The 57,671-nt window shown below is 63.5% G+C and carries 47 protein-coding genes; 26 read left to right on the forward strand and 21 right to left on the reverse strand.

Annotation, left to right across the window (positions count from 1 at the left end; genetic code table 11):
- Positions 1–227 precede the first annotated feature (227 nt).
- From DMX12_RS21140 to arcD (DMX12_RS21160), 5 genes are all read right to left on the reverse strand, one after another.
- Positions 228–596: a DUF5064 family protein gene (locus DMX12_RS21140; RefSeq protein WP_110679379.1), complete on the reverse strand. Its 369-nt coding sequence runs from the start codon at positions 594–596 to the stop codon at positions 228–230.
- A gap of 56 nt (positions 597–652) precedes the next feature.
- Positions 653–1,582: a carbamate kinase gene (arcC, locus tag DMX12_RS21145; RefSeq protein WP_009683385.1), complete on the reverse strand. Its 930-nt coding sequence runs from the start codon at positions 1,580–1,582 to the stop codon at positions 653–655.
- 233 nt (positions 1,583–1,815) lie between these two features.
- Positions 1,816–2,826: an ornithine carbamoyltransferase gene (locus DMX12_RS21150; RefSeq protein WP_009683386.1), complete on the reverse strand. Its 1,011-nt coding sequence runs from the start codon at positions 2,824–2,826 to the stop codon at positions 1,816–1,818.
- Positions 2,827–2,894: 68 nt separating this feature from the next.
- On the reverse strand, positions 2,895–4,148 hold the full coding sequence (gene arcA / locus DMX12_RS21155) for an arginine deiminase (RefSeq protein ID WP_009683387.1): 1,254 nt from the start codon (positions 4,146–4,148) through the stop codon (positions 2,895–2,897).
- Between the two features lie 32 nt (positions 4,149–4,180).
- Positions 4,181–5,608, reverse strand: a complete 1,428-nt coding sequence (gene arcD / locus DMX12_RS21160) for an arginine-ornithine antiporter (RefSeq protein ID WP_110679380.1) — start codon at positions 5,606–5,608, stop codon at positions 4,181–4,183.
- 434 nt (positions 5,609–6,042) lie between these two features.
- On the opposite strand from arcD (DMX12_RS21160), the gene arcD (DMX12_RS21165) reads away from it, so the two are divergent.
- Positions 6,043–7,470 (forward strand): arginine-ornithine antiporter, encoded by a 1,428-nt coding sequence (arcD, locus tag DMX12_RS21165; RefSeq protein WP_110679381.1) that lies wholly within the window; start codon positions 6,043–6,045, stop codon positions 7,468–7,470.
- On the opposite strand, the gene DMX12_RS21170 is transcribed toward arcD (DMX12_RS21165), so the two are convergent.
- The 6 genes from DMX12_RS21170 to gap all read right to left on the reverse strand — a co-directional run bounded on the left by DMX12_RS21170 (position 7,450) and on the right by gap (position 14,199).
- The gene (locus DMX12_RS21170; protein WP_054890324.1) at positions 7,450–7,863 is read right to left on the reverse strand and encodes a YbaN family protein; all 414 of its coding nucleotides are present in this window, start codon (positions 7,861–7,863) and stop codon (positions 7,450–7,452) included. The genes arcD (DMX12_RS21165) and DMX12_RS21170 overlap by 21 nt on opposite strands.
- A gap of 54 nt (positions 7,864–7,917) precedes the next feature.
- Positions 7,918–8,511 (reverse strand): biliverdin-producing heme oxygenase, encoded by a 594-nt coding sequence (locus DMX12_RS21175; protein ID WP_110679382.1) that lies wholly within the window; start codon positions 8,509–8,511, stop codon positions 7,918–7,920.
- Positions 8,512–8,671: 160 nt separating this feature from the next.
- On the reverse strand, positions 8,672–11,260 hold the full coding sequence (locus DMX12_RS21180) for a TonB-dependent receptor (protein WP_110679383.1): 2,589 nt from the start codon (positions 11,258–11,260) through the stop codon (positions 8,672–8,674).
- A gap of 180 nt (positions 11,261–11,440) precedes the next feature.
- Positions 11,441–12,403 (reverse strand): FecR domain-containing protein, encoded by a 963-nt coding sequence (locus DMX12_RS21185; RefSeq protein ID WP_110679384.1) that lies wholly within the window; start codon positions 12,401–12,403, stop codon positions 11,441–11,443.
- Between the two features lie 90 nt (positions 12,404–12,493).
- Positions 12,494–13,006, reverse strand: coding sequence for an RNA polymerase sigma factor (locus DMX12_RS21190; RefSeq protein ID WP_110679385.1), 513 nt, complete (start codon positions 13,004–13,006; stop codon positions 12,494–12,496).
- A 191-nt stretch (positions 13,007–13,197) separates the two neighbouring features.
- Complete coding sequence (gene gap / locus DMX12_RS21195; protein ID WP_110679386.1) at positions 13,198–14,199, reverse strand: type I glyceraldehyde-3-phosphate dehydrogenase; 1,002 nt, start codon at positions 14,197–14,199, stop codon at positions 13,198–13,200.
- Between the two features lie 264 nt (positions 14,200–14,463).
- Here gap and edd point away from each other — a divergent pair, with 264 nt between their 5' ends.
- The 11 genes from edd to DMX12_RS21250 all read left to right on the forward strand — a co-directional run bounded on the left by edd (position 14,464) and on the right by DMX12_RS21250 (position 27,763).
- A complete protein-coding gene (edd, locus tag DMX12_RS21200; RefSeq protein WP_110679387.1) occupies positions 14,464–16,290 on the forward strand; it encodes a phosphogluconate dehydratase in 1,827 nt (608 codons plus the stop codon).
- Entirely contained in the window at positions 16,287–17,246 is a 960-nt protein-coding gene (locus tag DMX12_RS21205; RefSeq protein WP_029885497.1) for a glucokinase, read from the forward strand. The genes edd and DMX12_RS21205 overlap by 4 nt, the downstream gene beginning before the upstream one ends.
- A 107-nt stretch (positions 17,247–17,353) precedes the next feature.
- Positions 17,354–18,079 carry a two-component system response regulator GltR gene (gltR, locus tag DMX12_RS21210; protein ID WP_110679388.1) on the forward strand — a complete coding sequence of 242 codons (726 nt, stop codon included), beginning with the start codon at positions 17,354–17,356 and terminating at the stop codon, positions 18,077–18,079.
- Entirely contained in the window at positions 18,060–19,514 is a 1,455-nt protein-coding gene (locus DMX12_RS21215) for an ATP-binding protein (protein WP_054881599.1), read from the forward strand. Before gltR ends, DMX12_RS21215 begins: the two co-directional genes overlap by 20 nt.
- A gap of 157 nt (positions 19,515–19,671) precedes the next feature.
- Positions 19,672–20,919: an AGE family epimerase/isomerase gene (locus tag DMX12_RS21220; protein ID WP_029885494.1), complete on the forward strand. Its 1,248-nt coding sequence runs from the start codon at positions 19,672–19,674 to the stop codon at positions 20,917–20,919.
- 106 nt (positions 20,920–21,025) lie between these two features.
- On the forward strand, positions 21,026–22,312 hold the full coding sequence (locus DMX12_RS21225; RefSeq protein WP_110679389.1) for an ABC transporter substrate-binding protein: 1,287 nt from the start codon (positions 21,026–21,028) through the stop codon (positions 22,310–22,312).
- Between the two features lie 178 nt (positions 22,313–22,490).
- Positions 22,491–23,399 carry a carbohydrate ABC transporter permease gene (locus DMX12_RS21230; RefSeq protein WP_009683405.1) on the forward strand — a complete coding sequence of 303 codons (909 nt, stop codon included), beginning with the start codon at positions 22,491–22,493 and terminating at the stop codon, positions 23,397–23,399.
- Positions 23,392–24,249 (forward strand): carbohydrate ABC transporter permease, encoded by an 858-nt coding sequence (locus DMX12_RS21235; RefSeq protein WP_009683406.1) that lies wholly within the window; start codon positions 23,392–23,394, stop codon positions 24,247–24,249. Before DMX12_RS21230 ends, DMX12_RS21235 begins: the two co-directional genes overlap by 8 nt.
- A 3-nt stretch (positions 24,250–24,252) precedes the next feature.
- Positions 24,253–25,407, forward strand: coding sequence for an ABC transporter ATP-binding protein (locus DMX12_RS21240; protein WP_110679390.1), 1,155 nt, complete (start codon positions 24,253–24,255; stop codon positions 25,405–25,407).
- Between the two features lie 40 nt (positions 25,408–25,447).
- Positions 25,448–26,791, forward strand: a complete 1,344-nt coding sequence (locus DMX12_RS21245; protein ID WP_054890317.1) for a carbohydrate porin — start codon at positions 25,448–25,450, stop codon at positions 26,789–26,791.
- A 117-nt stretch (positions 26,792–26,908) separates the two neighbouring features.
- Positions 26,909–27,763 (forward strand): D-hexose-6-phosphate mutarotase, encoded by an 855-nt coding sequence (locus DMX12_RS21250; protein WP_110679391.1) that lies wholly within the window; start codon positions 26,909–26,911, stop codon positions 27,761–27,763.
- Here DMX12_RS21250 and hexR read toward each other — a convergent pair.
- Entirely contained in the window at positions 27,756–28,619 is an 864-nt protein-coding gene (gene hexR, locus DMX12_RS21255; protein ID WP_172828429.1) for a DNA-binding transcriptional regulator HexR, read from the reverse strand. The genes DMX12_RS21250 and hexR overlap by 8 nt on opposite strands.
- A gap of 211 nt (positions 28,620–28,830) precedes the next feature.
- Between hexR and zwf the strand changes: the two genes are divergently transcribed.
- From zwf to DMX12_RS21270, 3 genes are read left to right on the forward strand one after another with little or no spacing between them, the layout of a single operon-like run.
- Positions 28,831–30,300 carry a glucose-6-phosphate dehydrogenase gene (zwf, locus tag DMX12_RS21260; protein ID WP_110679392.1) on the forward strand — a complete coding sequence of 490 codons (1,470 nt, stop codon included), beginning with the start codon at positions 28,831–28,833 and terminating at the stop codon, positions 30,298–30,300.
- Positions 30,287–31,000, forward strand: coding sequence for a 6-phosphogluconolactonase (pgl, locus tag DMX12_RS21265; protein ID WP_110679393.1), 714 nt, complete (start codon positions 30,287–30,289; stop codon positions 30,998–31,000). The genes zwf and pgl overlap by 14 nt, the downstream gene beginning before the upstream one ends.
- A 17-nt stretch (positions 31,001–31,017) precedes the next feature.
- Positions 31,018–31,698 (forward strand): bifunctional 4-hydroxy-2-oxoglutarate aldolase/2-dehydro-3-deoxy-phosphogluconate aldolase, encoded by a 681-nt coding sequence (locus tag DMX12_RS21270; RefSeq protein WP_009683413.1) that lies wholly within the window; start codon positions 31,018–31,020, stop codon positions 31,696–31,698.
- 710 nt (positions 31,699–32,408) lie between these two features.
- Here the strand turns inward: DMX12_RS21270 and leuA are convergent.
- The 4 genes from leuA to DMX12_RS21295 form a co-directional block, all read right to left on the reverse strand.
- The gene (gene leuA / locus DMX12_RS21280; protein WP_009683414.1) at positions 32,409–34,082 is read right to left on the reverse strand and encodes a 2-isopropylmalate synthase; all 1,674 of its coding nucleotides are present in this window, start codon (positions 34,080–34,082) and stop codon (positions 32,409–32,411) included.
- 422 nt (positions 34,083–34,504) lie between these two features.
- A complete protein-coding gene (locus DMX12_RS21285) occupies positions 34,505–35,332 on the reverse strand; it encodes a M23 family metallopeptidase (protein ID WP_110679394.1) in 828 nt (275 codons plus the stop codon).
- A gap of 3 nt (positions 35,333–35,335) precedes the next feature.
- Positions 35,336–36,715, reverse strand: a complete 1,380-nt coding sequence (xseA, locus tag DMX12_RS21290) for an exodeoxyribonuclease VII large subunit (protein WP_110679402.1) — start codon at positions 36,713–36,715, stop codon at positions 35,336–35,338.
- Positions 36,716–36,747: 32 nt separating this feature from the next.
- Positions 36,748–37,632: a LysR family transcriptional regulator gene (locus DMX12_RS21295; RefSeq protein ID WP_110679395.1), complete on the reverse strand. Its 885-nt coding sequence runs from the start codon at positions 37,630–37,632 to the stop codon at positions 36,748–36,750.
- A 97-nt stretch (positions 37,633–37,729) separates the two neighbouring features.
- Here DMX12_RS21295 and DMX12_RS21300 point away from each other — a divergent pair, with 97 nt between their 5' ends.
- The 4 genes from DMX12_RS21300 to guaA all read left to right on the forward strand — a co-directional run bounded on the left by DMX12_RS21300 (position 37,730) and on the right by guaA (position 42,408).
- Entirely contained in the window at positions 37,730–38,485 is a 756-nt protein-coding gene (locus DMX12_RS21300; RefSeq protein WP_110679396.1) for a sulfite exporter TauE/SafE family protein, read from the forward strand.
- Between the two features lie 47 nt (positions 38,486–38,532).
- Positions 38,533–39,087: a hypothetical protein gene (locus DMX12_RS21305; protein ID WP_054912857.1), complete on the forward strand. Its 555-nt coding sequence runs from the start codon at positions 38,533–38,535 to the stop codon at positions 39,085–39,087.
- A gap of 147 nt (positions 39,088–39,234) precedes the next feature.
- Complete coding sequence (guaB, locus tag DMX12_RS21310) at positions 39,235–40,704, forward strand: IMP dehydrogenase (RefSeq protein WP_003255025.1); 1,470 nt, start codon at positions 39,235–39,237, stop codon at positions 40,702–40,704.
- Positions 40,705–40,830: 126 nt separating this feature from the next.
- The gene (guaA, locus tag DMX12_RS21315; RefSeq protein WP_009683420.1) at positions 40,831–42,408 is read left to right on the forward strand and encodes a glutamine-hydrolyzing GMP synthase; all 1,578 of its coding nucleotides are present in this window, start codon (positions 40,831–40,833) and stop codon (positions 42,406–42,408) included.
- 66 nt (positions 42,409–42,474) lie between these two features.
- Here guaA and DMX12_RS21320 read toward each other — a convergent pair whose 3' ends face one another.
- Positions 42,475–43,419: an AraC family transcriptional regulator gene (locus DMX12_RS21320; protein WP_110679397.1), complete on the reverse strand. Its 945-nt coding sequence runs from the start codon at positions 43,417–43,419 to the stop codon at positions 42,475–42,477.
- 173 nt (positions 43,420–43,592) lie between these two features.
- Here DMX12_RS21320 and DMX12_RS21325 point away from each other — a divergent pair, with 173 nt between their 5' ends.
- From DMX12_RS21325 to tadA, 5 genes are all read left to right on the forward strand, one after another.
- Positions 43,593–44,027 (forward strand): hypothetical protein, encoded by a 435-nt coding sequence (locus tag DMX12_RS21325; protein WP_110679403.1) that lies wholly within the window; start codon positions 43,593–43,595, stop codon positions 44,025–44,027.
- A gap of 19 nt (positions 44,028–44,046) precedes the next feature.
- Positions 44,047–44,706, forward strand: coding sequence for a hypothetical protein (locus DMX12_RS21330; RefSeq protein ID WP_110679398.1), 660 nt, complete (start codon positions 44,047–44,049; stop codon positions 44,704–44,706).
- Positions 44,707–44,718: 12 nt separating this feature from the next.
- Complete coding sequence (locus DMX12_RS21335; protein ID WP_110679399.1) at positions 44,719–46,164, forward strand: M48 family metallopeptidase; 1,446 nt, start codon at positions 44,719–44,721, stop codon at positions 46,162–46,164.
- Between the two features lie 103 nt (positions 46,165–46,267).
- On the forward strand, positions 46,268–47,650 hold the full coding sequence (locus DMX12_RS21340) for a multicopper oxidase family protein (protein ID WP_054890219.1): 1,383 nt from the start codon (positions 46,268–46,270) through the stop codon (positions 47,648–47,650).
- Positions 47,650–48,129: a tRNA adenosine(34) deaminase TadA gene (gene tadA, locus DMX12_RS21345; protein ID WP_029885514.1), complete on the forward strand. Its 480-nt coding sequence runs from the start codon at positions 47,650–47,652 to the stop codon at positions 48,127–48,129. The genes DMX12_RS21340 and tadA overlap by 1 nt, the downstream gene beginning before the upstream one ends.
- Positions 48,130–48,238: 109 nt before the next feature.
- On the opposite strand, the gene mltF is transcribed toward tadA, so the two are convergent.
- Positions 48,239–49,696: a membrane-bound lytic murein transglycosylase MltF gene (gene mltF, locus DMX12_RS21350; protein ID WP_029885513.1), complete on the reverse strand. Its 1,458-nt coding sequence runs from the start codon at positions 49,694–49,696 to the stop codon at positions 48,239–48,241.
- A gap of 289 nt (positions 49,697–49,985) precedes the next feature.
- Here mltF and purL point away from each other — a divergent pair, with 289 nt between their 5' ends.
- Positions 49,986–53,885, forward strand: coding sequence for a phosphoribosylformylglycinamidine synthase (gene purL, locus DMX12_RS21355; RefSeq protein ID WP_110679400.1), 3,900 nt, complete (start codon positions 49,986–49,988; stop codon positions 53,883–53,885).
- Between the two features lie 3 nt (positions 53,886–53,888).
- On the forward strand, positions 53,889–54,200 hold the full coding sequence (locus DMX12_RS21360) for an NIF3 1 (protein WP_009683429.1): 312 nt from the start codon (positions 53,889–53,891) through the stop codon (positions 54,198–54,200).
- Between the two features lie 120 nt (positions 54,201–54,320).
- Here the strand turns inward: DMX12_RS21360 and DMX12_RS21365 are convergent, their stop codons facing one another.
- The 3 genes from DMX12_RS21365 to DMX12_RS21375 all read right to left on the reverse strand — a co-directional run bounded on the left by DMX12_RS21365 (position 54,321) and on the right by DMX12_RS21375 (position 57,653).
- Positions 54,321–56,381: a PhoX family phosphatase gene (locus tag DMX12_RS21365; protein WP_110679401.1), complete on the reverse strand. Its 2,061-nt coding sequence runs from the start codon at positions 56,379–56,381 to the stop codon at positions 54,321–54,323.
- A 143-nt stretch (positions 56,382–56,524) separates the two neighbouring features.
- On the reverse strand, positions 56,525–57,079 hold the full coding sequence (locus DMX12_RS21370; protein WP_009683431.1) for a murein L,D-transpeptidase family protein: 555 nt from the start codon (positions 57,077–57,079) through the stop codon (positions 56,525–56,527).
- 22 nt (positions 57,080–57,101) lie between these two features.
- Positions 57,102–57,653, reverse strand: a complete 552-nt coding sequence (locus tag DMX12_RS21375) for an NUDIX hydrolase (protein WP_029885510.1) — start codon at positions 57,651–57,653, stop codon at positions 57,102–57,104.
- Between the last annotated feature and the right edge of the window lie 18 nt (positions 57,654–57,671).

The raw sequence follows: 57,671 nt of genomic DNA on the forward strand, positions 1-57,671 counted from the left end.
CCTGTCACAGGCGTTACTGGCCCGAAACAAACGTAGGAGCGAGCGCAGCTCGCGATTGCGCCGCGCGGGCGGCGCTCGATCTCACAGGCGCTGAAGATGCTCCGGCTACCCTTGCCAGGAACCATAGTATCTCCCACAGGTACTGCACAGGCCTTGAGGCCGATGCGATCGAAGTGGGCGCTGGCTTGCCTGCGATGGGCTGCAAGGCAGCCCCAAACTTGTGAAAATCACTCCAGGTGTTCAGGCTTGATCGGGTCGCCCGACTTCACCGCCAGTTTTTCGCGAATGTCCGCGAACATATGGTCATAGAGCTTGTGCGGTGAACTCAGGTTTTCGAATTTCTTCGGCGACGGCAGGTACGCTTGCGCCCTGCGCGTCAGCAGCATGAGAAAGCTGGGCAGGGCCTGGTCCTTGGGCAGGAAGAACGCTTCATCGACTGCCTTGCCTTCAATGCTGCCATGCATGCGGAACTGAATGCCTCTACCTTCCTTGGGGTCCGACACTGCCTCGTATTCGATGTTCAGGTCATAGCTGTGGTCATCTTTGTTCAGCGCAATGCGCTCGATGTGTACATGACCGGGGTGGTACTGGGCCATGGAAAGCTCCTTGGGAAGGTCGAAAATGACGGGCCGCGCAGGCCCGCCCACTGCATTCAACGGTAGCTGATCCCCGGCTTCGCGGTCGAAACACGGGTGCCGGCTGTGCCTTTGACGATTTCCTCGATGTTTTCCAGCGAACTGATCACTGCCACCTTGCCGGTATGGCGGGCAAAATCACAGGCGGCCTGCACTTTCGGCCCCATGGACCCCGCGGCAAAACCCAGCCGCTGCAGTTCGTCGGGGTGCGCTTGGGCGATGGCTTTCTGCGTAGGTTTACCCCAGTCAATGTACGCCGCATCCACGTCGGTGGCGATGATCAGAAGGTCGGCTTCCAGTTGCTCTGCCAGCAGTGCCGAGCACAGGTCTTTGTCGATGACCGCCTCCACCCCTTTGAGCTTGTGGTTTTCATCGTACAGGGTGGGGATGCCGCCGCCGCCCGCGCAAATCACGATGCTGCTCTTTTCCAGCAGCCACTTGATCGGGCGGATTTCAAAGATGCGCTTGGGTTTCGGGCTGGCCACCACGCGTCGGTACTTGTCGCCGTCAGGCTTGACCACCCAGCCCTTCTCGTTGGCCAGGCGCTCGGCCTCGTCCTTGCTGTAGACCGGTCCGATGAACTTGGTCGGGTCCTTGAAGGCCGGATCGTTGGCGTCGACTTCAACCTGGGTCAGCAAGGTCGCGAACGGCACTTCGAAGGCCAGCAGGTTGCCCAGCTCCTGCTCGATCATATAGCCGATCATGCCCTCGGTCTCGGCGCCCAGCACGTCCAGCGGGTAAGCCTCGTCCGGTTTGTAGGAAAGGCCCTGCAACGACAGCAGGCCGACCTGCGGGCCGTTACCGTGGGCAATGACCAGCTCGTTGCCGGGGTGGATCTTGGCGATCTGTTCGGCGGCGGTGCGGATATTGGCACGCTGGTTGTCAGCGGTCATGGGTTCGCCGCGGCGCAGCAGGGCGTTGCCGCCCAATGCAACAACGATACGCATGGGGAATGTCCTTTTGAGGTGGCTTGGGGCTTGGGGCTTGGGGCTGCAAGCTGCAAGCGGCAAGTTGCAAGTGGCAAGCAGAGGCCGGCCGGTGTAATCAGCAGCTTTCAGCTTTCAGCTTTCAGCTTGCAGCTTTCAGCTTGCAGCTTTCAGCTTGCAGCTTTCAGCTTTCAGCTTTCAGCTTTCAGCTTTCAGCTTTCAGCTTTCAGCTTTCAGCTTGCCGCTTGCCGCTTTCAGAGGTCAGCCAGGGTCGAAACCAGGATCGCCTTGATCGTATGCATGCGGTTTTCCGCCTGCTCGAAGGCAATGCAAGCGGGCGACTCGAATACGTCGTCGGTCACTTCGATGCCGTTGGCCAAGTCCGGGTACTGTTCGGCAATCTGCTTGCCCACCTTGGTTTCGGAGTTGTGGAACGCCGGCAGGCAATGCATGAACTTGGTGCGGGGGTTGCCAGTGGCCTTCATCAGTTGCGCATTCACCTGGTAAGGCTTGAGCAGCTTGATACGCTCGCCCCAGGCCTCGATCGGTTCTCCCATCGATACCCACACGTCGGTGTGCACGAAGTCCACGCCCTTGACCGCGGCCAGCGGGTCTTCGGTCAGGGTGATACGCGCGCCACTTTCTTCTGCGTACTGCTTGCAGCGCTCAACCAGGTCCTCATGTGGCCACAGCGCCTTGGGCGCGGCGATGCGCACGTCCATGCCGAGTTTGGCGCCGATCAGCAGCAGCGAGTTGCCCATGTTGTTGCGCGCATCGCCCAGGTAGGCGTAGCTGATGTCGTGCAACGGCTTGTCGCTGTGCTCGCGCATGGTCAGCACGTCGGCGATCATCTGGGTAGGGTGATATTCGTCGGTCAGGCCGTTGAACACCGGCACCCCGGCGAACTTGGCCAGCTCTTCGACGATTTCCTGCTTGAAGCCACGGTATTCGATGGCGTCGTACATGCGCCCGAGTACCCGGGCGGTGTCCTTCATGCTTTCCTTGTGGCCGATCTGCGATGAGTTGGGGTCGATATAGGTGACATTGGCACCCTGGTCGTAGGCCGCCACTTCGAAGGCGCAGCGGGTGCGGGTGGAGGTTTTTTCAAAGATCAGGGCAATGTTGTTGCCCTTCAGGTGTTGCTGTTCGGTGCCGGTGTACTTGGCGCGCTTGAGGTCGCGGGACAGGTCCAGCAGGTAGCGCAACTCGCGCGTGGTGTGGTGTTCCAGGCTCAGCAGGTTGCGGTTGTGAATGTTGAACGCCATGACTTTTCTCCTTGGGTAGGGTGAACGCACCGGCCGCCGCTGGGTAAGCGCGGCCGGGGTAATGGGCGTTAGTAATCGATGGGGTCACGGATGATCGGGCAGGTCATGCAATGGCCGCCGCCCCGGCCCCGGCCCAGTTCGCCGGCGCTGATGGTGATGACCTCGATGCCAGCCTTGCGCAGCAGGGTGTTGGTGTAGGTATTACGGTCGTAGCCGATGACCACGCCTGGTTCGAGGGCCACCACGTTGTTGCCGTCATCCCACTGTTCGCGTTCGGCGGCGAAGCTGTTGCCGCCGGTTTCGACTACCCGCAGCTTGACCCCGAGCTGTTCGCCGACCACGTCGATGAACGACTTGTTCACGCGGCGCACGTCCATGCCGTACGGCTTGCTTTCGTCCGGGCGAATGATGAACGGCACGATTTCCTTGACCACTTCCGGGAAGACCGTGACCAGGTCGCGGTCGCAGAAGCTGAACACGGTGTCCAGGTGCATGGCGGCGCGCGACTTCGGCAGGCCGGCGACCACCACTTCCCTGACCGCACCGTGGGCGAAAAGGCTCTGGGCCAGCTGACCGATGGCCTGGCGCGAGGTGCGCTCGCCCATGCCGATCAGCACCACGCCATTACCGATCGGCATCACGTCGCCACCCTCGAGCGTGGCGTTGCCGTGGTCCTTGTCCGGGTCGCCATACCACACCTGGAAGTCGGCGCTGGTGAACGCCGGGTGGAATTTGTAGATGGCGGTGGTGAGTAGCGTTTCCTGGCGCCGTGCTGGCCAGTACATCGGGTTCAACGTGACGCCGCCGTAGATCCAGCAGGTGGTATCACGGGTGAACTGGGTGTTGGGCAGCGGTGGCAGGATGAAGCTGGAGTGCCCCAGGTAGTCGTTGTACATCTTGACCACTTCGGCGCCTTCGCTCTGCGGCAGGTCCTGGCCGGCCACGCCGCCGATCAGGAATTCGGCCAAGTGGCGCGGTTCGAGACCTTCCAGCCAGCTGCGCACTTCATTGGTCAGACCCACGCCGACGGTATCGGCGGTGATCTTGCGGTCCAGAATCCACTTCAGCGCTTCAGGTTGCTGCACGATGTCGGTCAGCAGGTTGTGCATTTCCAGCACATCCACGCCACGCTCACGCATCTTGGTGACAAAGTCGAAGTGGTCACGCTTGGCCTGGTCGACCCAGATCACATCGTCGAACAGCAGTTCGTCACAGTTGCTCGGCGTCAGGCGCTTGTGCGCCAGGCCCGGTGCGCACACCATGACTTTGCGCAGCTTGCCGGCCTCGGAGTGCACACCGTACTTCTGTTTTTCAGCGGACATGGTTTCATTCCTCCAATGGGACGAAAGCGTGGTCAAAGGGTCAGGAAGCCGTCGTACAGGCCATAGGCTGCCACCAGGGCGCCGAGCACCACGGCGGCGAAGATCAGTTTTTCCACGTTGGTGAAGATGGGTTGGCCCACTTCACGCTTGGCCTTGGCGAACAGGATCGCGCCAGGGGCGTACAGCAATGCCGACAGCAGCAGGTATTTCACACCGCCGGCGTACAGCAGCCAGATGGCGTACAGCAGGGCGATAGCGCCGATGATCAAGTCTTTCTTGCGTTCGGCCAGGGCCTGCTCATGGGTTTCGCTGCGCAGCGCCAGCAGGAAGGCGTAGGCCGCCGACCACAGGTAGGGCACCAGAATCATCGAGGTGGCGAGGTAGATCAGCGACAGGTAGGTGCTGCTGGAAAACAGCGTGATCACCAGGAAGACCTGCACCATGGCGTTGGTCAGCCACAGCGCATTGGCAGGTACCTGGTTGGCGTTCTCGCGGCGCAGGAATGCCGGCATGGTGTGGTCCTTGGCGGCGGCGAACATGATTTCGGCGCACAGCAGCACCCACGACAGCAAGGCCCCCAGCAACGAGATGATCAGGCCGACACTGATCAGTACCGCCCCCCAGTGGCCGACCACATGCTCCAGCACGGCTGCCATCGACGGGTTCTGCAGCTTGGCCAGTTCCGGTTGGGTCATGATGCCCAGCGACAGCACATTGACCAGTACCAGGAACAACAGCACGGTCACGAAGCCGATGACCGTGGCCTTGCCCACGTCGGCGCGCTTTTCGGCGCGTGACGAGAAGATGCTCGCACCCTCGATACCGATGAACACCCATACGGTGACCAGCATCATGTTGCGAACTTGGTTCATCACACTGCCCAGTTCGGGCGTGCCCCGGCCCCAGATGTCTGCTGTGAAGATGTCCAGCTTGAAGGCGAACAGGCAGATAAGGGCGAACAGCACCAGCGGCACCACCTTGGCCACGGTGGTCACCAGGTTGATGAACGCCGCTTCCTTGATGCCGCGCAAGACCAGGAAATGCACGGCCCATAGCAGTAGCGAGGCACCGATGATGGCGGCTGGCGTGTTGCCCTCGCCAAAGACCGGGAAGAAGTAGCCCAGGGTGCTGAACAGCAGCACGAAGTAGCCGACGTTGCCCAGCCAGGCACTGATCCAGTAGCCCCAGGCCGAAGAAAAGCCCATGTAGTCGCCAAAGCCGGCCTTGGCGTAGGCATACACCCCGCCATCGAGGTCTGGTTTGCGGTTGGCCAGGGTCTGGAACACGAAGGCCAGGGTCAGCATGCCCACGGCAGTGATGGCCCAGCCGATCAGTACCGCGCCAACCCCTGCGCTGGCCGCCATGTTCTGCGGCAGGGAGAATATGCCGCCGCCAATCATCGAGCCGACCACGAGTGCGACTAATGCACCGAGTTTCAATTTTCCGGATGAATCAGACATTTAACAACTCCTGCCAGGAGAAAGTTGACGACAGCATAAATCCGCCGTCTCAGCCATTCGCTGACGTGGGTCAGGTCATGGTGCCGTGAAGTAGGAAAAAACCTTCACGGTGCTCCTGGAGTGTGCCGACATCTCAAGCTGCAGGCCTTGCGCACTGGCACCTCCATGTCATTCTAGAGCAAACGCTCTGTTCAGCCTGCGATGCTTGACGCTAGTCGCTTTCGCGGCTTTCGCCACTTTTTTACGCATATTTCGAGTTTTATCGATTTCTTTTCCAGTGACTATCTAGCTGCTAGTTTTTACAGGATCTATTTATAGATAAAACTGTTATTACCGCACGTCTTTTTGTGAATGGGTTCACTATAAGCAAGCGTTTCTATATGGCCGCGAACGCTGTTGCATTCGTATGACATTGGCGAAAAAACGGGGGATACATGAGCGAACCGGGTCAGAAGCTACGCTTGGGCGCGCTGATCGCGTTGGTGGTCGGCTCGATGATTGGCGGCGGGATATTCTCGTTGCCGCAGAACATGGCGGCGCGTGCCGATGTAGGGGCGGTGCTGATCGGCTGGGCCATCACTGCGGTGGGCATGCTGGCCTTGGCCTTCGTGTTCCAGACCCTGGCCAACCGCAAGCCGGAACTGGACTCGGGGGTGTACGCCTACGCCAAGGCCGGTTTTGGCGACTACATGGGCTTTTCATCGGCATGGGGCTACTGGATCAGTGCCTGGCTGGGCAACGTCGGCTACTTCGTGCTGCTGTTCAGCACCTTGGGCTTCTACTTCCCGGTGTTTGGCGAGGGCAATACGCCCATTGCCATCGGCTGTGCGTCATTGCTGCTGTGGGCGGTGCACTTTCTGGTCTTGCGCGGCATCAAGGAGGCGGCGTTCATCAACCAGGTGACCACCGTGGCCAAAGTGGTGCCCATCCTGATTTTCGTGGTGATTGCCGCATTCGCCTTCCGCGCCGATATTTTCACCCGTGATATCTGGGGGTTGAGCAACCCTCAGTTCGGGGGTGTGCTGGAGCAGGTGCGCAACATGATGCTGGTGACCGTATTCGTGTTCATCGGCATCGAGGGCGCCAGCGTCTACTCCGGGCGGGCCCAGCGCCGCTCCGATGTGGGCAAGGCCACGGTCATAGGCTTTCTCAGTGTGCTGGCGCTACTGGTGCTGGTCAACGTGCTGTCCCTCGGGGTGATGACCCAGCCGGAGCTTGCCGGGTTGCAGAACCCTTCGCTGGCGTCGGTGCTGGAGCATATCGTCGGCCCTTGGGGCGCATTGCTGATCAGTATCGGCCTGGCGGTTTCGCTGCTGGGGGCGTTGCTTTCCTGGGCATTGTTGTGTGCCGAGATTCTTTACGCCACCGCTCGTGACAAGACCATGCCGCGCTTCCTGGCCAAGGAAAACGCCAACCATGTACCGGCCAATGCCCTGTGGCTCACCAACTGCATGATCCAGGGTTTCCTGCTGATCACGTTGTTCTCGGCCGGCACTTACACCAGCCTGATCTACCTGGCGTCGTCGATGATCCTGGTGCCTTACCTGTGGTCGGCGGCCTATGCGCTGCTGCTGGCGGTGCGTGGCGAGAGCTACGCCGCGCAGCCACGGTTGCGGCGCAAAGACGTGCTGGTGGCGCTGGTTGCCTTGCTCTACGCCATCTGGCTGCTATATGCCGGCGGGCTCAAGTACCTGCTGTTGTCGGCGTTGCTGTATGCCCCGGGCGTGATCCTGTTCGCCAGGGCCAAGCATGAGCAGCGGCAAACCCTGTTCACCACGTGGGAAAAGCTGATTTTCGCGACCGTGCTGGCAGGCGCGGCGCTGGCCGCCTACGCCCTGTACTCAGGGTTGCTGAGCTTGTGACGGGGCTGTGCAGGCGTGCTCCGGGCGTGACCAGATCCACAGGTTGCCCAGGGTCATGCCGGCGATGGCGAGGAATACCGGCCAGTGGTGTTCAAGAAAGGTCAGCATCAGGCCTGCACAGAGCAGCATGCTGAGGGTAGCGCTGACCTTGGCGCGGCGCTGGATCACCTTGCCGTTGCGCCAGTTGTACAGAATCGGCCCGAACAGGCGGTGGTTTTCCAGCCAGGCCGACAAACGTGGCGAACTGCGCGTTGCAGCCCACGCTGCCAGCAGGATGAATTCGGTGGTTGGCAGGCCGGGAATGACGATCGCGACCAGACCCACCCCCAGGCTCACGTAAGCCAGTATTCCATACAGCAGGCGGGCGAGTTTCGAGCGGGCGGGTCGGGTCATGGTCTCACTGCAAAAAACGGTGCGGCCACCGGAAGGGTGGCCGGCTAAGGCGTATCAAACCAGCGCAGCATCTGCAGCATAGGCATGCTTGAGCAGCTCGGTGAAGCGCTCGAATGCCGCTACTGCGCCGCGCTCGGCAGCCGCGTCTTCTTCGGCCGACAGGTCCAGGGCATCCAGGATGCGGGTGAACTGCTTCCAGCCTTCAGCACGGCCACCGGCCGGCTCGCCCAGGTGCCGGGCGCCGAAGCTGTCGGACAGGCCCAGCGCTGCGGCCCGTTTGATCAGAAACGCAGCGCCCAGTTTGGAGCCTTCGGAGACGAAGATCCAGCCCATTGCCTCGCCCACGCTCGGATTGGCCAAGGCACCCGGCACCGCGGCCGGCACCTGGGTGTCGAGGTCGGCGAGGTCGAGGCGGGCTTGGTCGGCCCGGCAGCGCGCGGCCAGGTCGGGGACGATGGCGATCAGTTGCGGGTCGTTGTACAGGGCCTGCAGCTCGGATTGGAACAGGTACTGGGCAACCACGAAGCGGGCGAAACTTTCGCGGCTGTCGAATGGGGCGTGGGATTTGACCAGGGCATCCAGCTCGGCGTGCGGGGCGTGGGTGATCTGGTTCAGGCGCTGGGAGCGCAAGGCTGGGCGGTCGGTCATGGGGCAGTCCTTGGAAAGAGGGCGTCTAGAGACAAGACGAAGCAGCGGGGGCGGAACAGTAAAAAAACCGGGTATGTACAGACGGGTCATTGCGTTGCCTGTGGGATCGGGCGCCGCGCGGGCGGCGCCTGATCCCACAGGCGCTGCAAACCTGAAACCTTCAGATATCCCACACCACATTGATGCCGAAGTTGCGCCCCGGCATGCTCAAACGGTCGATGTTGGCCGGCTGGGTCACAGCCGCTTCACCCTGGCCGTCATAGCTGCGTACCGAGTCCCACTGCCAGTATTTCTTGTCGGTCAGGTTGTACAGCCCGGCGTTGATGGTGACGTCGTCGGTCACCTTGTAGAAACCGGTCAGGTCCAGCACGCCATAGCCTGGCGTGCGGAACTTCGTGCTCGAACCGTCTGGCGAGTAGAAGGTGCTGTCGTCGACCCGGGTCTTGCGCTTGACCAGCGTCCAGCTCAGCAAGCCACCATAGTTGTGTTGCTCGTAACCCAGGCCGAACACGCCTTTGAGCGGGTTGACCGTGTTCAGCGGTTCGCCGGTGTCATCGTTACGGCCATAGGTATAGGCAATCGAGCCCTGGGTATACAGGCCTTGTGGCGCTCCGAAGTGGTCAAGGTTGAGGCGGCCCTTGACCTCGGCGCCCTTGATGGTGGCGTGCTTGATGTTGTTGGCCTGGAAGGTCTGTTCCAGGTTGGCGCTCTGCACGGCGTCTTCGTCGATGAAGTCGCGGTACTTGTTGTAGAACACCGCCACGTCGAAGTTACCGGCGTCGAAGTTGCCGCGCAGGCCGGTTTCGTAGCCCTTGCTCTTTTCAGGTTCCAGCCCTGGGTTGCCTTCTACCCGGTAGCCTTGGTCTAGGTTGACGAATTTCCCGTACATGGACTTGGCGGTCGGCGTGCGGAAGCCCTCAGCGTACTGGCCGTACCAGGTGTAGTGGTCATCGAAGGCGTAGGTCAGGCCGAACTTGGGCGAGACGCGGTGCCACGTCTTGTCCGAGTCGTCCTGGGAGGTGGGCGCGGTGGCGGTGGACTCCAGGCCACGCAGGAACGCCTCGGTGAACTTGGGCTGCATGCGCGTGTAGTCGTAACGGGCGCCTGGCAGGAAGGTCCAGCGGTTCCAGCGGATTTCATCCTGCACGAACAGGCTGTAGGTGTTCACGGTCGGGTCCGGGAAATCACTGACCAGCACCTGGCCGTCGGCCGGGCGCGGCGCGCCGGCGGCAGCGCAACCCGAGCCTACGGCCAGGCAGGTGCCCGTGCCACTGCGCGACCCGGTGATTTTCTCGTGCTTGAGGGTGGTGCCGTAGGTCAGCAAGTGGTCGGTGCTGCCGATGCTGAAGGCTTTGTCCAGCTGGGCATCGAATACCCACTGGCGGTCCTTGTAACGGGTGTCGCGGGTGCGCAGTACCTGGCGGCCAGGTGGCGCATAGATTTCATCGGTGTGCTGGTCGGTCTTGGCGACCTGGTAGTTCAGGCTCCACTTCACCTGGTCAGCGAACAGCGTGTCCAGGCCGAATTCATGGTTGATGCCGAAGCGTTCGCGGGTGATGGTGTCGTTGCCGCTGCGCGCCTTGTAGTAGCCCATGCCACCGAACCCGGGTATGAACGGCCCTCCCGCGGCGCTGAGGATGTTCTGGTCGCGGTCGTCCTTGTAGCGCTCGTAAGTAACGCCCAGGCGGGCGTCGTCAGCGTAGTTCCAGCCTGCCTTGGCCAGCACGTTGGTGGTGCGCACGTCCATCGGGTTGGCTTCGGTACGGGCCAGGCCGGCGCCGCTGTGGTGGCCTTGGGTCTCGGTCTCGTGGCCATTGCGCTGGCTCAGGTGCAGCAGGCCGTCGACATCGCCCTGGCGCCCGGCGACGGTGGCCGAGGTCAGCCAGCTTTCGTCCGCCGAGCTGTAACCGCTTTTCAGGCGTGCGCCAACATCCTTGCCTGGCTTGATGATGTCGTCGGGGTCGAGGGTGAAGTAGCTGACCGCGCCGCCGATGGCATTGCTGCCATACAGCACCGAGGCCGGGCCGCGCAGGATTTCCACGCGCTTGACGATTTCCGGGTCGACATAGTTGCGTTGGGTTTGCGCGTATGGGCCGTAGAAGAAACTGTCGGGGATCGCCACACCGTCGACCTGGGTGAGAATCCGCTCGCCGTCGATACCGCGAATGTTGTAGGCGTTCAGGCCACTGCGCTGGCCGGTGCCGGCCACCGACACACCCGGTTCGTAACGCACCAGGTCCTGGATGTTGTTGACGTTCTGGCGGTCCAGTTGCGCTCGGGTCTGCACGCTGACCGTGCTCGGCACCTGGCTCACGTCCTGGGCGCTGCGGGTGGCGCTGACGGTCACTTGCTGCAGCGCGATCACATTGTTTGCGGTCTGGCGTTCGAGTACCACATTGGCATTGCCGATCCTGCGAAAGCTCAGCCCGGTGCCCTGCAACAGGCGCTTGAGCGCGGCATCTGGCGGCAGCGCACCCTGGACACCGGGTGAGGCCACGCCTTCGGCCAACTCGGCGCTGAAGCCAACCTGCCAACCGGTGACCTGGCTGAAGGCGTTGATGGCCGACACCAGCGGTTGCTGGCCGATGCTGAAGCGGTAATCGCCCATGCGCGGGCTGCTGGCGCGGGCTGGTTCGGCAGCCAGCGCCGGCAGGCTGCAGGCGCCGCTGGCGAGCAATGCCAAGGTCAGCAGCGAAAGCTGCCCGGTACGGCGGGGAAGGGAAGACGAGCGGGTAATACCTGTGTACATCGAAAGCGCTCCCAAACGTGCAGACAGTTATAGGTGTCTGTTCTCGTTTGTTAAACAAGAATCAGTTGCATTGGCTATAACGAGACGGATGGGGGTGCAGAACCGCGTAAAAATAAATGCAAAAGCGTTGAACAGGCATGCCGGGCTGCGCGGCGACGTGGCCGTAGAGGAGGCAAACAGTCAGTTCAGGATGACCAGCGCCGGGTACTCATGCAACTGGGCGGAGGTGATGTGAGCCAGCGCGCGCAGGGTTTCCAGCGGCTGGTCGAGGCGGTAGTTGCCGGTTACGGCAACGTCATCCAGCTGGGTATTGCGGTTGATGATCCAGCCGGGGTAATAGCGCCGGACTTCGGCCAGTACCCGGCTCAGCGGGCAGTTTTCGAACACCAGGCGGCCATCGACCCAGGCCAGGTCCTTGTTCATGTCGGGGCGCTGGCGCTGGCCAATGCCCTGGGGGCCCACACTGATGCTGTCGCCAGCGCTGAGGCGTATGCGCTGGTCACGCGCACCTTGCAGGTCGACATCGCCGCGCTGCACCCGCAGTTGCGCTTCACCGTTGAGGTAGCGCACGGCGAAATCGGTATCGCGTGCTTGCGCGCGCAATGGCCCGGCCTGGACTTCCAGCGGCATCGGCGCGTTCTGCGGCACCTGGAAGTAGGCTTCACCCTGCAGCAGGCGCGCGACCTGGCGGCCGCCGCGGCGGTCACTGGCGAACGCCGAATTGGTGTTCAGCAGCACCTTCGCGCCATCGTCCAGTTGCAGGCGCTGGCGTTCGCCGACCACGGTCAGGTGGTCGGCCTGCAGGCGTGTCGGCAGGTTGCCGAAGGTCACCAGCCCAACCAGCAGCACGGCTGCCGTCGCCAACGGCTTCCAGTGGCTACGCAGGCGCCCGCGCCACGACCGGCGCTGCTGCCGGTGCATCTGCGTGGCCACCTGGTGCAGCGGCATACCGTTCCACAGCGCTTCTGCCTCGACATAGGCTTCGGCGTTTTCTGGCGCTGCGCTCAACCAGGCCTGGAAGGCGAGGGTGTCGTCGGCATCGGCGCCTTGCAGGCGTACCAGCCATTCCAGCGCCTCGTCCATGGCACGCGCATGGGCACTGGGCCCGGCAGGTGACGGGCGAGGGGCGGGGCTGTCGGTCACGGGGAATCCTTGCGTGGTTTTTTGCAAATGATCAAGGCTACGGCGTGGTGTGGCAAGGGCTTTACGTTGAGGGGCTGGCCAGCGGCCGGTTCACTTCAGGCGCTCGGCGACGCCCATGCAGATGGCCATGATCAGCTTCAGTTCCTTTTGTACCGTACTGGCCGAAACACTCAGTTGCTCGGCAATTTCCAGGTAGGTGGCGCCATGCAGGCGGCTGAGAATGAAGATGCGCTGCTGGCGCTCGCTCAGCTGGTTCAGGCTGATGCTCAGGTGCTTGAGCAGTTGTTCGGCGTGCGCGGCATCCTCGCTGCTGCTGGCCGGTGCGGCCACGCTGTGCAGCACCTCGTCGGGCACGTCGTCGACCAGCATGCGGGCCTGCACCCGGCGGGCGCGCAAGTGGTCGAGCGCCAGGTTGCGGGCCGTCTGGAACACGAAAGGTTCGATGTGCTCGACAGGCCGCTCGCCCAGGGCGCGCGACACCCGCAGGTAGGTTTCCTGCAGCAGGTCCTCGGCGGTGCTGGGGTTGCCGACCATGCGCTGCAGGGTGCGCAGCAGGGAAAGGCGCTGGAGGAGGAAGACGGCGTTGAACCGGGACTGACTCACGAGAAGACCTGACCGACCAAAAGCTAATGATAATGCTTATCATCTATGCGGAAGGTCAAGTCTGGGAATGTTAGGAAAAGGTAAAGATTGTGAGCCCGCTGGTGGCTGGGGGAGGATGTGCTGTGTATTCGAGACCGAGCGCCGCCCGCGCGGCGCCGGGTCTCACAGGCGCCAAAAGTGCCCCGTCAGGCTCACCGTGCCCTGCACAACGCCAGGCAGTTATCCAGCATGCGGTTGCTGAAGCCCCACTCGTTGTCATACCAGGCCAGCACCTTGAGCATGCGCCCGTTGGCGCGGGTGTGGTTGGCATCGAAAATCGACGACAGCGGGTTGTGGTTGAAATCGCAGGAAACCAATGGCAACGCGTTGTAGCCCAAGACCTTGGAATGCTTGCTCGCCTCGAGGAACAACTGGTTGACCTGCTCGGCGGTGGCCTCGCGCTTGAGGTTCACGGTCAGGTCCACCAGCGACACGTTGATCACCGGCACCCGTACGGCCATACCGGTCAGTTTGCCGGCCAGTTCCGGCAATACCAGGCCTACCGCCTCGGCCGCGCCGGTCTTGCTGGGGATCATCGACTGGGTTGCCGAGCGCGCGCGGTACGGGTCGCTGTGGTAAACGTCGGTCAGCACCTGGTCGTTGGTATAGGCGTGGATGGTGGTCATCAGGCCCTGCTCGATGCCGAACTCGCGGTGCAGCACCTGGGCGATCGGTGCCAGGCAGTTGGTGGTGCACGAGGCGTTGGAAATGACCTGGTGCGAAGCCCGCAGCAGGTCATGGTTGACCCCGTACACCACGGTGGCATCAGCCCCTTTGGCCGGCGCCGAGACAATCACCTTGCCCGCCCCGGCGGCCAGGTGGGCAGCTGCCTTGGCCCGCTCGGTGAACAACCCGGTGCATTCGAACACCACATCGATCGCTTCAGCCTTCCACGGCAGTTCGGCCGGGTTGCGAATGGCACTGACCGCGATACGGTCACCATTGACCGTGAGGCTTTCGTGGTCGGCCTCGACCGTGGCGTCGAAGGTGCCGTGCACGCTGTCGTACTTGAGCAGGTGGGCGTTCATGGCGCTGTCGCCCAGGTCGTTGATGGCGACGACCTGCAAGTCCTGGCGGTAGCCTTGGGTATACAGTGCGCGCAGGACGTTGCGGCCGATGCGGCCGAATCCATTGATGGCGATGCGAAGGGTCATGGCAGTACCTCTGGCAGTCCGAGTGAAACCTGTGGCACAAAGGAGCTTCACTGAAACGGTTTTGTTGTTGGAATTACAAGATTATTCACTATCAGATAGAAAACAAGCCTTTTTAGTGGCAGTATTTTGTTTAAACATACAACGAGTGGTGAGGCAAGATGCCTCTACCGATGCAGCGGGCTCCTGGTCTTGAGCCTAGGCGGCAATCGGTTGGAGGGGAAATGCCCGGTAAACCGCCCTTACAATTAGTCTGGAGTCCAGTACATGCATCCGCGCATCCTTGAGGTCACCCAGCGGCTGGTCGAACGCAGCCGAGCCACCCGCGAACGCTACCTGCAGCTGATTCGCGGCGCGGCCAGTGACGGGCCCATGCGCGCCAGCCTGCAGTGCGCCAACTTCGCCCACGGGGTGGCCGGTTGCGGCAGCGACGACAAGCAAACGCTGCGCCTGATGAACGCCGCCAACGTGGCCATCGTCTCGGCCTACAACGACATGCTGTCGGCCCACCAGCCGTACCTGCACTTCCCCGAGCAGATCAAGCAGGCCCTGCGCGAGGTCGGCTCGGTCGGCCAGTTCGCCGGTGGCGTGCCGGCCATGTGCGACGGCGTGACCCAGGGTGAGCCGGGCATGGAACTGGCTATCGCCAGCCGGGAAGTGATTGCCATGTCCACCGCGGTAGCGCTGTCGCACAACATGTTCGACGCCGCGCTGATGCTGGGCATTTGCGACAAGATCGTCCCCGGGCTGATGATGGGCGCGTTGCGCTTTGGCCACTTGCCGACCATTTTCGTGCCGGGCGGGCCGATGGTTTCCGGCATTTCCAACAAGCAGAAGGCCGACGTGCGCCAGCGCTATGCCGAAGGCAAGGCCAGCCGCGAGGAGCTGCTGGAGTCGGAGATGAATTCCTACCACAGCCCGGGTACCTGCACCTTCTACGGCACCGCCAATACCAACCAGCTGGTGATGGAGGTGATGGGCCTGCATCTGCCTGGCGCGTCGTTCGTCAACCCGTACACGCCGCTGCGCGATGCGCTCACCGCCGAGGCCGCGCAACAGGTCACGCGCATGACCAAGGCCAGTGGCAGCTTCATGCCGCTGGGCGAAATCGTCGACGAGAAGGCGCTGGTCAACTCCATCGTTGCCCTGCACGCCACGGGTGGCTCCACCAACCATACCCTGCACATCCCGGCAATTGCCCAGGCTGCCGGCATACAGCTGACCTGGCAGGACATGGCCGACCTCTCCGAGGTCGTGCCCACCCTGTCGCATGTCTACCCCAACGGCAAGGCCGACATCAACCACTTCCAGGCCGCTGGCGGCATGGCCTTCCTGATCCGCGAGCTGCTCGATGCCGGCCTGCTGCACGAAGACGTCAACACCGTCGCCGGCCACGGCCTGCGCCGTTACACCCAGGAGCCGTTCCTCGATGATGGCAAGCTGGTATGGCGCGAAGGCCCGCTGCAAAGCCTGGACGAAAGCATCCTGCGCCCGGTCGCGCGGCCGTTCTCGGCCGAAGGCGGCCTGCGGGTGATGGAGGGCAACCTGGGGCGTGGCGTGATGAAGGTTTCGGCTGTAGCTGCCGAGCACCAGGTGGTCGAGGCCCCGGCGCGGGTGTTTCACGATCAGCAGTCGCTGGCCGATGCATTCAAGGCCGGTGAGCTGGAGCGTGATTTCGTGGCCGTGGTGCGCTTCCAGGGCCCCCGCTGCAATGGCATGCCCGAGCTGCACAAGCTCACGCCCTTCCTGGGCGTGCTGCAAGACCGCGGCTTCAAGGTGGCGCTGGTTACCGACGGGCGCATGTCCGGCGCCTCGGGCAAGATCCCGGCGGCGATCCACGTGTGCCCCGAAGCCTATGACGGTGGCCCGCTGGCACGGGTGCGCGATGGTGATATGGTGCGCGTTGATGGTGTCGAAGGCACGCTGCGGGTACTGGTATCGGCCGAAGAACTGGCCAGCCGCGACCTGCCGCCGGCGCCCCAGGGCAATGACCTGGGGTGCGGGCGCGAGCTGTTCGGCTTCATGCGCATGGCGTTCAGCCCGGCAGAGCAGGGCGCCAGTGCCTTCACCTCTGCCCTGGAGAACCTTAAATGAAGGACCTGCTGGTTGGCGATATCGGCGGCACCAACGCCCGTTTTGCGTTGTGGCGTGACAACCAGTTGCACGAGGTAAAAGTCTTCGCTACCGCGGACTACACCAGCCCGGAGCAGGCTATCGAGGCCTATCTGCATGGCCAGGGCATCGCCCGCGGCGGCCTGGCCGCGGTGTGCCTGGCGGTGGCAGGGCCGGTCGAGGGCGACGAGTTTCGCTTCACCAACAACCACTGGCGCCTGAGCCGCCTGGCGTTCTGCAAGACCTTGCAGGTCGAGCGGCTGGTGTTGATCAATGATTTCACCGCCATGGCGTTGGGCATGACCCGCCTGCAGGAAGGCGAAGTGCGCCAGGTGTGCCCCGGCCAGGCAGACCCCACGCGCCCGGCACTGGTGATCGGCCCGGGCACCGGCCTTGGCGTGGGTTCGCTGCTGCGCCTTGGCGGGCAGCACTGGCAGGCCTTGCCGGGCGAAGGCGGGCATGTCGACCTGCCGGTGGGCAACGCCCGCGAAGCGGCGATCCACCAGCAGATCCACCAGCAAATTGGCCATGTCAGTGCCGAGACGGTACTCAGCGGGGGTGGCCTGGTACGGCTTTACCAGGCCCTGTGTGCGCTGGACGGCGACACCCCACGGCACACGTCCCCGGCGCAGATCACCGATGCAGCGCTGGGCGGCGAGCCACGGGCACTGGCGGTGATCGAGCAGTTCTGCCGGTTCCTGGGGCGCGTGGCCGGGAACAATGTGCTTACTCTGGGCGCGCGCGGTGGGGTCTATATCGTTGGCGGGGTCATCCCGCGGTTTGCCGAGTTGTTCCTGCGCAGCGGGTTCGCCGCCAGCTTTGCCGACAAAGGCTGCATGAGCGGCTACTTTGCCGGTGTGCCGGTGTGGCTGGTGACGGCGGAGTTTTCCGGGTTGCTGGGGGCGGGTGTGGCGTTGCAGCAAGCGCTGGACCATTGACTGGGGCCGCTTTGCGGCCCATCGGGGGCAAGCCCGCGAAGGGCTGCAAAGCAGCCCCAATAAAAACAGGCAGCAAAGACCTGTAACCAAGAAGAGGAAGGACCACCTTGAGCACTGCCGGCAAATCGATCCTGATGGTCGACGACGACCAGGAAATCCGTGAACTGCTGCAAACCTATTTGAGCCGCTCCGGCTTCCAGGTGCATGCCGAAGCCGACGGCGCGGGCTTTCGCCGCGCGCTGGAAAGCAGCCCCTGCGACCTGGTCATTCTCGATGTCATGTTGCCCGATGAAGATGGTTTCAGCCTGTGCCGCTGGGTTCGGCAGCATCCGCGCCGGGCGCGTGTGCCAATCATCATGCTCACTGCCAGTTCCGATGAAGCCGACCGGGTCATCGGCCTGGAGCTGGGTGCCGACGACTACCTGGGCAAACCGTTCAGCCCGCGCGAGCTGCAGGCGCGGCTAAAGGCCCTGCTGCGCCGCGCCGAGTTTGGCCAGGCGGCGCCGGGGAGCGCGGTGCTGGCCTTCGATGACTGGCGCCTGGACACGGTCAGCCACCGGCTGTTCCACCGCGATGGTGAGGAGGTGATTCTCTCCGGTGCCGACTTCGCACTGCTCAAGCTGTTCCTCGACCACCCACAGCAAATCCTCGACCGCGACACCATCGGCAACGCCACCCGCGGCCGCGAGCCGATGCCGCTGGACCGTATCGTCGACATGGCGGTCAGTCGCCTGCGCCAGCGCCTGCGCGACACCGATAAACCTCCCCGGCTGATCCGCACCGTGCGCGGCAGCGGTTACCTGTTGGCGGCGCATGTCTGCTGTGCGCCCTGAGCGGCGCTGGCGCTTGCTGCCCCGCTCACTGCTGGGGCGCATGCTGCTGCTGACCCTGCTGGTGGTGCTGCTGGCCCAGGGGTTGTCGAGCATCATCTGGGTTTCCCAACTGCGCGCCAGCCAGTTGCAGGGGTTGCGGGCCAGTGCCAGTAGCCTGGCCCATTCGATGAGCGCCAGCGTCAGTTACTTCCGGTCGTTGCCAGTGGCCTACCGGCCGCTGGTGCTCGACCAGTTGCGCAGCATGGGCGGCACGCGGTTTTTCGTATCGCTCAATGCTACCCCGCTGGACATGCAGGCGTTGCCCGTCACGGCGCGCAAGCAGGCGGTGATCGATGTATTCCAGCAGGTGTTGCACGAGCGCCTGGGGTCGCAGATGGAAATTTCCGTCGAGTTCGTCGGCCCTGACGAGCTGCGCATCTTCAACAGCGGCCTCAAGCTCGACGAGCTGCCACGCTCGTGGGCGCATTACTCGCTGACGCTCGAGCCCCTCAAGCCACCGGTGCTGGTCACGCAGATCCGCCTGGGTGAGGGGGAGTGGCTGTACATCGCCTCGTTGCTGCCCGAGCCGTATACAGGCCTGGAAGCCGAACGCCTGCCACGCCAGCAGGTGGGGTTCATGGTGCTGACCACGGCCTTGCTGCTGCTGTTCATCGGCTTGTTGGTGCACTGGCAAAGCTGGCCACTCAAACGCCTGGCCCGGGCCGCGCGGGAAATGTCGCTGGGCGCTGATGTGGCGCCGCTGGCGGAAGGTGGCGGCAGCGAAGTGGTCGAGGTGAGCCGGGCATTCAACAGCATGCGCGAGCGTATCAGCCGTTACCTGACCGAACGCAGCCAGTTGTTCAGCGCCATATCCCACGACCTGCGCACACCGATAACCCGCCTGCGCCTGCGTGTCGAGCTGTTGGAAGACGAGCGCCTGCAAGCCAAGTTCAGCCAGGACCTGGACGAGCTGGAGCTGCTGGTCAAAGGCGCCCTGCAATGCGTGAAGGACACCGACATCCACGAGAACATCGAGCCCGTCGACCTCAATCAGGTGCTGGATATCCTGGCCGAGCCTTACCTGGCCGATGGTCGCGTCACTGTGTACGGCAAGGCGCTTGCACCGTACCCCGGCAAACCTCTGGCCCTGCGGCGCTGCATCGGCAACCTGATCGACAACGCCATCAAGTACGGCGAACGGGCGCAACTGCGTATCATCGACAGCGCCGAGGGCTTTGTGCTGCAGGTGGATGACCAAGGGCCGGGGGTACCCCAGCAGCAGCTGGAGCAGGTGTTCGAGCCACACTTCCGCCTGGCCGCCCAGCAACAGGGTTACGGGCTGGGGTTGGGGATTGCACGCAATATTGCCCATAGCCATGGCGGCGAGGTGAGTTTGCTGAACCTGCGCGACGGCGGGCTGCGGGTAACCTTGTTCCTGCCGCGAGGCATGGACTGATTTTCCGTGTTGCCTGCAAGGGCCGCACGGGTTTCAAGGTTTGCACTCAGGTCACTCAATTGTCACTGGCCAGTGACAATCCCGGCTTCCTTCGTGACATCTGCCTCGACCCCGCTGGCTAGAATTCGCACACGACTGGCAAGGATAAAGCTGGCTCATGAATACCCACCTACTGCCCTCCACCAGCTGGCTGAAAGCCCCGGCTCATACCGCCTGGCGCCTAGCCGAGGCCCAGCGGCTGCTGGCCTTTGCCAAAGCCGCGAAACGCCCGGACGGCTTCGGCAACCTGGATGCCAAAGGCCAACTCGCCGCTGGTGCCCGCGCCGAAACCATGAACACGGCGCGCATGACCCACTGTTTTGCCCTGGCTCACCTGCAAGGCATTCCAGGCTGCCTGGCCTACGCCGAGCACGGCGTGGCCGCCCTGCGCGGCGCCATGCAGGATGCCAGCTATGGGGGCTGGTTCGCTCACCCCGACGGCCAGCAGGACAGCGGCAAGGCCGCCTACCTGCATGCCTTCGTCGCCCTGGCCGCCAGCTCTGCCGTGGTGGCGGGCGCCGCCAGTGCCAGGGGCCTGCTGGCAGACGCCACCGAGGTGATCGAGCGGCATTTCTGGAGCGAAGCCGAAGGTGCCCTGCAAGAGGCTTACTCCCGCGCCTGGCAGTTGCCCGAGCCGTACCGTGGCGCCAACAGCAACATGCATGCGACCGAGGCGTTCCTGGCCCTGGCTGATGTCACCGGCAACACGCTGTGGCTGCAACGCGCGTTGCGTATCGCCGAACGCATCATCCATACCCATGCCGCCGGTAGCGGTTACCGGGTGATCGAACACTTCGACGTGCACTGGCAGCCTGTGGCGGACTACAACCACGACCACCCCGCCGATCATTTCCGGCCCTTTGGCACCACGCCTGGGCACGCCCTGGAATGGGCGCGGTTGCTGCTGCACCTGGAGGCCAGCCTGCAACGTGCCGGGCTGCCGGCACCGCAGTGGCTGGCAGAAAGTGCCAGCGGGCTGTTCGAGGCCGCCTGCCAGCACGCCTGGAACGTCGATGGCGCAGAGGGTTTCGTCTACACCCTGGACTGGGCCAACCGCCCGGTGGTGAATGCGCGCCTGCACTGGGTGCACGCCGAAGCGTGCGCCGCCGCCGCGGCCTTGTTGCAGCGTACCGGCGAGGCCCGTTACGAGCAGTGGTACCGCACCCTCTGGGGGTTTATCGCCAACCACTTCATCGACCCTGTGGCGGGCAGCTGGCACCACGAACTCGATAGCAACAACCGGCCGGCCGGGACCATCTGGCCGGGCAAGCCCGACCTCTATCACGCCTACCAGGCGCTGCTGCTGCCAGGCTTGCCGCTGGCGCCCAGCCTGGCCAGCAACCTGGGCAGCAATGTAACCAAATGATGACATTCACGCATCGCTTCGTTACCTGACGGGGCGGGTACGCTGTTTAGACTCCATGCAACGCAAGCGTTTGACTTGCACGCATAACAACAAGAAAGGTGCTTCGATGAATTCCAAACTCTGTCTCGCCGCTGCTATCTCGCTCGCCTCCTTACTGCCGCTGGGCGCCAGCGCCGCCGAAAGCAAAGGCAGTGTAGAGGTGGTGCACTGGTGGACCTCTGGCGGTGAAAAAGCAGCGGTCGATGTGCTCAAGGCGCAAGTCGAGAAAGACGGCTTCACCTGGAAGGACGGTGCCGTTGCCGGCGGCGGCGGGGCCACCGCCATGACCGTACTCAAGAGCCGCGCAGTCGCCGGCAACCCACCCGGTGTGGCGCAGATCAAGGGCCCGGACATCCAGGACTGGGCGGCCACCGGCCTGCTCGATGCCGATGTGCTCAAGGACGTGGCCAAGGAAGAAAAGTGGGACTCGCTGCTCGACAAGAAGGTCGCCGATACCGTGAAGTACGACGGTGACTACGTTGCCGTGCCGGTCAACATCCACCGTATCAACTGGCTGTGGATCAACCCCGAAGTCTTCAAGAAAGCCGGCATCGACAAGGCGCCCACCACCCTCGACGAATTCTATGCCGCCGCCGACAAGCTCAAGGCCGCCGGCTTCATTGCCCTTGCCCATGGCGGCCAGCCTTGGCAGGACAGCACCGTGTTCGAAAACGTGGTCCTGGCAGTGATGGGCGCCGATGGCTACAAGAAGGCCTTGGTCGACCTCGACAGTGCCACCCTGACTGGCCCGCAAATGGTCAAGGCACTGACCGAGCTGAAAAAGATCGCCACCTACATGGACCAGGATGGCAAGGGCCAGGACTGGAACCTGGAAGCGGCCAAGGTCATCAACGGCAAGGCCGGCATGCAGATCATGGGTGACTGGGCCAAGAGCGAATGGACCTTGGCGAAGAAAACCGCCGGCAAGGATTACCAGTGCGTCCCATTCCCCGGCACTGACAAGGCCTTCCTGTACAACATCGACTCGCTGGTGGTGTTCAAGCAGAACGACGCCGGAACATCCGCCGGGCAGCAGGACATCGCGCGCAAGGTGCTGGGCGAGGACTTCCAGAAGGTCTTCAGCATCAACAAAGGGTCGATTCCGGTGCGTAACGACATGCTCGGCAACATGGGCAAGTATGGCTTCGACAGCTGCGCGCAAACCTCCGCCAAGGACTTCCTCGCCGACGCCAAGACGGGCGGCCTGCAGCCAAGCATGGCGCACAACATGGCCACCACGCTGGCCGTGCAGGGCGCGTTCTTCGATGTAGTGACCAACTACATCAACGACCCCAAGGCCGACCCGGCCGATGCGGCGAAGAAGCTGGCGGCGGCCATCAAGGCGGCCCAGTAAAGGCTGACGCGGTCCCGTTGTAGGAGCGGCCTTGCGTCGCGATGGGCTGCGCAGCAGCCCCAAACCTGCGCACTCGATCTTTCAGGTAGGTGTCGAACTTGAGTCCTCAGGGCTGCGCTGCAGCCCATCGCGACGCAAGGCCGCTCCTACCCGGAGTGCAGCGCCTTTGAGGTGAACCATGACAACAACTACCGCCCAATTGCGGGCCTCACCCCTGGACGCGCTGCAGCGCTGGCTACCCAAGCTGGTGCTGGCACCGAGCATGTTCATTGTGCTGGTGGGCTTCTACGGCTACATCCTCTGGACGTTCGTGCTGTCCTTCACCACCTCGACCTTCCTGCCCACCTACAAGTGGGCGGGCCTGGCGCAATATGCCCGGCTGTTCGACAACGATCGCTGGTGGGTGGCCAGCAAGAACCTGCTGCTGTTCGGCGGCCTGTTCATCGCCATCAGCCTGGCCATTGGCGTGTTGCTGGCGGTATTGCTGGACCAGCGCATTCGCCGCGAAGGTTTTATCCGGACCATTTACCTGTACCCCATGGCCCTGTCGATGATCGTTACCGGCACCGCCTGGAAGTGGCTGCTCAACCCTGGCATGGGCCTGGACAAGCTGCTGCGCGACTGGGGCTGGGAGGGCTTTCGGCTGGACTGGCTGATCGACCCGGACCGGGTGGTGTACTGCCTGGTAATCGCCGCCGTGTGGCAGGCATCGGGCTTCATCATGGCCATGTTCCTGGCCGGGCTGCGCGGGGTTGACCAATCCATCATCCGCGCTGCGCAGATCGACGGTGCCAGCCTGCCACGCATTTACTGGACAGTGGTGCTGCCCAGCCTGCGCCCGGTGTTTTTCAGTGCGCTGATGATTCTTTCGCACATTGCCATCAAGAGCTTCGACCTGGTGGCGGCGATGACCGCCGGTGGCCCGGGTTACTCATCCGACCTGCCGGCCATGTTCATGTACTCGTTCACCTTCAGCCGCGGCCAGATGGGCATGGGCTCTGCCAGCGCCATCCTGATGCTCGGCGCGATTCTGGCGATCCTCGTGCCTTACCTGTACTCGGAGCTGCGGAGCAAACGCCATGCATAGCGCATCGAATAGCCCTGCCGAAAAACCGGCACTGAGCCTTGGCCGTATCGCCATCCATGGCGTGTTGCTGATTGCCGTGCTGCTGTACCTGGTGCCGCTGGTGGTGATGCTGCTGACCAGCTTCAAAACCCCGGAAGACATCAGCACCGGCAACCTGCTGAGCTGGCCCGCGGTGATCACCGGCATTGGCTGGGTCAAGGCCTGGGGCACGGTCAGCGGTTACTTCTGGAACTCGATCATGATCACCGTGCCGGCGGTGCTGATCTCCACCGCCATCGGCGCGTTGAACGGCTATGTGTTGTCGATGTGGCGCTTCCGCGGGTCGCAGCTGTTCTTCGGGCTGCTGCTGTTCGGCTGCTTCCTGCCATTCCAGACAGTGTTGCTGCCGGCCTCGTTCACCCTCGGCAAGCTTGGCCTGGCCAGTACCACCAGTGGTTTGGTGCTGGTGCACGTGGTCTACGGGCTGGCCTTCACCACCCTGTTCTTCCGCAACTTCTACGTGAGTATCCCGGATGCGCTGGTCAAGGCGGCGCGCCTGGATGGCGCCGGGTTCTTCACCATTTTCCGCCGCATCATCCTGCCGATGTCGACGCCGATCATCATGGTCTGCCTGATCTGGCAGTTCACCCAGATCTGGAACGATTTCCTGTTCGGCGTGGTGTTTTCCAGCGGCGACTCGCAACCGATCACCGTGGCCCTGAACAACCTGGTGAACACCAGCACCGGCGCCAAGGAATACAACGTCGACATGGCGGCGGCGATGATCGCCGGCCTTCCAACCCTGCTGGTCTACGTGGTGGCAGGCAAATATTTCGTGCGCGGGCTGACGGCCGGCGCAGTCAAGGGGTAAGTCATGGCAACGCTCGAACTGCGCAATGTAAACAAGACCTACGGCACCGGCCTGCCCGATACCCTCAAGGACATCCAGCTGTCGATCAGCGACGGCGAGTTCCTGATTTTGGTTGGCCCGTCGGGCTGTGGCAAATCGACCCTGATGAACTGCATCGCCGGCCTGGAGCAGATCACCGGCGGGGCCATTCTCATCGACGGGCAGGACGTCAGTGGCATGAGCCCCAAGGACCGCGACATCGCCATGGTGTTTCAGTCCTACGCGCTGTACCCGACCATGAGCGTGCGCGAAAACATCGAATTTGGCCTGAAAATCCGCAAGCTGCCGCAGGCGGCAATCGATGAAGAGGTGGCGCGGGTGGCCAAGCTGCTGCAGATCGAGCACCTGCTGGCGCGCAAACCGGCGCAGCTGTCGGGCGGCCAGCAGCAGCGCGTGGCCATGGGCCGGGCGCTGGCGCGGCGGCCGAAGATCTATCTGTTCGACGAGCCGCTGTCCAACCTGGACGCCAAGCTGCGGGTCGAGATGCGTACCGAAATGAAGCTGATGCACCAGCGCCTGAAGACTACCACCGTGTACGTCACCCATGACCAGATCGAGGCCATGACCCTGGGCGACAAGGTTGCGGTGATGAAAGATGGCATCATCCAGCAGTTCGGCACCCCGCAACAGATCTACAACGACCCGGCCAACCAGTTTGTCGCCAGCTTCATCGGCTCGCCGCCAATGAACTTCATTCCGGCCCGCCTCAAGCAACAGGATGGCCGCCTGCTGGCGCTGCTCGACAGCGGCCAGGCGCGCTGCGAGCTGCCCTTGGGGCTGGCCGCCAATGAACAGGATGGCCGTGAAATCCTGCTGGGCATCCGCCCTGAGCAGATCGCCCTGGGGGCCAGCGAGGGCAACGGCCTGCCGGCCATTCGTGCCGAAGTGCAGGTCACCGAACCCACCGGGCCGGACCTGCTGGTGTTCGTCACCCTCAACCAGGCCAAGGTGTGCTGCCGGCTGGCGCCCGATGTGGCCTGCCAGGTTGGCGACAACCTCAACCTGCAACTGGACCCGGCGCGGGTGCTGCTGTTCGACGCCAACAGCGGCGAGCGGCTGCACCTGGCCAGCACTGCCGCAGCCACCAAGGACAACGTGGCTCACTTCAAAGGCCGTTAATTCGTCTACATCATCAATAAGAAAAAGAGGACGCAAAGGGATGGAACAGCGCAAACGTATCAAGACATTGGGGTCGCTGGCATTGCTCGCCGTGGTTGGCAGCGCCAGTGCACAAGCTGCCGAGGCATTTTCCAGCGAATCGAAGTGGATGACCGGCGACTGGGGCGGCACCCGTACCGAGCTGCTGGACAAGGGCTACGATTTCACCCTCGATTACGTGGGTGAAGTGGCCGGTAACCTGCATGGCGGCTACAACGACGACAAAACCGCGCGCTACAGCGACCAGTTCGCCCTTGGCGCGCACCTGGACCTGCAAAAGATCTTTGGCTGGCACGATGCCGAATTCAAGCTGGCGATCACCGAGCGTAGCGGCCGTAACCTGTCCAACGACCGCATCAGCGACCCGCGCGCCGGGCAGTTCAGCTCGGTGCAGGAGGTGTGGGGGCGCGGCCAGACCTGGCGCCTGACCCAGATGTGGGTCAAGCAGAAGTACTTCGACGGCGCACTGGATGTGAAAGTCGGCCGCTACGGCCCGGGTGAGGATTTCAACAGCTTCCCGTGCGACTTCCAGAACCTGGCCTTCTGCGGCTCGCAGGTGGGCAACTGGGTAGGCGGCATCTGGTACAACTGGCCGGTCAGCCAGTGGGCGCTGCGGGTGAAGTACAACATCACCCCGGACTTCTTCGTGCAGGTCGGTGCCTTCGAGCAGAACCCCTCCAACCTGGAAACCGGCAACGGCTTCAAACTCAGTGGCAGCGGCACCAAGGGCGCGATCCTGCCGGTGGAGGCGGTGTGGTCACCCAAGGTCAATGGCCTGCCGGGCGAGTACCGCCTGGGCTACTACTACAGCACCGCCAAGGCCGACGATGTCTACGACGACGTCAACGGCAACCCGCAGGGTCTCACCGGCAACGCGTTCAAATCGCACTCCAGCAAGCATGGCTGGTGGGTGGTGGCGCAGCAGCAGGTCACCGCCCATGCCGGGGACGTGAACCGCGGCCTCAGCCTGTTCGCCAACTTCACCGTGCACGACAAGGCCACCAACGTGGTCGACAACTACCAGCAGGTGGGGTTGGTGTACAAAGGCGCGTTCGACGCCCGGCCCAAGGATGACATCGGCTTTGGCGTGGCACGCATCCATGTGAACGACGACGTGAAGAAGCGTGCCGAGCTGATCAATGCGCAGAACGGCATCGACGATTACGACAACCCAGGCTTCATGCCATTGCAGCGCACCGAGTACAACGCCGAGCTGTACTACGGCTTCCACGTCACCAACTGGCTGACCGTGCGGCCCAACCTGCAGTACATCAAGAGCCCGGGTGGGGTTGACCAGGTGGACAATGCGCTGGTCGCCGGCTTGAAGATTCAGTCGTCATTCTGAGGGCAATTGTTGTAAATTTACGCCAATCCATTTTCGGCGCCCGGCACCCACTGCCCTGCAGTGGGTGTTGGGGATAGGCCGAGACAGCGCTACCTCAAACAAAAAGAGCTCTGACCCATGCCTGAACATCCGCTCCATCGCTTCTTCACCTCGCAGCGGTCGCGGCCGACATTCGAGTGGGAGCGTTACCAGCAGCGCGATGTACTGATCATCGACCACCCCCGTTGCCAGGCGGTATTCAGCCGCCAGGGCGCGCAACTGCTGCATTTTCAGCCGGCGGGCGAGCGGCCTTGGCTGTGGTGCGCCGAGCAGTGGCCCCAGGTGGGGGCGATACGCGGTGGTGTGCCGGTGTGCTGGCCGTGGTATGGCCGCCACCCCAGCGAAGACCTGTGGCCGGCGCATGGCTGGGCGCGGTTGCTGGACTGGAAGCTGGTGGACAGCCGCGAGGACGAGGAGGGCGTAAGCCTGAAGTGGCAATTGGACCTGTGCGACTGGCAGGTCGACCTGCATGCCCGGTTGGGCAGCCGCATGGAGCTGAGCCTGAGCACCGAGCACCAGGACAGCCAACCCTGCCAGTTGAGCCATGCCTTGCTGGCCTACTGGCGTATAAGTCACGTTTCCGAGATAGCGCTGTCTGGGCTGGAGGATATCCAGGGTTATGACCGGCTCAACCGTCAGGCCTGCCGCGAGGACGGTGCGCTGAAGCTCAAGGGCGGCTGCCAGAAGGTCTACCCGGGCACGCCGCGGGTACAACTGCAGGACCCGGCCTGGCAGCGCGAGCTGTGCATCGACACGGGCGACAGCGACGACACGGTGGTCTGGCACCCGGGCAATCGCCCGTTGATGGGCGTGACCGGGCGGGAATGCCAGGGCTTTGTCTGCGTCGAGGCGGCCAGTGGCAGCGGCGAGGGCCTGAGCCTGGCGCCGGGGCAGCGTGCCCACCTGCGTTTGCAGGCGCACCGGCTCAGTTGAGTTCGTCGTCCTCTATCGGGTAGCGGCTGGCGTTCAGGCTTTCCTTGATCTTGCGCAGGTGCGGCTGGAAATCCACGCCACGGCGCAGGGTCATGCCGGTAGCCAGGACATCGAGCACGGTCAGCTGAATGATGCGCGAGGTCATTGGCATGTAGATGTCGGTGTCTTCGGGCAGCGGGATATGCAGGCTCAGGCTGCAGGCGTTGGCCAGGGGCGAGCCGGCGGCAGTCAGGCCCAGTACCGAGGCACCGTTTTCGCGGGCCAGGCGTGCCACATCGACCAGTTCGCGGGTGCGCCCGGTGTAGGAAATGATCACGAACAGGTCACCGGTGTGGGCCACCGAGGCCAGCATGCGCTGCATCAGCACGTCGGCATGGGCCGATACTGCCAGGTTGAAGCGGAAGAACTTGTGCTGTGCATCGAGAGCCACCGGGGCGGAGGCGCCAAGGCCGAAAAAGTGGATTTGCCGGGCCTGGATCATCATGTCCACGGCACGGCTGACCTGCATCGGGTCCAGTTGCTGGCAGGCACTGTCGAGTGAGGCAATGGCGCTGGCGAAGATTTTCTGGGTATAGGCCGCCGGGTCATCGTCGGCCTCTACTGCGCGGCTGACATAGGCGGCGCCGCTGGCCAGGCTCTGTGCCAGTTGCAGCTTGAGCTCGGGGTAGCCGCTGACGCCGAACGAGCGGCAGAAACGGTTGACGGTCGGCTCGCTGACCTTGGCCGCCTGGGCCAGCGCAGCGATGCTGAAACGGGTGGCTTGTTGCGGGTTGAGCAGGATGACTTCGGCGACTTTGCGTTCGGCCTTGTTCAGCTCGTCGAGGCGTCCCTGGATCTGTTCCAGGAGGTTTCGCACGCGGTCCATGGGTATGTCCTTGGGTCGGGAAGACAGCCGGCTGTGGGAGCAGCAGGCTTTTTGCACGGTCGTCTATCGTACTGTCGGTGCGGTTGGTGTACCACTTGTCTGTAACACTTGTGTGTAATGTTGTGGTTTTTACTACATTTCCCCTTGAAAACCGTATGTGAAAGCGGTATTCCTAGACCAACTTTAGGAAAGAACCAACATCATGGCTGCAATCAGTGTCGAACCTTGCACCTTTGCCCTGTTTGGCGCCCTCGGCGACCTGGCGCTGCGCAAGCTGTTTCCTGCGCTGTACCAACTCGACCGCGCCAATCTGTTGCACCCGGACACCCGTCTGCTGGCGCTGGCGCGTGAGGCCGGCAGTGCGCAGGCGCACCTGGATCACATCGAAGCGCACCTGCGCCGGCATGTGCCCGAGGCCGATATCGAGCCGGTTGCACTGGGGCGCTTCCTCGCCCGGCTGAGCTACCTGCACCTGGACTTCCTGCAGCCTGAAGGCTATCAGGCGCTGGCCGAGCAGTTGCCCGGCGAGCTGCCGTTGATCGCCTACTTTGCCACCGCCGCGGCTGTATACGGTGCCATTTGCGAGAACCTCGACAAGGCCGGCCTGGTGGCGCGCACCCGGGTAGTGCTGGAAAAACCCATTGGCCACGACCTGGAGTCGTCACGCCGGGTCAACGACGCTGTCGCCCGGTTCTTCCCGGAAAGCCGGGTCTACCGTATCGACCACTACCTGGGCAAGGAGACCGTGCAGAACCTCATTGCCCTGCGGTTTGCCAACAGCCTGTTCGAAACCCAGTGGAACCAGAACTCCATCTCCCATGTGGAGATCACCGTTGCCGAAAAGGTCGGTATCGAAGGCCGCTGGGGCTACTTCGACAAGGCCGGGCAACTGCGCGACATGATTCAGAACCACTTGCTGCAGCTGCTGTGCCTGATCGCCATGGACCCGCCCAGCGACTTGTCTGCCGATGCCATCCGCGACGAAAAGGTGAAGGTGTTGAAGGCACTGGCACCGATCACGGGCGACGCCCTGAGCACCCGCGTGGTGCGTGGCCAGTACATTGCCGGCTACAGCGACGGCAAGCCGGTACCGGGCTACCTGGAAGAAGACAATGCCAACGCGCAGAGCGATACCGAAACCTTCGTCGCCCTGCGTGCCGACATTCGCAACTGGCGTTGGTCGGGCGTGCCGTTCTACCTGCGCACCGGCAAGCGCATGCCGCAGAAGCTGTCGCAGATCGTTATCCACTTCAAGGAAACCCCGCACTACATCTTCGCCCCGGAACAGCGTTTGCAGGTGGGCAACAAGCTGATCATCCGCCTGCAGCCGGATGAAGGCATTTCGTTGCGGGTGATGACCAAGGAGCAGGGGCTGGACAAGGGCATGCAACTGCGCAGTGGCCCGCTGCAACTGAATTTTTCCGATACCTGGCGCAGTGCGCGGATTCCGGATGCCTACGAGCGGCTATTGCTCGAAGTGATGCGCGGCAACCAGAACCTGTTCGTGCGCAAGGATGAAATCGAGTATGCCTGGAAGTGGTGCGACCAGTTGATCGCCGGCTGGCGTAATGCGGGCGATGCGCCCAAGCCTTACGCGGCCGGCTCCTGGGGGCCGATGAGCTCGATTGCACTGATCACACGCGATGGGAGGGCGTGGTATGGGGATATCTGAACTGAAACTGCCAGCGGTCGTGAACGTACACGAGTTGGCAAACGCCGAGGCGCTGGCCGCCACTCAGGCCCACGACGTGGCCGAGCGCCTGCGCGCGGCGGTCGCTGCCAAGGGGCAGGCCTGCGTGGTGTTGTCCGGTGGCCGCAGCCCGGTGCCCTTCCTGGAAAAACTGGCCAGCGAAGCGCTGGACTGGGCCAAGGTCACCGTCAGCCTGGCCGATGAACGCTGGGTGCCGGTAGAGCACGCCGACAGCAATGCGGGCCTGCTGGCCCGTCACCTGTTCCAGGGTAATGCAGCCAAGGCCCGCTTCATTGGCCTGTACCAGCAGGCGGAAAACCTCGACGCCGCCGCACTCATGGCCGACCAGGCGTTGGCCGAGCTGCCGCAGATCGACGTGCTGGTGCTGGGCATGGGGGACGATGGCCATACCGCTTCGCTGTTCCCGGCCAGCCCGAACTTGGAAGCAGGCCTGGACCTGGCTGGCCAACGTCGCTGCCTGCCGTTGCTGGCGCCCAGCGTGCCGCACCAGCGCCTGTCGATGACCCGCGCTTTGCTGGCCAGTGCCGGCTTTACCGCGCTGGCCGTGCAGGGCCAGGGCAAACTCGCCACCCTGCGCGCCGCGCTGGCTGGCAACGACCTTACCGAAATGCCGATTCGCGCTTTTCTTCACGCCCCCCTGGACATCTACTGGTGCCCATGAGCCAAGGATCCACAGTCATGACCACCCTTGAACGCCCACAGTCCAAGCTCTCGATGGCCGACAAAGCCGCGCGGATCGACGCCATTTGCGAAAAGGCGCGCATCCTGCCGGTAATCACCATCGCCCGTGAGGAAGACATCCTGCCGCTGGCTGACGCACTGGCTGCTGGCGGTATCCGTACCCTCGAAGTGACCTTGCGCTCACCGCTTGGGCTGAAGGCCATCGAGGTACTGCGCAAGCAGCGCCCGGAGCTCTGCGTGGGCGCCGGCACTGTTCTGGACCGCGGTATGTTCGCCGCCGTTGAAGCCGCAGGTGCACAATTTGTCGTCACCCCAGGCATTACCCCGGAGCTCCTCCAGGCCGGGGTGGACAGCGAGATCCCGCTACTGCCAGGCATCAGCACGCCGTCTGAAATCATGCTGGGGTATGCCCTGGGCTACCGTCGCTTCAAGCTGTTCCCTGCGGAAATCAGCGGTGGCGTGGCGGCGATCAAGGCGTTCGGCGGGCCTTTCGGCGATATCCGCTTCTGCCCAACCGGTGGTGTGAACCCGGCCAATGTGCGCAATTACATGGCCTTGCCCAACGTGATGTGTGTAGGGGGCACCTGGATGCTTGACAGCAGCTGGATCAAGAATGGCGATTGGGCGCGGATCGAAGCGTGCAGTGCCGAGGCGATGGCGCTAGTGGACGCCAACTGAATTTGTTGTGTGCTTTACGGCTTATGGGGCGCTTGGTCGGCGCCCCTTTTTTTGCCTGGCTTTCGTGCAGCGCCGGGTGCACCGCGTCCCCTGTGGGAGCGGGCGCGCCCGCGAAGCATCCAGCGCGGTGCATGGCACCGGCTGCGCCGGTGTTCGCGGGCACGCCCGCTCCCACAGGGCCGCGCCGGGCTTATGGATCGAGTTCTCTGCGCGACCGCGCGACCCGTAGGGCCGTGTGATCTCTCACAGGAATACCGCAGAGCTCAAAGCCTGTGCAGTCCCCTGTGGGAGATTCTATGGTTCCTGGCAAGGGTAGCCGCTGCATCTTCAGTGCCTGTGAGATTGAGCGCCGCCCGCGCGGCGCATCGCGAGCTGCGCTCGCTCCTACGTTTGTTTCGGGCCAATTATTCCTGTGGGATTTGCGCGCGAACGCCTTGGAGCATGCCTCAAAATCGCGTCGTACGAACAAGGCGGCCGCGCGCATCTGGGACAGGGGTTACTGGCCCGAAACAAACGTAGGAGCGAGCGCAGCTCGCGATGCGCCGCGCGGGCGGCGCTCGCTCTAACAGGCGCTGCATACCTTGTGGCAAACACCTGTCAGCCCTGATGCGATCCTCGTGGGAGCTGGCTTGCCAGCGATAGGGCCAGTACAAGGCCAACAAAAAAGCCCGCATCAAACGATGCGGGCTTTCTCATTCAGCAGGCAGGGCTCAGGCCGCTTTGGCTTCCTGCTGGCTCAGCGAGCGGTTCAGGGCGCTGAACAGTGCCTTGAAGCTGGCGGTGGTGATGTTTTCGTCGATACCCACACCGTGCACCGGGCGGCCACCGGCCACCCGCAATTCGATGTAGGCCGCCGCCTTGGCGTTGGTGCCAGCACCAATCGCGTGCTCGTTGTAGTCCATGATTTCCACGGCAACCGGCAGGCCGGCAACCAGGGCTTCCAGGGCGCCATTGCCCTTGCCGCGCCAGTGCAGGGTGGTTTCACCTTCGCCGGCGACTTCCACTTCCACGGCGCTATGGCCGTTTTCTTCCTGCAGGCGGTGGCTGACCAGGGCGTATGGCGCGTTGGCCTGCAGGTATTCCTTGTGCAGCAGGCTGTAGATTTGCTGAGCGGTCATTTCCAGGCCCAAACGGTCGGTTTCACCCTGCACAACCTGGCTGAACTCGATCTGCATGCGGCGCGGCAGGCTGATACCGTACTCCTGCTCGAGCAGGTAGGTGATGCCGCCTTTGCCCGACTGGCTGTTGACGCGGATGACCGCCTCGTAGCTGCGGCCGATATCGGCCGGGTCGATCGGCAGGTACGGCACTTCCCACAGCTCGCCTTCCTGCTGCTTGGCGAAGCCCTTGCGGATGGCGTCCTGGTGCGAGCCGGAGAACGCAGTGTGCACCAGGTCGCCGACATAAGGGTGGCGTGGGTGCACGGGCAGCTGGTTGCACTCTTCGACCACCTTGCGCACGCCGTCGATGTCGGAGAAGTCCAGCAGCGGGTCGATACCCTGGGTGTACAGGTTCAGTGCCAAGGTCACCAGGTCGACGTTGCCGGTCCGCTCGCCGTTGCCGAACAGGCAGCCTTCGGCGCGATCGGCGCCGGCCATCAGGCCCAGTTCGGTGGCGGCAATGCCGGTGCCACGGTCGTTGTGGCAGTGCAGGCTGATGATCACGCTGTCGCGGCGGCTGACATTGCGGCAGAACCATTCGATCTGGTCGGCGTAGATGTTCGGCGTGGAGACTTCCACGGTGGCCGGCAGGTTGAGGATGACCTTGTGCTCTGGCGTCGGGTTCCACACCTCGATGACCGCGTCGCACACTTCCTTGGCGAATTCCATTTCGGTCGCGCTGAAGGTTTCTGGCGAGTACTGGAAGGTCCAGTGGGTTTCGGGCTGCTGGGCGGCATACTTGACGAACAGCTTGGCGGCGTTCACCGCGATGTCTTTCACGCCTTGCTTGTCCTGGTTGAAGACAATGCGGCGGAACGCCGGGGAGGTGGCGTTATACAGGTGGACGATGGCCTTTTTCGCGCCACGCAGCGACTCGAAGGTGCGCGCGATCAGGTCTTCACGGGCTTGGGTGAGCACCTGGATCGTGGTGTCGTCCGGGATGTGGCCGTCTTCGATCAGGGTGCGCACGAAGTCGAAATCGGTCTGCGAGGCAGACGGGAACGCCGCTTCGATTTCCTTCACGCCCACCTGGACCAGGGTCTTCCAGAAGCGCAGTTTCTTCTCCGAATCCATCGGCTCGATCAGCGACTGGTTGCCATCACGCAAGTCGGAGCTGCACCAGATGGGCGCTGCGGTGATGGTCTTCGACGGCCAGGTGCGGTCAGGCAGGTCGATAGTCGGGAAGGCGCGGTATTTTTTCGAAGGGTCTTTGAGCATGGACATGGAAGCAATCCTTTTGTGTGCGGCCGAAATCGGGCCTGCCGAGCGATAACAAGATGAAGAGGCGAGGCGACGCGATTCAGCCTGGTAGTCGTGCGCTGACCAGGCTGAGGCTGCGATGTTGTCGGAGCAGGATGAGGGTGCTGAAGGTTTTCATGCCTTCAAACTTAACCAGTGGGGTGGGGGATGGCAAGCGTTCGGAAAAAATTGAGAGGAATGCTTAAAAAAAGCGTATGAGCGAGATTTTATGGCTGGATTCGCCCGTGGGGTTGTTCATTGTTGCGCGGTAGTTTTAGCTGGCGCAACACAGTGGAACCCCGTTGACCTATTCTCGCCTCATCGCCGGCAAGCCAGCTTCCACAGCACTGTCAAATGGCTGGAACGCTGTGGAGGCGGGGTTTGTCGACGAGGCTGGCACTGCGGTCTCAGGGCTGAAACGCCCCGATGAAAATCGCCGGATCCACCCGCGCGTCATTCAGGCTCACGTTCCAGTGCATGTGCGGCCCGGTAGCCCGCCCGGTTGAGCCCACGCGCCCGACTACCTCGCCCCGGCGCAGTTGCTGGCCCACCTGCACATCGATCTTCGACATGTGGCAGAACATGCTGATGAAGCCCTGGCCGTGGTCCACGAATACCGTACGGCCATTGAAGAAGTAATCTCCCACCAGAATCACCTTGCCATTGGCCGGGGTCTTGATGGGCGTACCTGCCGGCACCGCGAAGTCCAGCCCGGCATGCGGGTTGCGTTCCTCGCCATTGAAAAAGCGACGCACGCCGAACTTGCTCGACAACGGGCCGTTGACCGGCTTGTCGAGGATCAGGTTGCTGGGCAGGGCAGGGCTGAAGCTGCGGTAGGCCTTGATCTGCTCAGCCAGCTCGCGGTCGATGCGCTTGAGGTCGGCGGGGTTCGGGTTGACCTGGCGGGTGTTCTTCAGGGTAATGCGCTGTTCGGGGTACTTTTTGCTACCCACGCTGAACGGCAGGTTGCGCTCGCCTTGGCTGAGCACGGCAGTACCCGGCTTCTGGGTCAGCGGGATTCCGACAATGGCCAACCAGTTGTCCTGCTCCTTGACCACCAGCACCGGCTTGCCGTCGAAGCGCGCTTCGGGGGCGCTGGCGGCAGGGCCGAGGTTGACCACCGCCACGCCGCCGGGCACCGGCTTGTTCAGCGCACGCGTGATGTAACTGGCCTGGGCGCCGCCGGCCAGCAGTAACAGGGAAAGGGCGAACAGGGAGGCAAGCAGGCGGGGCATGTGTCAGTCCAATAGCGAAAGGGTGACCGGAGTCAGGTGATTGTCTTCCACGCGCACCAGCAGCTCGCCCTGGTCCAGGCGTGCCGTAAGGCGTTGGCCGTTGCGGGTCTGTTCGGCGCTGCGAATCGCCTGGCCCTGGTCGTCGAGCAGGATGCTGTAGCCGCGCGCCAGTGTGGCCAGCGGGCTGACCACCTGCAGCGTCTGCAGCTGGGCCTGGAAGCGCTGGCGGCGGTCCTTGAGCAGTTCACGCATGGCCCGTGGCAGGCGCTCGGCCAGGCTGTCCAGGCGCTGGGCCAGCAGTTTCAGGTTGCGCCCCGGGTGTTGCGCAGCCAGGCGGGTTTCTGCCCGCGCCAAACGCTCACGGCGCTGGTTGAGGCTGAGCAGGAACGCCCGGCGCAGGCGCATGTCCAGGTCGTCCAGGCGCTGGGCCTGCTGGCGCAAGCGCTCGCCTGGGTGGCGCAGGCGCCTGGTCAGCGAGTCCAGGCGCAGGCGGTCATGGCTCAGGCGGTTCTGCATGCGCAGCAACAAGCGCCGCTGCAGCCCATCCAGGCGTTGGCGAATGCCACTGCTGTCGGGCGCCAGCAACTCTGCGGCGGCAGACGGAGTGGGGGCGCGCACGTCTGCCACGAAGTCGCTGATGGACACATCGGTCTCGTGACCCACGGCGCTGACTATCGGTGTGACGCAGGCAGCCACGGCGCGGGCCACGGCTTCTTCGTTGAAGCACCACAGGTCTTCCAGCGAGCCGCCACCACGGGCCAGGATCAGCGCATCGAAGCCAAGGCCGTCGGCCAGGCGGATGGCACGCACGATCTGGGCGATGGCCTCGCGGCCCTGTACCGCCGTGGGAATCAGGTTCAGTTCCACCTGCGGGGCGCGGCGGCCGAACACACTGATGATGTCGCGGATCACCGCGCCGGTGGGGGAGGTGATGACACCAATGCGTTGCGGGTGGGCAGGCAAGGGTTTCTTGCGTTCGGCGCTGAACAGCCCTTCGGCACCGAGCTTTTCCTTCAAGGCCTCGAATGCCAGGCGCAGCGCGCCATCCCCCGCCGGCTCGACGGTGTCGAGAATCAGCTGATAATCACCCCGGCCCTCGAACAGCGAAACCTTGCCCCGCACCCGCACCGCCAGGCCATCGCGCAGCGCTTGGCGCACCCGCGTGGCGCTCTGCCGGAACAGGGCGCAGCGTACCTGGGCACCGCTGTCCTTGAGTGTGAAGTACATGTGGCCAGACGCCGGGCGGGCGAGGTTGGAAATCTCGCCTTCCACCCACACGCTGCGGAATACGTCCTCGAGCAGCACGCGGGCGCGGCCGTTGAGTTGGCTGACCGTCAGGACCTCGCGGTCCAGGCCGAGTCGTTCGAAAGGGTCTCTGATCATGGCCGGCATCATACCCTACCGGGCGTTGCGGGCTAGCCGTGATCTTTCATCGCGGCCACGAACTGGCGCACCAACTGCTCTGCATCGCGCCGGCACGCCAGGGCCACGGTGCTTTCCCGGCCCCCCTCCAGGGTGACGAAACTGACCGAGGCCGGCGCAATGTCGCGCATGCATTGCGGCAGCAACGCCACGCCAAAACCTGCCTGGATCAGCTGCAACTGGGTCGTTTTGCGCGACAGCACCTGCGCCGCCTGCGGGAAAAAGCCCGCATCCATGCACAACGAGGCTGCCAGGTAGCTCAGCCCGCCGCGCTCACGGTGCGGAATGGAAATGAAGCGCTCGTCGCGCAACTGCTGCAGCGCCACCTGCGCCACACCGGCCAACGGATGCCCGGCCGCCACCGCAAGCAGCACGGGCTCGCTGAACAGTTCATGCAGCACCACGCCTTCATGCTGGCGAAGCACCGGCAAGCGCAACAGGCCGATATCCAGCCGCCCCGCCGCGATGTCTTCCAGTTGGGCCTCCGACGACTGCTGGGCGATGTCCAGTGCAACCCCCGGGTTAGCGTGCAGGTAACCGCTCAAACGCGCCAGCAGCGGGCCGGTCAACGGGACGGTGCTGGAGTGGTTCAGGCGCAAGCTGCCTTGCAACCCTTGGCCAATATCGCGGGTCACCCGCTCTGCCTGCGCCAGGTCGGCCAGCAGGCGCCGTGCCCGCTCCAGCAACGCCTGGCCGGCCGGGGTCAGGCGCGGCAGGCGGGCGGTGCGCTCGAACAATGCGGTGCCCAGTTGCTGCTCCAACTCCTTGATCTGCCGGCTGAGTGCCGACTGCGCGATGAACAGGCGTTCAGCGGCACCGCTGAAGCTGCCGCACTCGGCGATTTCCACGAAGTAACGCAACTGGCGGATGGACGTCATGTCATGCCTTTTCGAGATGGCTTTGGCGATAAAGCCATATTAGTCGGCATGGCTCTCAGCTGGCTAACCTTTGCCTATGCTCCCTGGAACTGCTGCCATGCTCACTGAACTGTCGCTCACCGGCCTTGACTGGCTGCCCATCCTGCTCGGCGTCGGCGTGGCCTACGTCGTCTTTGGCATTGCCGGTTTCGGCACGGCCCTGGTGGCGGGCCCGGTGCTGATCCATTTCATGCCGTTGTCACGGATCATCCCGCTGCTGGTGTTGCTCGATTTTGTCGCCGCCTTCGGCAACCTGCTGCCTTCGCGCCGTGATGTGGTGCGCGGCGAGTTGCTGCGGCTGTCGCCGTTCATGGCCCTGGGCTGCACGTTGGGCGTGGTGTTCCTGCTGCGTTTGCAGTCTGACGTGCTGTTGCTGTTGATGGGCCTGTTCGTTACGGCCTACGCGCTGTATAGCCTGGCGGTCAGAGTACGGCCGGCGAACCTGTCGGGTTTCTGGGCAGTGCCAATGGGTACGGCAGGCGGGCTGTTCGGGGCGCTGTTCGGCAGCGGCGGTTTTCTCTATGCGCTGTACCTGAGTGCACGCCTGGAACGAAAGGAACAGGTGCGCGCCACCCAGAGCGCGCTGATCAGCTGCAGCACGGTGGTGCGCCTGGCATTGTTCCTGGTCGCCGGTGTTTACGCCGACCAGAGCCTGCTCTTGCTGGCTGCATGCCTGCTGCCGGTCATGTTCATCGGCTTGTGGGTCGGCCGTGGGCTGACCCACAGGCTGTCGCGCGAAGCCTTTGTGCGCCTGGTCACCTGGCTGGTGCTGGCCAGCGGCTTGGCGCTGATCGGTCGCTACCTCGGCGCCTGAGCGGTAGAATTGCGCCCTTACCGCAGTTTTGCAGGCTTGTACCGTTCATGAACACCCAGAGCATTATCGTTCCCAAGCTGTCTACCGTGCCGGTGCACGAAGCCCGCGCCCGTGCCATCGTGCGTTGGCTGGTACGCGAGAAAGTGGTCGAGGAGCAGCTGAGCACCTGTGGCCGTACCGGCAACCGCATGGGCCACGCCCTGGCGGCAGGCGCCCGCAAGGTGGCCCTGCGGCCTGAGTTGTTGCCTTTTGGCGAGCAGGCCAACGGCCTGGAAGTGATGCTCAAGCGTTGCATCTATACCCCCACCGAAGGGTTTCTTGAAGAAGCCGGCTGCCCGCAGTGCCGGCGCGAGGTGGGCGAGCCGCTGTTCGAAAGCCTGGAAGAATGGATGCCGGCGGTCAGTGACAACTTCACCTGCCCGCTGTGCGGCTTCGAAGATGACATCAATGGCTTCATTTACCTGCAGCCATGTGCCTTTTCCAACCTGGGGTTCATCTTCAACAACTGGGGCGAGGCCGGGTTTACCCAGGCCTTTCTCGACAGCTTCGCCGACTGGCTCGACCAGCCGGTGACGGTGGTGCAAGTCAGCTGCAAGCCTTGAGTCGCAAGCTTCAAGAAAAAGCGGCCTGTATGCCTGACGACTCTCGTAGCTTGCCGCTTGTAACTTGAAGCTTGATTTACATTGAGCGGCGCGCCGTGCATGAGTATAATGGCGCGCTTCCATTTTTCCCGCCCGGGAGCCCCCGCGATGCTGCGTATCAGCCAAGAAGCCCTGACCTTCGACGATATCCTCCTTGTACCTGGCTATTCCGAGGTACTGCCCAATGAAGTCAGTCTCAAGACCCGTTTGACTCGTGGCATCGAGCTGAACATTCCGCTGGTTTCCGCCGCCATGGATACCGTGACCGAAGCGCGCCTGGCCATTGCCATGGCTCAGGAAGGCGGCATCGGCATCATCCACAAGAACATGACCATCGAGCAGCAGGCCGGCGAAGTTCGCAAGGTCAAGAAGTTCGAGGCTGGCGTGGTCAAGGACCCGATCACCATCGACGCCGACGCTACCGTGCGCGACCTGTTCGAGCTGACCCGCCTGAACAACATCTCCGGCGTGCCAGTGCTGGCCAACGGTGACCTGGTCGGCATCGTCACTTCCCGTGACGTGCGCTTCGAAAACCGCCTGGACGCCAAGGTCCGCGACGTGATGACGCCAAAAGAGCGCCTGGTCACGGTGCGCGAAGGCGCCGACAAGAACGAAGTGCGCGAGCTGCTGCACAAGCACCGCCTGGAAAAAGTCCTGATCGTTGACGACAAGTTCAACCTCAAGGGCATGATGACCGTCAAGGACATCGAAAAGGCCAAGGCCTACCCGCTGGCCAGCAAGGACGACCAAGGTCGCCTGCGCGTCGGCGCTGCCGTCGGCACTGGCAAGGACACCGGCGAGCGCGTAGCCGCCCTGGTTGCTGCCGGGGTTGACGTGGTGGTGGTCGACACTGCCCACGGTCACTCCAAAGGTGTGATCGACCGCGTGCGCTGGGTGAAGGAAACCTACCCGCAGGTGCAGGTGATCGGCGGCAACATCGCCACCGGCGCTGCGGCCAAGGCCCTGGCCGAAGCCGGCGCTGACGCGGTCAAGGTCGGTATCGGCCCGGGCTCTATCTGCACCACCCGTATCGTTGCAGGCGTCGGCGTGCCACAAATCAGCGCCATCGCCAACGTTGCCGCTGCACTGGAAGGCACCGGTGTGCCACTGATCGCCGACGGCGGCATCCGCTTCTCCGGTGACCTGTCCAAGGCCATCGTAGCCGGTGCTTCCTGCGTGATGATGGGTTCGATGTTCGCCGGTACCGAAGAGGCGCCAGGTGAAGTCGAGCTGTTCCAGGGCCGTTCCTACAAAGCCTACCGCGGCATGGGCTCGCTGGGTGCCATGGCACAGGCGCAAGGCTCGTCCGACCGTTACTTCCAGGACTCCTCGGCCGGTGCCGAGAAGCTGGTACCGGAAGGCATCGAAGGCCGTGTGCCGTACAAAGGTGCGCTGGCGGCGATCATCCACCAGCTGATGGGCGGCCTGCGTTCGTCCATGGGCTACACCGGCAGCGCAACCATCGAAGAGATGCGCACCAAGCCGGAGTTCGTACGCATCACCGGCGCCGGCATGGCCGAGTCCCACGTGCATGACGTGCAGATCACCAAAGAAGCCCCTAACTACCGCGTCGGCTAACGCCACCAGTGGTAAGCGACAAGCTTCAAGCTACAAGCGGTAGTTGCGCTGCAGCGACTACCGCGTTCTCCCCGATCAACTTGCAGCTTGCGGCTTGACGCTTGCAACTGCATCAGAGATTGAGTCATGGCCCTCGACATTCACGCTCACCGCATCCTGATCCTCGATTTCGGTTCCCAGTACACCCAGCTGATTGCCCGCCGCGTGCGCGAGATCGGCGTGTACTGCGAGCTGCACCCGTTCGACATGGACGATGAAGCGATCCGCGAATTCAACCCGCGCGGCATCATCCTCGCCGGCGGCCCCGAGTCGGTCCACGAAGCCAACAGCCCGCGCGCGCCGCAGGCAGTGTTCGACCTGAACGTGCCGGTGCTGGGCATCTGCTACGGCATGCAGACCATGGCCGAACAGATGGGCGGCAAGGTCGAAGGTTCCGACCTGCGTGAGTTCGGTTATGCCCGCGTGGACGTGGTCGGCAAGAGCCGCCTGCTCGACGGCATCGAAGATCACATCGACGCTGACGGCGTACTGGGCCTGGACGTGTGGATGAGCCACGGCGACAAGGTCACCCAGATGCCGGGCAATTTCCATGTATTGGCCAGCACCCCAAGCTGCCCGATCGCCGGCATGTTCGACGACACCCGCGGCTATTACGGCGTGCAGTTCCACCCGGAAGTGACCCACACCAAGCAGGGCGGTCGCATCCTGTCCCGCTTCGTGCAGGACATCTGTGGCTGCGAGGCCCTGTGGACCCCATCCAACATCGTTGAAGACGCCATCGCCCAGGTGCGTGCACAAGTGGGTTCGGCCAACGTCCTGCTGGGCCTGTCTGGCGGCGTCGACAGCTCGGTGGTTGCCGCGCTGCTGCACCGCGCCATCGGCGACCAGCTGACCTGCGTATTTGTCGACAACGGCCTGCTGCGCCTGCACGAAGGTGACCAGGTGATGGCCATGTTCAAGGAGAACATGGGCGTCAAGGTCATTCGCGCCGACGCTGAAAAGCAGTTCCTCGACAACCTGGAAGGCGAAGCCGACCCGGAGAAGAAGCGCAAGATCATCGGCCGCACCTTCATCGACGTGTTCGATGCCGAGGCCAGCAAGCTGGAAAACATCCAGTTTCTTGCCCAGGGCACCATCTACCCGGACGTGATCGAGTCGGCTGGCGCCAAGAGCGGCAAGGCCCACGTGATCAAGTCGCACCACAACGTCGGTGGCCTGCCGGAGGAAATGAACCTCAAGCTGGTCGAGCCGCTGCGTGAACTGTTCAAGGACGAAGTGCGCAAGATCGGCCTGGAGCTGGGCCTGCCGTACGACATGGTCTACCGCCACCCGTTCCCGGGCCCGGGCCTGGGTGTGCGTATCCTCGGTGAAGTGAAAAAGGAATACGCCGACATCCTGCGTCGTGCCGACCACATCTTCATCGAAGAGCTGCGCAAAGCCGACTGGTACCACAAGACCAGCCAGGCCTTCGTGGTGTTCCAGCCGGTCAAGTCGGTCGGCGTCGTCGGCGACGGCCGTCGCTACGCCTGGGTCGTGGCCCTGCGTGCCGTGGAGACCGTGGACTTCATGACTGCGCGTTGGGCACACCTGCCGTACGAGCTGCTGGAAACCGTCAGCGGCCGTATCATCAATGAAATCGACGGCATCTCGCGCGTGACCTATGACGTGTCGAGCAAGCCGCCGGCGACGATTGAGTGGGAATGATCCCTCTCTGGCGTTGAACGAAAAGGGCCGCATTGCAGGCCCTTTTCTTTTGCCTGGGAAAACCTGCTATTCGCTGCCAGGCGGGTGGCCGAAATAGGCCTTGTAGGCATGGCAGAAATTGGCAGGGTTGGCATAACCGACATGGTAGGCCACCTGCGACACCTGCCAGCGCCTTTCCAGCAGCAGGGTGCGGGCCTGCTCCAGGCGTTGCTGGCGCACGTACTGCAGCATTGGCCGGCCGAATTCGTCGCGGAACGCCCGGCGCAAGGTGGTCTCGCCCACGCCCAGTTGGCGTGCAAGGCTGGCGGCGGTGGGTGGGGTGGCCAGTTGGGTGTCGAGCAGGCGCCGCGCTTCGATGGCCAGGTCGCGCAGCCCGCGGTCCGGGTTTTTCTTGCCCTGTGCAGGGCCTATCAAGTGGCGCGCCAGCTCCAGCACCACGGCCACGCTCAGGCTTTCGCAATGCAGGCGCCGTAGCCCACCGGTATAGGGTGACAGGTAAAGCTGCTGCAGCAAGCGGCTGACGGCGGGGCATTGGGGGAGTTGATCGAAGCGCATGCCGTCTGCGGTCAAGGCCAGCAGGGGTAGCAATTGCGCATCGTCCCGCGCCAGCTCATGCAGGTAGTCGCCGGCAATGCGCACGCCAGCCATGCGCGCATGGCTGTCTGCAGGCAACTGGTCCTGCGCTTCCAGGCTTTCGCCCAGGCCCAGCAGGTGCAAGTGGCCGGGGGCGTAATGGTTGAGCGTGCCGTCGACCTTGTGCTGCCAGGCACCGTCGAACACGTGGACGATGCACAGGCTTTGCGGCAGCAGTTTGTCGATGTGCAACGGTTCGGGAAACTGCAGGTTGCAATCGAAGTACTGCAGCCCCGCGTGCACGGTCTGCGCCCGATAATGCCCGGTTGCACGCCCCATGATCTGCGCCTTGCCGCTGTCCAGCACGCCGGCGTCGGCGAGCGAGCCGGGGCTGTCGAAGGAAAAGGAGGTGTCCAGGTAGGGGCTGGTCGATCGCATGGGCGCTACGTCCTTGGTTGGCGGCGGCATGAGCGTAAATGGTAACGCGCGCACATTTTTGGCAACAGCCATTGTGCGCGGCGGCCCATCTTTTGTGCGAACCGGCCACAGGGGTTGGCAGTGCCGGCGTAGCTGTCTTCAATGATCGATCGTTTCGCATCATGGTGGAAAAAATGTTCGCTTATCGTAAATGGGCTGCCTTGCTGGTGGCATCGCTCACGCTTTGGCTAGGCCAGGCACATGCCGAACAACGGCCTGCAGTAGCCGAACAGGTCAAGGCCTATATGGGCACCGAGGGCGTCAAGGTATGGACGCTGCGCATTGGCGAGCGGTCCGCCAATGAGGCGCTGGTCCAGGTCGAAGGCGTCGATCACGACTGGAACATGCGCATTCAGAAAATGCAGGTCGAGAAAACCGCCAAGGACACCCGCTACTGGACGACGGTCGATGGCAACAAGTTTGTCGTGTTGATCGTGCAGGGCGGCTGGGGCGGCGAGCTCTACCTGCCGGGTGAGCCGCAACCGTTGCCGGTTGGCTACTCCGAGGGGCTGTCGCGCCAAGGTGATGCGCAGGCTTTTCTGACCGATTACCTGGCCAAGCAGCAGTGAACGGGGAGCACATCTGATCATGGCTAACCCCGACGATCCGCTGGCCGACCTTTCCGGCGCGCTTGGCGAAGACTATGAGCAAGCCCGTGCCGCCCAGCGCGAGCGGGTGGTTGCCGAACTCAAACAGGTAATCGAGCGCGTCCCGGAGCAAAGCGAATTCACCAACTCCCGGCGTTACAAGGTCTGGGGGCCGATACTGCTGGTGGGCGCCCTGATTCTGCTGGTCACCACGTTCAACCCGCAACGCCTGGGCGCGGTCGCATTGGTGCTGTTCGTGGTGTGCATGGCGGCAGCGGTGACCTGGCAGCACCGCAACGCGGGCACGCAGGTGTTCATGCGCCTGACTCGCCGACAGCTGTTCGTCGATACCCTGGACGCCCCTGTCGACATGGCAGAAGTCGAGGACATCGCGGTCAAGGACGAAGGCCTGGTCATGGTACAGACGCTGGAGATGAGCAGCGAAGCTGCGCTGCCTAAGCATCGCGTGGTCAAGCTGCAGTTTTTCGGAAACCAGGCGATGGCCCTGAAAAAGCCGCGACCGCAGATTCGCATCATGTCTGCCGGCCTGGCCTTGAAGGGTCGCAAGCTGGGGAACGACGAAGTGCTCGAGCTGTTGGCGGCCTACCGCAATGCGGCCCATGCCCAACGGCAACTGGAGTTGATGCAGGTAGATGTATAGCGGGGCGCTGCAATGAGGCGCCTGGCTTGGGGCCTGGTCATGCTGCTGTTGCCGTTGCTGCTGGTCGGCTGGGGCGGCGTGCAGCAATGGCGGGCCGAGACGGCGCAAGAGCAGGCGGGGATCATCCGGCAGTGGCTGGCAACGCCCAGCGAGGACTTGTTGCGCACACTGCCTTGGGCGGCGCGCAAGGAACTGGCAGGGCGCCTGGACACGCGTGAAGTGCTGCAACGGCAGTTGGATGAGCTCGATACCGACCGCCACTGGCTTAGCGTGCGTAGAACGCTGGCCGGTGTCGGCGGCTGGCTGGCATGGGGCGCGCTGGTCGCTGGCATCGGCGCTTGGCTCAGGCTCAGGTATGACGCCTGGCGGGCCTTGCGCTCGGCGCATTACCTGCACCAGCGCATGACCGCCAGCTGGCGGGTGCTGGGGCGTTGGCTAAGCGTCTACATGGGGCTGCTGGCTGGCTCGCTGGGCCTTCTGCTGCTGTATGAAGTCAGCGCTGGCTTCAGCCATGCGGCACAGGGCGGGGTTACCGTGCTGATCGTGGTGCTGCCGCTAGCGTCATTACTGCTCGTGTGCCTGCGTACCGCCTGGCGAATGCGCCAGCAATGGCCGCGCATCGGGGCGTCGAAGGCGAGCTTTCTCGGCCGACAGCTTCACCGTCATGGAGCTCCGGCGCTCTGGCAATGGGTTGAGGGCCTGGCCACGCAGTTGCGTGCGCCAGTACCGGACAATATCGTGGTCGGCATCGACCAAAGCTTTTTCGTCACCAGCGTTCCAGTCGTGCTGCAGCCCTGTCAGTCGGTACTCAATGGCCGAACCTTGTACCTGTCGTTACCGTGTCTCGGCGCCTTGAGCCAGCGGGAAGCCGCCGCGATCATTGGCCATGAGCTTGGCCATTTTCGCAGCCGCGACACGGAGCAGGGCAGTGCGACCAACGCACGCTTCAGCTTGATGTGCGCCCAGTTCTCGACCCTGGTCGACGCTGAGCGCGGCGCCGCCTGGGTCGCTCGCCCGGTGGTATGGGCAGCCGGTCAGTTCCTGCACCATTTTCAGGTCGCGGTCCATCACTGGGGGCGCGAGCAGGAATTGCTGGCTGACCGGGCCGGTGCCGAAGTGGCCGGGCCGGAGCTGTTCATGCAGGCGTTGTTGCGGGCGATCGCCCTGGGCGGCGTGGTCGATGCCTTGCTGCACGAGTGTGGCGGCCAAGGCCTGCTGGCAGCGCTGCCCCGGCATTTGCAGCGCGTGCCGTTGCGCCTGGATGAGGACGTGCTGGGCCTGACCATGCCCCATCCATTCGACTCCCATCCGCCACTGGCTGCGCGCCTCGACAACCTTCGCGTCAGGCTGGACGGTGCACTGCTGCAGGCTGCCATGCGCCAACCTGGCGACCATGACCGGCAGTGGTTCAATCAGTTGTGTGGCGGCGCCGTGGAAGCGGAACGCCAGGGTCTCTAGAGACTTCACTTAATATTTCCCATTTGCAGGTGTATCGTATTCGCCCTTCATCGTCAGCCGAGGCTGGCAGCTTGATCGCACCGAACACGAGGTACCCGCACCGATGTCCTTCACCCGTCGACAAATGCTCAAGGGCCTGACCGGCCTGGTTGTGGTTGGCCTGGGCGCCGGTGGCGCGGCGCGTTACTGGCTGGGCAAGGTCGAGGACGACAACGCCGGCCATGACTACGAGCTGATCGCCGCGCCGCTTGACGTCGAGCTGGTGCCGGGCTTCAAGACCGAGGCCTGGGCGTTCGGGCCGTCAGCACCGGGCACCGAATTGCGTGTGCGCCAAGGCACCTGGCTGCGGGTGCGCTTCATCAACCACCTGCCGGTGGAAACCACCATCCACTGGCACGGTATCCGCCTGCCGCTGGAAATGGACGGCGTGCCTTATGTGTCGCAACTGCCGGTCAAGCCAGGCGAGTACTTCGACTACAAGTTCCGCGTACCGGATGCGGGCAGCTACTGGTACCACCCTCATGTCAGCAGTTCCGAAGAGCTGGGCCGTGGCCTGGTCGGCCCGCTGATCGTCGAGGAGCGCGAGCCCACCGGCTTCCGGCATGAGCGCACACTCAGCCTGAAGAACTGGCACGTGGACGAGGAGGGTGGCTGGCTGCCGTTCAGTATCCCGCGCGAGGCCGCGCGCAACGGCACCGCCGGGCGCCTGATCACCATCAATGGCCAGGCCGACGCGGTCACCGAACTGCCGGCCGGGCAGGTGGTGCGCGTGCGTCTGCTGAACCTGGACAACACCTGGACTTACCGGGTGAACCTCAAGGGCAACTGCGAGGCCCGGATCTACGCGCTCGATGGTAACCCGGTGACCCCTCGCCCCCTGGAGGACGAGTACTGGCTCGGCCCTGGGATGCGCATCTGCCTGGCTATCCGCATTCCCCAGGCGGGGGAGGAAATCTCCCTGCGCGATGGCTTCGTGCGCCTGGGCACCCTGCGCTCGGTGGCCAGTACCGATGCCCCGGGGGACTGGCCGCCAGCGCTGCCGGCCAACCCGATAGCCGAACCGGACCTGGAGAATGCCGAAAAGCTCAACTTCAATTTCGAATGGGCGGCGAAGGTTTCGGTCACCTCCGACCAGGACAAGCCACCGAGCCTTTGGCAAATCAACGGCCAAGCCTGGGACATCACCGACAAGACCTGCGCCGACCGCCCCATCGCCACGCTGCAAAAAGGCAAAAGCTACATCTTCGAGTTGAAGAACATGACCCAGTACCAGCACCCGATCCACCTGCATGGCATGAGTTTCAAGGTGATCGCCTCCAACCGGCACGACATCAAGGAACCGTGGTTCACCGACACCTACCTGCTGGGCAAGAACGAGCGCGCGCAGGTGGCCCTGGTGGCGGATAACCCGGGCACCTGGATGTTCCACTGCCACGTCATCGACCACATGGAAACCGGCCTGATGGCCGCTATCGCGGTGGTGTGATGCGCCCGCAGATCATCGATCGCAGCCGCGATCAGGAATTCATGCGCCTGGCGTTGTCCCTGGCAGCCGAGGGTGCAGCGCTGGGCGAGGTACCGGTGGGGGCCGTGCTGGTGCAGCATGGCCAGGTGATTGGCCAGGGCTTCAACCGGCCGATCATCGACAGCGACCCCAGTGCCCATGCCGAGATGGTGGCGATTCGGGCGGCGGCCAAGGCGGCCAGCAACTACCGCCTGCCAGGCAGCACCCTGTACGTCACGCTGGAACCGTGCAGCATGTGTGCAGGCCTGATCGTACATTCACGGGTGATGCGGGTGGTGTTTGGCGCGCTGGAGCCCAAGGCGGGGATCGTGCAAAGCCAGGGGCAGTTCTTCGGCCAGGGCTTTCTCAACCACCGGGTGATGGTGGAGGGCGGGGTGCTGGCGCAGGAGTGTGGGCAGATCCTCAGCGACTTCTTCAAGGCCCGCCGGGCCAAGGGCTAGCCTGGGCCGGCCTGTTCGCGGGCACGCCCGCTCCCACAGGAATGCCAGCCCCTCAGGCTTGTGGTGGACCTGTGGGAGCGGGCGTGCCCGCGAACAGGCCGCTACAGGCTCACATCGGCGGTGACTGGTCCGCAGGCTTGTCCTTGTTCACACCAGGCACATGCAGGTTGCCTTCGGCGACCTGGCCTTCGAGCTGCGGTTGGGTGACCCAGGTGAGGATGTCGTAGTAGCGGCGGATGTTGGCCACGAAATGCACAGGCTCGCCACCGCGGGCATAGCCGTACTTGGTCTGCCGGTACCACTGTTTCTGCGACAGGCGCGGCAGCATCTTCTTCACGTCCAGCCACTTGTTCGGGTTGAGCTTTTCGCGCTTGGCCAGGGTACGGGCGTCTTCCAGGTGGCCGCTGCCGACGTTGTAGGCAGCCAGGGCGAACCAGGTGCGGTCGGGCTCCTTGATGCTGTCGTCGAGCTCTTCCTTGATTTTCATGAAGTACTTGGCGCCCCCCTGGATGCTCTGCCGCGGGTCCAGGCGGTTGGATACGCCCATCGCCTGGGCAGTGCGCTGGGTCAGCATCATCAGGCCGCGTACGCCGGTCTTGGAGGTAACCTCCGGTTGCCACATCGATTCCTGGTAACCAATGGCGGCCAGCAGGCGCCAGTCCACCTGCTCGACCTTGGCGTAGCTCTTGAAGTGCTTCTCGTACTTGGGCAGACGCTGCTGCAGATGCTGGGCGAAGGTGTAGGCGCCCACGTAGCCCAGAACATCGACATGGCCGTAGTAGCGGTCCTTCAAGCGCTGCAGGGTGCCGTTTTTCTGCGCCTTGTCGAGGAATTCATTGATTTCGTTGAGCAGGCTGTTGTCTTCACCGGCCGCGACTGCCCAGCGTTGATCACGGGTATCGCCCACGTCGAAGGCAACCCGCACGTTGGGGAAGTACACCTGGTTCATCGCCAGTTCGTTGGAGTCGACCAGGGTCAGGTCGATCTGGCCTTCGTCGACCATGCGCAGCAGGTCGACCACCTCGACCGCGTCGGACTCTTCATATTCCAGGCCTGGGTTCTGCTTTTTCAGCTCGGCCAGAAGGTCGGCATGGCTGCTGCCCTTGAGCACCATGATTTTCTTGCCGACCAGGCCCTTGGCGTCGGTCGGGCGTGGGCGGCCGTTGCGATAGACCACCTGCGGGGTGACTTCCAGGTAGGGATGCGAGTATTTCACCTGGGCCTTGCGCCGTTCACTGCTGACCAGGCCGGCCGCGGCCAGCACCGGGCCGGCGGGCTTGCCGAGCGAATCGTACAGTTCGTCGAGGTTGTCGGCAGTTTCGATCTGCAGTTTTACGCCGAGATCATCGGCGAAATGCTGGACAAGTTCGTACTCGAAGCCGGTTTCGCCGTTGCGGTCCTGGAAGTAGGTGGCCGGGCTGTTGCGGGTGATCACGCGCAGCACGCCGTCCTCCTTCACGCGCTCGAGGGTGCTGGGTTTTTCAACGCAGGCACCGAGCAGCAGAAAGAGTCCGGTTGCGAGGAGCCATTTGGCGCAACGCTGGCGCAAAGCAGTGTGGGCGAACATAGCTTGCAGTATACGCAAAGGACCGGCGCAACCATATCTCGACAACTGTTAGGTTGTCTGGTAGCGGATTATGTGCTGCAAGCTTCAAGCTGCAAGCCACAAGAAAAAGCAGCCGGGCAGGGCATGTTTTTTTCTTGTGGCTTGCAGCTTACGGCTTGTCGCTTTTTTTTGACCCCAAAGTCCGGTTCCGCCGCCCGGCAGCCATGGCTTAGAGCGGGTGCCGAAAGCCAACGATTTAGGCTAGAATGCACGGCCTCTAAGCACACCCCTTCCTGAGGCTGTCCCGACGATGTTGATCCTGCGCGGCGCTCCTGCCCTTTCTGCCTTTCGCCACGGTAAATTACTCGAGCAACTGAGCCAGAAAGTCCCCGCTGTTACTGGTTTGTATGCCGAATTTGCCCACTTCGCCGATGTTGAAGGCGAACTGACCGCCGACCAGCAGCAGGTGCTGGGCCGTCTGCTCAAGTACGGCCCGAGCGTGCCGGTACAGGAGCCGAGCGGCCGCCTGTTCCTGGTCGTACCGCGCCTGGGCACCATCTCGCCATGGGCCAGCAAGGCCAGCGACATCGCTCACAACTGCGGCCTGCAGGCAATCCAGCGCCTGGAGCGTGGTATCGCCTACTACGTTGCCGGCAACCTGAGCGACGCTGACGCCGGCCTGATCGCCGCCGAACTGCACGACCGCATGACCCAGCGCGTGCTCGGCCAGTTGGAGCAGGCCGCTGACATGTTCAGCCACGCCCAGCCCAAGCCGATGACCTCTGTCGATATTCTCGGCGGCGGCCGCGACGCGCTGGCCAAGGCTAACATCGACCTCGGCCTGGCCCTGGCCGAAGACGAAATCGACTACCTGGTCAATGCCTTCCAGGGCCTCAAGCGCAACCCGAACGACATCGAACTGATGATGTTCGCCCAGGCCAACTCCGAGCACTGCCGCCACAAGATCTTCAACGCCAGTTGGGACATCGACGGCCAGGCGCAGGAAAAAAGCCTGTTCGGCATGATCAAGAACACCTACCAGATGCACAACGAAGGTGTGCTGTCTGCGTACAAGGACAACGCCTCGGTGATCGTCGGCAACGTTGCCGGGCGCTTCTTCCCGAACCCTGAAACCCGCCAGTACGGCGCGGTGCAGGAGCCGGTGCACATCCTCATGAAGGTGGAAACCCACAACCACCCGACCGCCATCGCCCCGTTCTCCGGTGCGTCCACCGGCTCGGGTGGCGAAATCCGTGACGAAGGTGCTACTGGCCGAGGCGCCAAGCCCAAGGCGGGCCTGACCGGTTTCACCGTGTCCAACCTGCGCATTCCGGGCTTCGAGCAGCCCTGGGAGCAGGCCTACGGCAAGCCAGAGCGCATCGTCGACGCCCTCGACATCATGATCGAAGGCCCATTGGGCGGTGCTGCTTTCAACAACGAATTCGGTCGCCCGGCGCTGACCGGCTACTTCCGTACCTTCGAGCAGGCCATCAACACCCCGCACGGTGAAGAAGTACGCGGTTACCACAAGCCGATCATGCTCGCAGGCGGCATGGGCAACATCCGTGAAGACCACGTGCAGAAGGGCGAGATCACGGTCGGCGCCAAGCTCATCGTGCTCGGCGGCCCGGCCATGCTGATCGGCCTGGGCGGCGGCGCTGCGTCGTCGGTGGCCACCGGCGCCAGCTCCGCTGACCTGGACTTCGCCTCGGTACAGCGTGAAAACCCTGAAATGGAGCGCCGTTGCCAGGAGGTCATCGACCGCTGCTGGCAACTGGGCGATGCCAACCCTATCGCCTTCATCCACGACGTGGGCGCCGGCGGCATCTCCAACGCCTTCCCGGAGCTGGTCAACGACGGTGGCCGTGGTGGCCGCTTCGAGCTGCGCAACGTGCCCAACGACGAGCCGGGCATGGCCCCGCACGAAATCTGGAGCAACGAGTCGCAGGAGCGTTACGTGTTGGCCGTCAGCGCCGTCGACTTCGAGCGCTTCAAGGCCATTTGCGAGCGCGAGCGTTGCCCGTTTGCCGTGGTCGGTGAAGCCACCGAAGAAAAGCACCTGACCGTCAGCGACAGCCACTTCGGCAACACCCCGGTGGACATGCCCCTCGACGTGCTGCTGGGCAAGCCGCCGCGCATGCACCGTTCGGTCACCCGTGAAGCCGAGCTGGGCGATGATTTCGACCCAAGCGAGCTGGACCTGGACAGCGCCGTGCAGCGCGTGCTGAACCACCCGGCAGTGGCCAGCAAGAGCTTCCTGATCACCATCGGCGACCGCACCATCACCGGCCTGGTTGCCCGCGACCAGATGGTCGGCCCGTGGCAGGTTCCGGTTGCCGACTGCGCCGTCACGGCCACCAGCTTCGATGTGTACACCGGTGAAGCCATGGCCATGGGCGAGCGAACCCCGCTGGCCTTGCTGGACGCCCCGGCATCCGGCCGCATGGCCATTGGCGAAACGCTGACCAACCTGGCGGCATCGCGCATCGAGAAACTGTCCGACGTCAAGCTGTCGGCCAACTGGATGTCCGCTGCCGGCCACCCAGGTGAAGACGCGCGCTTGTACGACACCGTCAAGGCGGTCGGCATGGAGCTGTGCCCAGAGCTGGGCATTACCATTCCGGTCGGCAAAGACTCCATGTCGATGAAAACCAAGTGGAGCGACGAGGGCGTCGAGAAGAGCGTGACCTCGCCGATGTCGCTGATCATCACCGGCTTCGCCCCGGTCACCGATATTCGCAAGACCTTGACCCCGCAACTGCGCATGGACAAGGGTGAAACCGACCTGATCCTGGTCGACCTCGGCCGCGGCAAGAACCGCATGGGCGCCTCGATCCTGGCCCAGACCTACGGCAAGATCGCGGCCCAGGCACCGGATGTCGACGACGCCGAAGACCTCAAGGCCTTCTTCGCCGTGATCCAGGGCCTGAACGAAGATGGTCACCTGCTGGCCTACCACGACCGTTCCGACGGCGGCCTGGCCGCCACCGTGCTGGAAATGGCCTTTGCCGGCCACTGCGGCCTGGACCTGCACCTCGACCCGCTGACCGACAGCAAGGCCGATGTGGCGGCCATTCTGTTCAACGAAGAGCTGGGGGCGGTCATTCAGGTTCGCCAGGACGCCACCCCCGACGTACTGGCACAGTTCAGTGCTGCTGGCCTGGGCGAAGGTTGCGTGGCGGTGATCGGCAAGCCGGTCAACAACGCCGAAGTGTCCATCAGCCTCAATGGCGAAGTGCTGTTCGACGACGACCGCCGCATGCTGCAGCGCCAGTGGGCCGAGACCAGCTACCAGATCCAGCGCCTGCGCGACAACGCCGACTGCGCCGACCAGGAATTCGACCTGCTGCTCGAGGAAGACAACCCGGGCCTGTCGGTCAAGCTGGGCTTCGAGGTCAACGACGACATCGCCGCACCGTACATCAAGAAAGGCGTGCGCCCGCAAGTGGCCATCCTGCGTGAGCAGGGCGTCAACGGCCAGGTTGAAATGGCTGCAGCCTTCGACCGCGCTGGCTTCGCCGCCATCGACGTGCACATGAGCGATATCCTTGCCGGCCGCGTCGACTTCGAGGCCTTCAAGGGCCTGGTGGCCTGCGGTGGTTTCTCCTACGGTGACGTGCTGGGCGCCGGTGAGGGCTGGGCCAAGTCGGCGCTGTTCAACAGCCGCGCCCGTGATGCCTTCCAGGCCTTCTTCGAGCGTACCGACAGCTTCGCCCTGGGCGTGTGCAACGGTTGCCAGATGATGTCCAACCTGCACGAGCTGATCCCGGGCACCGAGCACTGGCCGCACTTCGTGCGCAACCGCTCGGAGCAGTTCGAGGCACGTGTGGCCATGGTCGAAGTGCAGAAGTCCAACTCGATCTTCCTGCAAGGCATGGCCGGTTCGCGCATGCCGATCGCCATCGCCCACGGTGAAGGCCATGCCGAGTTCGCCAGCGAAGAAGCGCTGCTGGCCGCCGACATGTCCGGTTGCGTGGCCCTGCGCTATGTCGATAACCACGGCAAGGTCACCGAAGCCTACCCGGCCAACCCGAACGGCTCGCCGCGCGGTATCACCGGCCTCACCAGCCGCGACGGTCGCGTGACCATCATGATGCCGCACCCGGAGCGTGTGTTCCGCGCCGTGCAGAACTCCTGGCGCCCTGACGAGTGGCACGAAGATGCCGCGCTGATGCGCATGTTCCGCAATGCGCGGGTGTGGGTGAACTAAGGCGTGTACAAGCTCGCCTTCTTCGTCCCCGCCAGCCATGTCGACGTGGTCAAGGCCGCTGTGTTCGCCGCTGGTGGCGGGCGCATCGGTGACTATGACCACTGCGCCTGGCAAACCCTGGGCCAGGGCCAGTTTCGCCCGCTGGACGGCAGCCAGCCGTTTCTCGGGCAAACTGGCCGGGTCGAGGTGGTGGAAGAGTGGAAGGTGGAGCTGGTGGTGGCAGACGAGCTGGTAGCCCAGGTCGTCGCTGCGCTCAAGCAAAGCCACCCGTACGAGGCGCCAGCCTATGAGGTGTGGCGGCTCGCCGAGTTCTAGACCGCATCAGGGCTATTCGCGGGCACGCCCGCTCCCACAGGGGTTACACAACTTTTGGGAGCGGGCGTGCCCGCGAACAGGCCAGTAAAGCCAGCGCAAGGCTGGCTGTACCGCACCGGATCAGACGGTGCCGATTTCCCCGCCATCAACCCGCTGAATCACCACCGTCGCAGCCCGCGGCCGTACCTTGGTACCCGCTGGCGTCACGTCCGTAGCGTTGTCGGTGCATGGCCAGTTCCCCGGGTGCTGAATGTTGACGAACAGCGTCTTGTTGTCCGGGGTAAAGGTAATCCCGGTCACTTCGCAACCATTCGGGCCAACGAAGAAGCGCCGCAGGTCCACCTGGTTCTGCGCGTTCACCGGCACCTGTTTGCCGCCGGCGTCCACCAGGTTGGTGGGGATCACCGCCAGTAGCTGGTCGTTGGTGTAGTCGGTGACAGTGCTTTCGCCGTTGTCGGTCTCGAACCACAGCACGCCACGGCTATCGAAGCTCATGCCGTCCGGGCTGGCGAACTGGTTCAGTTCGGTGAGGCCGGAACGGTTGATGTCGGCGGTGCCGGCCGCGTTGGCGCCAAACACGAAGATGTCCCAGGCGAAGCTCAACTGGTCGTCGCTGTCGTGCCAGCGGATGATATGGCCATGGCGGTTCGGCCCGCGCGGGTTGGCGGCATCGGCCTTCTCCGGGGTGCGCGCACTGTTGTTGGTCAGTGTCAGGTACACGTCGCCGTTAAGCGGGTTGACCGTGGTCCACTCCGGGCGGTCCATTGGCGTTGCGCCCACGGCATCGCCGGCACCCCGGGTGTTGAGCAGGATGCCCGGCAGGTCACCGTACAGCGCGCCCAAGGTGCCGCCGCCAGTGGTGGGGGTAATCACGTCCAGCAGCAGCCAGACGCCGGTACCGTCGGCATTGAAGCGGGCGACGTACAGCTTGCCCTGGTCCAGGTACTTGGCACCAGTGGCCAGCCGGTCGGCCGGGTTGGCATCGGCGGCATCCCACACGGCGCTGGACACCCACTTGTACACGTATTCATTGTTGGAGTCGTCACCCATGTACCACACCAGTGGCTTGCCCGGCACCGGCAGGCCCGGGGCGCAGCCTTCGTGGCGGAAGCGGCCCAGTGCGGTACGTTTGGTCGCGAGGGTGCTGCTGTCGTAAGGGTCGATCTCGACGATGTAGCCGTAGGTGCTGGCTTCGTTGCGGTAGTCGTCGGTGGCGCTGGCGCCCTTGGCGGTCACGTCGAAACGGGCGAACTCGTCGGCTTCCTCGCTGGCGTCGCCGGCTGCACTTTCCCATTTGAACTGGCCGCTGGAGGTGCCCACGCCAATGCGCTGCTGGTCTTCAGGGCGGGTGCCCTTGTTGACGAAAATGCCCGGCCAGTTTTCTTCACAGGTGAGGTAGGTGCCCCAGGGCGTATAGCCGTTGCCGCAGTTGTTGTTGATGCCTCGGCAGTGGGTGCCGGCGGGGGAGTACTTGGTCTTGACGTGTTCGGTGCCACGCAGCGGGCCGCTGATGGCCATGCGCGATGCGGTGGTGAAGCGGCGGTTGAGCGGGTCGTTGTCGACCACCTGCCAGCGGCCATCGGTTTTCTGCAAGCGCACCACGCCAGCGCCGTGGGCGTTGATTTCCTTGCGCACTTCTTCGACCGGGCGTTTGCCATTGATATCGGTCGTTGGGCCGGCCGGGTGCAGGGCGGCGGTGTCGATGTACTCGAAGTTGATCGCCAGCAGGCCGTCTTCCGAGCTGCCGTTGATGGGGAAGAAATGCATGCCGTCATGGTGCATGCCCATAGCGTTGGCCTGATCGGTCGAGGTATTGCTGCCATCGGCTCGCCACGGCTTGGCGTTGCTGTTCAGCGGCGTACCCCATGGGGCGAGTACGTAGGCGCTGTAGCCGGCGGCCACTGCGCAGGCGTCGGTGCGCGACCCGGGGATGGATTGGAAACCCAGGGCCAGTTTCGGGTTTTTCGGCTCGGTAACGGGCGGCTGGGTAACCGGGTCATCGTTGGCGGAGCCGCCGCTGTCGAAGCAGCCTGCCAGGCCTGTACCGGCGATCATGGCGATGGCAGCGCCCAGGCTGCCGCGCATCACACTGCGGCGGCTGAGGTAGACGTCCATGACGGAGGCCATCGGCGGGTTGCCGCTGTGGTTCCGGTCCAGATTGTCGCCGGTATCTCGACTCATCAGAGTGTCCTTGTATTCGCTGGGTTGAAACAAACCGCGACTGTAAGGCGCAAATGTGATGATTCGTTGGCAGAAATGTTAACGAGCTTTTAAAGCAACCGGCTCTCGGCATTGCCTGGCCTGCGTGGCTGCGCTGGTAGGGCTCAGGGCCGGATTTCGATCAACGTCCCATCGCGTACCAGGTTCCACACCTCCTGCATGTCACGGTTACGCATGGCAATGCAGCCATCGGTCCAGTCCAGGGTGTGGAAATACCATTCCGGGTATTCATCGTTGATCGGTGTGCCGTGGATCATGATCATGCTGCCGGCACTCACCCCTTCACGGGTTGCGCGGGCGGCATCGTTGCTGTTTGGGTAATTGATGTGCATGGCCAGGTTGAAGCGATCGCTCTGCTTGCGCCAGTCCAGCCAGTACAGGCCCTCTGGGGTCTTCTTGTCGCCCTCGCGCTGCTTGGCGCCCTTGGGCTGCTTGCCCAGGGAAATGCGGTAGGTCTTCAGCGGCTCGCCACGGCTGATCAATTGCAGGCGCCGCTCGGACTTGATCACCAGCACCTTATCGATCAGCGGTTGCATCGCCTGCTGCGAGGGCGACGGGGATGGCGCGGCCTGCACAGGCTTGCGAATGATGGTCTCGGTAAATGCCGCCTGGGACACCGAGGTAACGCAAAGGCAGAAAATGGCAAGCAACCAGCGCATGTAACGGTATCCCTGAAGGCGTCTAGGTATTGGGTGAAACGAGCATCGGCGGCAGGTATTCATGGCCTATGGGGTAGTGCGCCCCGATGCGGTCGCGATAGTAGCATTCTAGTGTGCGCGTGACCGTGCGGAAAGCCAGCTCACCCCAGGGAATCTCGTGTTCCTCGAACAGCCGCACCTCCAGGCTCTCGACGCCCACAGCGAAATCCAGGTCTGCCAGTTCGGCGCGGAAGAACACATGCACCTGGTTGATGTGCGGCAGGTCGAACAGCTGGTACAGGCTGGTTGCGCCGACCCGGGCGCAGGCTTCCTCCACCGTTTCGCGACGGGCGGCCTGGTCGAGGGTTTCGCCGTTCTCCATGAAACCGGCGGGCAGGGTCCAGAAACCGCGGCGCGGCTCGATGGCGCGGCGGCACAGCAGCACCTGGCTGCCCCAGGTGGGCAGCACGCCGGCGACGACGTTGGGGTTCTGGTAGTGGATGGTCTGGCAAGCCTCGCAGACATACCGCAGGCGGCTGTCGCCTTCGGGGATCCGCAGGGTGACCGGGTGGCCGCACGCGCTGCAGTAGTTCATGGCACTATCCTTTATGTT

The sequence above is a fragment of the Pseudomonas sp. MB-090624 genome (genome assembly GCF_003205245.1).
Classification (GTDB): domain Bacteria; phylum Pseudomonadota; class Gammaproteobacteria; order Pseudomonadales; family Pseudomonadaceae; genus Aquipseudomonas; species Aquipseudomonas juntendi.

What these genes read in the sequence shown, in the direction of transcription:
- DMX12_RS21140 (WP_110679379.1), bottom strand. Translation starts at nt 596, where the DNA reads ATGGCCCAGTACCACCCCGGTCATGTACACATCGAGCGCATTGCGCTG.
- arcC (WP_009683385.1), bottom strand. Translation starts at nt 1,582, where the DNA reads ATGCGTATCGTTGTTGCATTGGGCGGCAACGCCCTGCTGCGCCGCGGC.
- DMX12_RS21150 (WP_009683386.1), bottom strand. Translation starts at nt 2,826, where the DNA reads ATGGCGTTCAACATTCACAACCGCAACCTGCTGAGCCTGGAACACCAC.
- arcA (WP_009683387.1), bottom strand. Translation starts at nt 4,148, where the DNA reads ATGTCCGCTGAAAAACAGAAGTACGGTGTGCACTCCGAGGCCGGCAAG.
- arcD (WP_110679380.1), bottom strand. Translation starts at nt 5,608, where the DNA reads ATGTCTGATTCATCCGGAAAATTGAAACTCGGTGCATTAGTCGCACTC.
- arcD (WP_110679381.1), top strand. Translation starts at nt 6,043, where the DNA reads ATGAGCGAACCGGGTCAGAAGCTACGCTTGGGCGCGCTGATCGCGTTG.
- DMX12_RS21170 (WP_054890324.1), bottom strand. Translation starts at nt 7,863, where the DNA reads ATGACCCGACCCGCCCGCTCGAAACTCGCCCGCCTGCTGTATGGAATA.
- DMX12_RS21175 (WP_110679382.1), bottom strand. Translation starts at nt 8,511, where the DNA reads ATGACCGACCGCCCAGCCTTGCGCTCCCAGCGCCTGAACCAGATCACC.
- DMX12_RS21180 (WP_110679383.1), bottom strand. Translation starts at nt 11,260, where the DNA reads ATGTACACAGGTATTACCCGCTCGTCTTCCCTTCCCCGCCGTACCGGG.
- gap (WP_110679386.1), bottom strand. Translation starts at nt 14,199, where the DNA reads ATGACCCTTCGCATCGCCATCAATGGATTCGGCCGCATCGGCCGCAAC.
- edd (WP_110679387.1), top strand. Translation starts at nt 14,464, where the DNA reads ATGCATCCGCGCATCCTTGAGGTCACCCAGCGGCTGGTCGAACGCAGC.
- DMX12_RS21205 (WP_029885497.1), top strand. Translation starts at nt 16,287, where the DNA reads ATGAAGGACCTGCTGGTTGGCGATATCGGCGGCACCAACGCCCGTTTT.
- DMX12_RS21215 (WP_054881599.1), top strand. Translation starts at nt 18,060, where the DNA reads ATGTCTGCTGTGCGCCCTGAGCGGCGCTGGCGCTTGCTGCCCCGCTCA.
- DMX12_RS21220 (WP_029885494.1), top strand. Translation starts at nt 19,672, where the DNA reads ATGAATACCCACCTACTGCCCTCCACCAGCTGGCTGAAAGCCCCGGCT.
- DMX12_RS21225 (WP_110679389.1), top strand. Translation starts at nt 21,026, where the DNA reads ATGAATTCCAAACTCTGTCTCGCCGCTGCTATCTCGCTCGCCTCCTTA.
- DMX12_RS21230 (WP_009683405.1), top strand. Translation starts at nt 22,491, where the DNA reads ATGACAACAACTACCGCCCAATTGCGGGCCTCACCCCTGGACGCGCTG.
- DMX12_RS21235 (WP_009683406.1), top strand. Translation starts at nt 23,392, where the DNA reads ATGCATAGCGCATCGAATAGCCCTGCCGAAAAACCGGCACTGAGCCTT.
- DMX12_RS21240 (WP_110679390.1), top strand. Translation starts at nt 24,253, where the DNA reads ATGGCAACGCTCGAACTGCGCAATGTAAACAAGACCTACGGCACCGGC.
- DMX12_RS21245 (WP_054890317.1), top strand. Translation starts at nt 25,448, where the DNA reads ATGGAACAGCGCAAACGTATCAAGACATTGGGGTCGCTGGCATTGCTC.
- DMX12_RS21250 (WP_110679391.1), top strand. Translation starts at nt 26,909, where the DNA reads ATGCCTGAACATCCGCTCCATCGCTTCTTCACCTCGCAGCGGTCGCGG.
- zwf (WP_110679392.1), top strand. Translation starts at nt 28,831, where the DNA reads ATGGCTGCAATCAGTGTCGAACCTTGCACCTTTGCCCTGTTTGGCGCC.
- pgl (WP_110679393.1), top strand. Translation starts at nt 30,287, where the DNA reads ATGGGGATATCTGAACTGAAACTGCCAGCGGTCGTGAACGTACACGAG.
- DMX12_RS21270 (WP_009683413.1), top strand. Translation starts at nt 31,018, where the DNA reads ATGACCACCCTTGAACGCCCACAGTCCAAGCTCTCGATGGCCGACAAA.
- leuA (WP_009683414.1), bottom strand. Translation starts at nt 34,082, where the DNA reads ATGTCCATGCTCAAAGACCCTTCGAAAAAATACCGCGCCTTCCCGACT.
- DMX12_RS21285 (WP_110679394.1), bottom strand. Translation starts at nt 35,332, where the DNA reads ATGCCCCGCCTGCTTGCCTCCCTGTTCGCCCTTTCCCTGTTACTGCTG.
- xseA (WP_110679402.1), bottom strand. Translation starts at nt 36,715, where the DNA reads ATGATCAGAGACCCTTTCGAACGACTCGGCCTGGACCGCGAGGTCCTG.
- DMX12_RS21295 (WP_110679395.1), bottom strand. Translation starts at nt 37,632, where the DNA reads ATGACGTCCATCCGCCAGTTGCGTTACTTCGTGGAAATCGCCGAGTGC.
- DMX12_RS21300 (WP_110679396.1), top strand. Translation starts at nt 37,730, where the DNA reads ATGCTCACTGAACTGTCGCTCACCGGCCTTGACTGGCTGCCCATCCTG.
- DMX12_RS21305 (WP_054912857.1), top strand. Translation starts at nt 38,533, where the DNA reads ATGAACACCCAGAGCATTATCGTTCCCAAGCTGTCTACCGTGCCGGTG.
- guaB (WP_003255025.1), top strand. Translation starts at nt 39,235, where the DNA reads ATGCTGCGTATCAGCCAAGAAGCCCTGACCTTCGACGATATCCTCCTT.
- guaA (WP_009683420.1), top strand. Translation starts at nt 40,831, where the DNA reads ATGGCCCTCGACATTCACGCTCACCGCATCCTGATCCTCGATTTCGGT.
- DMX12_RS21320 (WP_110679397.1), bottom strand. Translation starts at nt 43,419, where the DNA reads ATGCGATCGACCAGCCCCTACCTGGACACCTCCTTTTCCTTCGACAGC.
- DMX12_RS21325 (WP_110679403.1), top strand. Translation starts at nt 43,593, where the DNA reads ATGTTCGCTTATCGTAAATGGGCTGCCTTGCTGGTGGCATCGCTCACG.
- DMX12_RS21330 (WP_110679398.1), top strand. Translation starts at nt 44,047, where the DNA reads ATGGCTAACCCCGACGATCCGCTGGCCGACCTTTCCGGCGCGCTTGGC.
- DMX12_RS21335 (WP_110679399.1), top strand. Translation starts at nt 44,719, where the DNA reads ATGAGGCGCCTGGCTTGGGGCCTGGTCATGCTGCTGTTGCCGTTGCTG.
- DMX12_RS21340 (WP_054890219.1), top strand. Translation starts at nt 46,268, where the DNA reads ATGTCCTTCACCCGTCGACAAATGCTCAAGGGCCTGACCGGCCTGGTT.
- tadA (WP_029885514.1), top strand. Translation starts at nt 47,650, where the DNA reads ATGCGCCCGCAGATCATCGATCGCAGCCGCGATCAGGAATTCATGCGC.
- mltF (WP_029885513.1), bottom strand. Translation starts at nt 49,696, where the DNA reads ATGTTCGCCCACACTGCTTTGCGCCAGCGTTGCGCCAAATGGCTCCTC.
- purL (WP_110679400.1), top strand. Translation starts at nt 49,986, where the DNA reads ATGTTGATCCTGCGCGGCGCTCCTGCCCTTTCTGCCTTTCGCCACGGT.
- DMX12_RS21365 (WP_110679401.1), bottom strand. Translation starts at nt 56,381, where the DNA reads ATGAGTCGAGATACCGGCGACAATCTGGACCGGAACCACAGCGGCAAC.
- DMX12_RS21370 (WP_009683431.1), bottom strand. Translation starts at nt 57,079, where the DNA reads ATGCGCTGGTTGCTTGCCATTTTCTGCCTTTGCGTTACCTCGGTGTCC.
- DMX12_RS21375 (WP_029885510.1), bottom strand. Translation starts at nt 57,653, where the DNA reads ATGAACTACTGCAGCGCGTGCGGCCACCCGGTCACCCTGCGGATCCCC.